This window comes from Vibrio eleionomae (assembly GCF_009874545.1).
GTDB classification, from domain to species: domain Bacteria; phylum Pseudomonadota; class Gammaproteobacteria; order Enterobacterales; family Vibrionaceae; genus Vibrio; species Vibrio nitrifigilis.
On the sequence record NZ_WEKT01000029.1, the window covers coordinates 1 to 56641 of the forward strand.

At 44.3% G+C, this 56641-nt stretch carries 46 protein-coding genes; 33 read left to right on the top strand and 13 right to left on the bottom strand.

The genetic code is table 11. The annotated features are described in order from the left end of the window. The first annotated feature begins 240 nt into the window (after positions 1-240). Together F9817_RS14600 and F9817_RS14605 are read left to right on the top strand one after the other, a co-directional pair. Positions 241-2118: a methyl-accepting chemotaxis protein gene (locus F9817_RS14600; RefSeq protein ID WP_161156822.1), complete on the top strand. Its 1878-nt coding sequence runs from the start codon at positions 241-243 to the stop codon at positions 2116-2118. 395 nt (positions 2119-2513) lie between these two features. Beyond that, complete coding sequence (locus F9817_RS14605) at positions 2514-4136, top strand: PAS domain-containing sensor histidine kinase (protein WP_161156824.1); 1623 nt, start codon at positions 2514-2516, stop codon at positions 4134-4136. 71 nt (positions 4137-4207) lie between these two features. On the opposite strand, the gene F9817_RS14610 is transcribed toward F9817_RS14605, so the two are convergent. Together F9817_RS14610 and F9817_RS14615 are read right to left on the bottom strand one after the other, a co-directional pair. After that, positions 4208-5761: an HD domain-containing phosphohydrolase gene (locus F9817_RS14610; RefSeq protein WP_161156826.1), complete on the bottom strand. Its 1554-nt coding sequence runs from the start codon at positions 5759-5761 to the stop codon at positions 4208-4210. Positions 5762-5988: 227 nt separating this feature from the next. Then, positions 5989-6744 carry an SDR family NAD(P)-dependent oxidoreductase gene (locus tag F9817_RS14615; protein ID WP_161156828.1) on the bottom strand — a complete coding sequence of 252 codons (756 nt, stop codon included), beginning with the start codon at positions 6742-6744 and terminating at the stop codon, positions 5989-5991. Between the two features lie 129 nt (positions 6745-6873). Between F9817_RS14615 and F9817_RS14620 the strand changes: the two genes are divergently transcribed. The 11 genes from F9817_RS14620 to F9817_RS14670 all read left to right on the top strand — a co-directional run bounded on the left by F9817_RS14620 (position 6874) and on the right by F9817_RS14670 (position 17741). Further along, positions 6874-7773: a LysR family transcriptional regulator gene (locus F9817_RS14620; protein WP_161156829.1), complete on the top strand. Its 900-nt coding sequence runs from the start codon at positions 6874-6876 to the stop codon at positions 7771-7773. 329 nt (positions 7774-8102) lie between these two features. After that, complete coding sequence (locus F9817_RS14625) at positions 8103-8522, top strand: DoxX family protein (RefSeq protein ID WP_161156831.1); 420 nt, start codon at positions 8103-8105, stop codon at positions 8520-8522. A gap of 334 nt (positions 8523-8856) precedes the next feature. Beyond that, entirely contained in the window at positions 8857-10800 is a 1944-nt protein-coding gene (locus F9817_RS14630; RefSeq protein WP_161156833.1) for an FTR1 family iron permease, read from the top strand. Positions 10801-10844: 44 nt separating this feature from the next. After that, entirely contained in the window at positions 10845-11363 is a 519-nt protein-coding gene (locus tag F9817_RS14635) for an iron transporter (RefSeq protein WP_161156835.1), read from the top strand. A gap of 98 nt (positions 11364-11461) precedes the next feature. Then, a complete protein-coding gene (locus F9817_RS14640; protein WP_161156837.1) occupies positions 11462-12865 on the top strand; it encodes a Fe-S-containing protein in 1404 nt (467 codons plus the stop codon). After that, a complete protein-coding gene (locus tag F9817_RS14645; protein WP_161156839.1) occupies positions 12865-14145 on the top strand; it encodes an ABC transporter permease in 1281 nt (426 codons plus the stop codon). The genes F9817_RS14640 and F9817_RS14645 overlap by 1 nt, the downstream gene beginning before the upstream one ends. Further along, positions 14132-15268: an ABC transporter permease gene (locus F9817_RS14650; RefSeq protein WP_161156841.1), complete on the top strand. Its 1137-nt coding sequence runs from the start codon at positions 14132-14134 to the stop codon at positions 15266-15268. The genes F9817_RS14645 and F9817_RS14650 overlap by 14 nt, the downstream gene beginning before the upstream one ends. A gap of 1 nt (position 15269) precedes the next feature. Next, positions 15270-15944, top strand: a complete 675-nt coding sequence (locus tag F9817_RS14655; RefSeq protein ID WP_161156843.1) for an ATP-binding cassette domain-containing protein — start codon at positions 15270-15272, stop codon at positions 15942-15944. After that, the gene (locus F9817_RS14660) at positions 15934-16422 is read left to right on the top strand and encodes a TlpA family protein disulfide reductase (protein WP_161156845.1); all 489 of its coding nucleotides are present in this window, start codon (positions 15934-15936) and stop codon (positions 16420-16422) included. The genes F9817_RS14655 and F9817_RS14660 overlap by 11 nt, the downstream gene beginning before the upstream one ends. Before the next feature lie 42 nt (positions 16423-16464). Then, the gene (locus tag F9817_RS14665; protein WP_161156847.1) at positions 16465-16917 is read left to right on the top strand and encodes a copper chaperone PCu(A)C; all 453 of its coding nucleotides are present in this window, start codon (positions 16465-16467) and stop codon (positions 16915-16917) included. Positions 16918-16928: 11 nt separating this feature from the next. Next, positions 16929-17741 (top strand): FMN-binding protein, encoded by an 813-nt coding sequence (locus tag F9817_RS14670; protein WP_161156849.1) that lies wholly within the window; start codon positions 16929-16931, stop codon positions 17739-17741. 83 nt (positions 17742-17824) lie between these two features. Here F9817_RS14670 and F9817_RS14675 read toward each other — a convergent pair whose 3' ends face one another. Genes F9817_RS14675 through F9817_RS14685 form a run of 3 tightly spaced genes read right to left on the bottom strand, consistent with a single transcriptional unit; the run spans position 17825 to position 20098 of the window. Continuing rightward, positions 17825-18061 (bottom strand): non-oxidative hydroxyarylic acid decarboxylases subunit D, encoded by a 237-nt coding sequence (locus tag F9817_RS14675; RefSeq protein WP_161156851.1) that lies wholly within the window; start codon positions 18059-18061, stop codon positions 17825-17827. Next, positions 18061-19500 (bottom strand): non-oxidative hydroxyarylic acid decarboxylases subunit C, encoded by a 1440-nt coding sequence (locus F9817_RS14680; protein WP_161156853.1) that lies wholly within the window; start codon positions 19498-19500, stop codon positions 18061-18063. Before F9817_RS14680 ends, F9817_RS14675 begins: the two co-directional genes overlap by 1 nt. A 34-nt stretch (positions 19501-19534) precedes the next feature. Then, the gene (locus tag F9817_RS14685; protein WP_161156855.1) at positions 19535-20098 is read right to left on the bottom strand and encodes a non-oxidative hydroxyarylic acid decarboxylases subunit B; all 564 of its coding nucleotides are present in this window, start codon (positions 20096-20098) and stop codon (positions 19535-19537) included. Positions 20099-20300: 202 nt separating this feature from the next. Between F9817_RS14685 and F9817_RS14690 the strand changes: the two genes are divergently transcribed. Next, positions 20301-20726, top strand: a complete 426-nt coding sequence (locus F9817_RS14690; RefSeq protein WP_161156857.1) for a MarR family winged helix-turn-helix transcriptional regulator — start codon at positions 20301-20303, stop codon at positions 20724-20726. A 143-nt stretch (positions 20727-20869) separates the two neighbouring features. Here F9817_RS14690 and F9817_RS14695 read toward each other — a convergent pair whose 3' ends face one another. Further along, a complete protein-coding gene (locus tag F9817_RS14695; protein ID WP_161156859.1) occupies positions 20870-21601 on the bottom strand; it encodes a helix-turn-helix transcriptional regulator in 732 nt (243 codons plus the stop codon). 567 nt (positions 21602-22168) lie between these two features. Continuing rightward, complete coding sequence (locus F9817_RS14700; protein ID WP_161156861.1) at positions 22169-24550, bottom strand: glycoside hydrolase family 3 C-terminal domain-containing protein; 2382 nt, start codon at positions 24548-24550, stop codon at positions 22169-22171. Between the two features lie 367 nt (positions 24551-24917). Between F9817_RS14700 and glyA the strand changes: the two genes are divergently transcribed. The 16 genes from glyA to F9817_RS14780 all read left to right on the top strand — a co-directional run bounded on the left by glyA (position 24918) and on the right by F9817_RS14780 (position 45304). Beyond that, on the top strand, positions 24918-26183 hold the full coding sequence (glyA, locus tag F9817_RS14705) for a serine hydroxymethyltransferase (protein ID WP_161156863.1): 1266 nt from the start codon (positions 24918-24920) through the stop codon (positions 26181-26183). Between the two features lie 28 nt (positions 26184-26211). Further along, positions 26212-27465, top strand: a complete 1254-nt coding sequence (locus F9817_RS14710; RefSeq protein WP_161156865.1) for a sarcosine oxidase subunit beta family protein — start codon at positions 26212-26214, stop codon at positions 27463-27465. A 15-nt stretch (positions 27466-27480) separates the two neighbouring features. Further along, positions 27481-27783 carry a sarcosine oxidase subunit delta gene (locus tag F9817_RS14715; RefSeq protein WP_161156866.1) on the top strand — a complete coding sequence of 101 codons (303 nt, stop codon included), beginning with the start codon at positions 27481-27483 and terminating at the stop codon, positions 27781-27783. Then, positions 27780-30800, top strand: coding sequence for a sarcosine oxidase subunit alpha (locus F9817_RS14720; RefSeq protein ID WP_237476261.1), 3021 nt, complete (start codon positions 27780-27782; stop codon positions 30798-30800). The genes F9817_RS14715 and F9817_RS14720 overlap by 4 nt, the downstream gene beginning before the upstream one ends. Next, positions 30793-31461, top strand: coding sequence for a sarcosine oxidase subunit gamma (locus F9817_RS14725; RefSeq protein ID WP_161156868.1), 669 nt, complete (start codon positions 30793-30795; stop codon positions 31459-31461). The genes F9817_RS14720 and F9817_RS14725 overlap by 8 nt, the downstream gene beginning before the upstream one ends. 57 nt (positions 31462-31518) lie before the next feature. Beyond that, positions 31519-32388 carry a formyltetrahydrofolate deformylase gene (gene purU, locus F9817_RS14730; protein ID WP_161156871.1) on the top strand — a complete coding sequence of 290 codons (870 nt, stop codon included), beginning with the start codon at positions 31519-31521 and terminating at the stop codon, positions 32386-32388. Between the two features lie 168 nt (positions 32389-32556). Beyond that, complete coding sequence (locus F9817_RS14735; RefSeq protein ID WP_161156873.1) at positions 32557-33936, top strand: L-serine ammonia-lyase; 1380 nt, start codon at positions 32557-32559, stop codon at positions 33934-33936. A 338-nt stretch (positions 33937-34274) separates the two neighbouring features. After that, positions 34275-35408 (top strand): choline metabolism transcriptional regulator GbdR, encoded by a 1134-nt coding sequence (gene gbdR / locus F9817_RS14740; RefSeq protein ID WP_161156875.1) that lies wholly within the window; start codon positions 34275-34277, stop codon positions 35406-35408. A gap of 160 nt (positions 35409-35568) precedes the next feature. Beyond that, positions 35569-36546, top strand: coding sequence for a dipeptidase (locus tag F9817_RS14745; protein WP_161156876.1), 978 nt, complete (start codon positions 35569-35571; stop codon positions 36544-36546). Between the two features lie 46 nt (positions 36547-36592). Further along, entirely contained in the window at positions 36593-37123 is a 531-nt protein-coding gene (locus tag F9817_RS14750) for a DUF5943 domain-containing protein (protein WP_161156878.1), read from the top strand. Positions 37124-37219: 96 nt separating this feature from the next. Next, positions 37220-39283 carry an NADH:flavin oxidoreductase gene (locus F9817_RS14755; RefSeq protein WP_161156880.1) on the top strand — a complete coding sequence of 688 codons (2064 nt, stop codon included), beginning with the start codon at positions 37220-37222 and terminating at the stop codon, positions 39281-39283. Positions 39284-39292: 9 nt separating this feature from the next. Beyond that, positions 39293-41260: a (Fe-S)-binding protein gene (locus F9817_RS14760; RefSeq protein WP_161156882.1), complete on the top strand. Its 1968-nt coding sequence runs from the start codon at positions 39293-39295 to the stop codon at positions 41258-41260. A gap of 9 nt (positions 41261-41269) precedes the next feature. Continuing rightward, positions 41270-42508, top strand: coding sequence for an electron transfer flavoprotein subunit alpha (gene etfA / locus F9817_RS14765; RefSeq protein WP_161156884.1), 1239 nt, complete (start codon positions 41270-41272; stop codon positions 42506-42508). After that, complete coding sequence (etfB, locus tag F9817_RS14770) at positions 42498-43289, top strand: electron transfer flavoprotein subunit beta (RefSeq protein WP_161156886.1); 792 nt, start codon at positions 42498-42500, stop codon at positions 43287-43289. Before etfA ends, etfB begins: the two co-directional genes overlap by 11 nt. A 102-nt stretch (positions 43290-43391) precedes the next feature. Further along, positions 43392-44993 carry a BCCT family transporter gene (locus F9817_RS14775; RefSeq protein WP_161156888.1) on the top strand — a complete coding sequence of 534 codons (1602 nt, stop codon included), beginning with the start codon at positions 43392-43394 and terminating at the stop codon, positions 44991-44993. Positions 44994-45064: 71 nt separating this feature from the next. Next, complete coding sequence (locus F9817_RS14780) at positions 45065-45304, top strand: hypothetical protein (RefSeq protein WP_161156890.1); 240 nt, start codon at positions 45065-45067, stop codon at positions 45302-45304. A gap of 189 nt (positions 45305-45493) precedes the next feature. Here F9817_RS14780 and F9817_RS14785 read toward each other — a convergent pair whose 3' ends face one another. Next, positions 45494-46810 carry an aromatic ring-hydroxylating oxygenase subunit alpha gene (locus F9817_RS14785; RefSeq protein WP_272918868.1) on the bottom strand — a complete coding sequence of 439 codons (1317 nt, stop codon included), beginning with the start codon at positions 46808-46810 and terminating at the stop codon, positions 45494-45496. Between the two features lie 249 nt (positions 46811-47059). On the opposite strand from F9817_RS14785, the gene F9817_RS14790 reads away from it, so the two are divergent. After that, positions 47060-48187, top strand: a complete 1128-nt coding sequence (locus F9817_RS14790) for an FAD-binding oxidoreductase (RefSeq protein ID WP_161156892.1) — start codon at positions 47060-47062, stop codon at positions 48185-48187. A gap of 288 nt (positions 48188-48475) precedes the next feature. Here F9817_RS14790 and lpdD read toward each other — a convergent pair whose 3' ends face one another. Both lpdD and F9817_RS14800 read right to left on the bottom strand, forming a co-directional pair. After that, a complete protein-coding gene (gene lpdD / locus F9817_RS14795; protein WP_161156894.1) occupies positions 48476-48865 on the bottom strand; it encodes a prenylated flavin chaperone LpdD in 390 nt (129 codons plus the stop codon). A 151-nt stretch (positions 48866-49016) separates the two neighbouring features. Continuing rightward, positions 49017-51407 carry a glycoside hydrolase family 3 C-terminal domain-containing protein gene (locus F9817_RS14800; protein WP_202436474.1) on the bottom strand — a complete coding sequence of 797 codons (2391 nt, stop codon included), beginning with the start codon at positions 51405-51407 and terminating at the stop codon, positions 49017-49019. A gap of 417 nt (positions 51408-51824) precedes the next feature. On the opposite strand from F9817_RS14800, the gene F9817_RS14805 reads away from it, so the two are divergent. Further along, positions 51825-53099 carry an Nramp family divalent metal transporter gene (locus F9817_RS14805; protein ID WP_161156896.1) on the top strand — a complete coding sequence of 425 codons (1275 nt, stop codon included), beginning with the start codon at positions 51825-51827 and terminating at the stop codon, positions 53097-53099. Between the two features lie 6 nt (positions 53100-53105). Beyond that, the gene (gene mntR, locus F9817_RS14810) at positions 53106-53513 is read left to right on the top strand and encodes a manganese-binding transcriptional regulator MntR (protein WP_161156898.1); all 408 of its coding nucleotides are present in this window, start codon (positions 53106-53108) and stop codon (positions 53511-53513) included. 17 nt (positions 53514-53530) lie between these two features. On the opposite strand, the gene F9817_RS14815 is transcribed toward mntR, so the two are convergent. The 3 genes from F9817_RS14815 to cspE form a co-directional block, all read right to left on the bottom strand. Next, positions 53531-54991, bottom strand: a complete 1461-nt coding sequence (locus F9817_RS14815; RefSeq protein ID WP_161156900.1) for an ATP-binding protein — start codon at positions 54989-54991, stop codon at positions 53531-53533. A gap of 11 nt (positions 54992-55002) precedes the next feature. Beyond that, positions 55003-55674, bottom strand: a complete 672-nt coding sequence (locus F9817_RS14820; RefSeq protein WP_161156902.1) for a response regulator transcription factor — start codon at positions 55672-55674, stop codon at positions 55003-55005. Between the two features lie 579 nt (positions 55675-56253). Further along, positions 56254-56463, bottom strand: a complete 210-nt coding sequence (cspE, locus tag F9817_RS14825) for a transcription antiterminator/RNA stability regulator CspE (protein WP_161156904.1) — start codon at positions 56461-56463, stop codon at positions 56254-56256. Positions 56464-56641: the final 178 nt, after the last annotated feature.

Sequence of the window (56641 nt, forward strand, 5' to 3'; positions counted from 1 at the left end):
GTTGTAACCAAAGATGGTTTTACATTACCGGAAACTATGTCAAAAATTTTTAGTAAAATAATGTGATTTTTATAAATAATTTCTTGAATGTTATTTGTTGGTTGCATAAATTAAGAAGAATAACAATAGCATTTGCGTAAATTTTATTAAATTTGTGACGAAAATGTATATAGGTTGTTAACTTGGGGCGAAGAGCCATTGTAGCAACACTCTTAATTGTCAGCACGTTCAAGGAAAATCATGAGTGCCAAAAATAAAATCCTATTATCAATAGGTGGTCTATTTTTTCTCGTTATTTTATTCATAGTGGGGAATGGATATTTCGCTTTTAGTAGTTCTTCAGAGAAGAACTACCAAGATAAACTCTCAATAGAAGCCAAATTGATCGCATCCGCAGCGGAGCAGCGGTTGTTACGTAATTTTGATGTGCTGATTATGGCATCTGACTCTATTGATATTGATGATAGCGGTAATATTAATCTTAAGCAGTTAGCTGAAAAGCTCAAATTTATGGAAAATCATTACCAAATCACCGAGGCATTCTACGCCCAAGCTGATGGGGTAAGTTATCGTAAAGAAGGCAAAATAGCTGATTTTAATGCGAAAGAATTACGCCGTGATTGGTTTTTAAGAGCGATGCAAGGTGAAGAACACGTTACCACTAAACCGTATGAAGCAAGAGGAAGAATGATTATTTCTCAAGTTGAGCCGGTTAAACGTAATGGCCGTGTGGTGGGTGTCATTGGTTTGAATATCGATCTCGGGGATACATCATCGTTTATTCGCACCTTATCTGAGAAAGGTCAAATATACTTAAACCGTGCCGATGGCTACATTTTGTCAGCTCATGACTCCGATGATGTAGGTAAAAATATATTTGATTTAATGCCTTCATATGAAAAATATAAAGGTAAAGAAGGTGTTGGCCATAAATATAAAAGTAATGGCAAGCAGTACTTTGTCGAAAGTTCGATTTCCGATGAGTTGGGCTGGACAGTATGGAGTTGGGAAAGCCAAGATAATATCGTTGCTGCATCCCGCTCTAACTTGAACCTGAGTATTCTGTGGGGTGCTGTTGCGTTAATCATTGCACTCATCCTCACTTATATTTCAATTACACGCCTAATGTATCGACCAATTGGCGGTGAGCCGACTGAAATCGAAGGAATGGTTAAACATGTTGCTGAAGGCGATCTGACTCAGGCTGGCACTGGCACGGGTAACGAAACCGGTATTTTGGGCGCGATGTTACGCATGATGTCCAACATGAAAGAGACCATCATGCAGATCACGAGCTCTTCAAAAGCGCTGAAAGTCGCCTCTGGCGAAATGACTGAGATTTCATCGAAAGTGAAATCAAGCTCAGAATCGCAAATGGTACAGCTTGAACAAGCTGCAACAGCATTGAACGAAATGTCGGCGTCCATTGATGAAGTCGCGCGAAATGCACTGAAAGCATCAGATGCAGCGAAAGGTGCCAACGAGCATTCAGACCAAGGTATCATAGTGGTTCAAGAGATGAACCGTAGCATCATGACGTTAGTGGATCGTATTGAAGCTGTGGTTAATGTGAATATCCAGCTTGAGAAAGAGACCCAGAGCATCGGACAAATTCTCGATGTGATTGATGGACTTTCTGAACAAACCAACTTACTCGCATTAAATGCTGCTATTGAAGCTGCGCGCGCAGGCGAGCATGGACGTGGCTTTGCTGTGGTTGCTGATGAAGTTCGCCACTTAGCCAACAAAACGAAAGAGAGTACCACCATCATTAATGAGACAATCGTTCGTTTGCAAAGTGAAGCAACTCAATCGGTTGAAATGATGCGCGACAATATGAGCGATGCGAAATTAACGTCGGATAAGTCAGAATTAGCCAATCAAGCGCTGCACGAAATTCAACAATCCGTCGGATTGATCCAAGAGATGAATACGCAAATTGCAGCCGCTGTAGAAGAGCAAAGTCATGTCTCCTCAGAAATCAGTGCAAGCGTAGAAGAGATCAATGAATTGGCACGTTCTACGGTAGACATTACGGAAAATAACCATGAAAAAGCGCAAGGTTTAACTAAGATTGCAGAAACCTTGAATAAATCTATCCAGATATTCCGCTGGTAGTTACCATCAATTAAAGTAACAGCCTCCAATTGGGGGCTGTTCATTGGCTATATCAAGCTGTTTTACGGCGCTTGTGTCTAAATAGACATAAAAATAATACCCCTAATAAACGAATACTAAGGCTGCCGCCGCCACCACCACTATAACTGCTTGTCTCAGTTAATCTCATTCCTACCGTGCTAAAACCATTAACTCCTGTATCTTATGATGATTCAATCGTAGATGTCGCTAACTTGGTGTAATCACCGTCAAAAACATTCATTTCTGATTCCGTTTCAATATCACTCAGTGGTTAAGTTTACGAATATATTTATTCGAAGTGGCATTATCCCTGTTCTTTGCTAGTTTCAGTGATAGAAAAGTAGTGATTGCTTACTGAGGGGATTCTATTGGAAATGAAAGAAATGAATCTGCAAATTAATGGTTTTGAAACAGTTTTTCGTGATTCCAAAGATGGTCTGGCGATTTTTAAAGATGGTGTTTTCGTGGACTGTAATCAGTCCATGTTAGATTTGGTCGGCGTGGAAAGAAGAGATCAGTTTATTGGCCGCACACCATTTGATTTCTCGCCTAAATATCAATTTGATGGGCGCTCTTCTCAAGAAAAAGGAATGGAATACATCAATAAATGTTTCGAAGAAGGCAGTGTACGTTTTGAATGGAACCACAAAAAATTCAATGGTGATCCATTTTGGTGTGAAGTTATCATTACCAAAATGATACTTAATGATGAAGTGGTGGTTCATGCCAACTGGCGAGATATAACAGAGAAGAAAGATCTTGAAATAAAGTTAGCAGAACAGAGAGAAGTATTTAAAACTCTGTTTGATGAATCCATGGATGGTTTGAGTATTTTTGATGGCAAGCAATATGTTGATTGTAATAAAGCATTTCTCCGCATGTTTGGTTTTGAAAGTAAAGATCAGGTGATAGGTATTCACCCCAAAGATATTTCGCCAGAGTTTCAAGCCGATGGACGGTCTTCGCAACAGGCAGCACGAGAGATTATCTACGATGCATTGGAAAAAGGGCGCAGTGTTCGCTTTGAGTGGGTGCACAGTAAAGTAGATGGTACTGACTTTTGGACTGAGGTGATCATTACTCAGGTTAAATTACATGATGTCGACGCTATTTATGCAGTAATTCGAGATATTTCTGAGAAAAAAGAGCTGGAATTTCAACTTTACGAACGTAACTCTGAACTGGACGAAACTAACCGCAACCTTGAATTAATTGTTGAAAACTTAAAAGAGACGCAAGCTAAGCTGGTTGAATCGGAAAAAATGGCCAGTTTGGGCTCTTTAGTTGCCGGAGTTGCCCATGAAATCAATACGCCAGTGGGGGTCGGTTTAATGGGCATCTCCCAATTTCTTGAAGAAACCGCGGCGGTGAGAAAACGCTATCAAAATGGTGAACTAGACGAAGCCTTATTTGAAGAATACCTCAAGAGCGCCAATGAACTGGCGACTATTGTTAATAAAAACTTAGATCGGACAGCCCATCTTGTACGTAACTTTAAACAAATAGCGGTCGATCAGACGAGTGAAGAAGATCGTGCCATTAATTTGAAAGAGTATGTCGAGGAAGTCGCATTTAGTTTGGGATCCGTGGTACGTAAAGCTAATACCGAGATTACTATTGAGTGTCGTGATGATTATGATGTTGTCACTAACCCCGGTCTCATTTCACAGGTGCTAACCAACTTAATTGTTAATTCGATTAATCATGGCTTTAGCATTAGAAAATCAGGCAATATTCATATCACCGTCAGTGAACATAGTCATACTTCATTTATGTTGAATTACCAAGACGATGGCAAAGGAATTAGTGCGGAGAATCTACCAAAAATCTTCGATCCTTTCTTTACCACTAGTCGAGGAGAAGGTGGTACTGGGCTCGGCCTAAATGTGACTTATAACATTATCACTAATGCATTGAATGGCTCGATTGAGTGCCGTAGTGAAGAGGGGAAAGGAGTCAAATTTATTATCGTTTTTGACGTTAAAGAAAGGCTTTAACCGCTGATTGAAACTAATGAGGCTATTCCTGATTCGAATAGCCTCGTTGACGGCATTCCAACACTCGGGTGTTAATCGGGATAAATATCCCGTAGCGCCATGATCTTATCGAAGTTCTCTATCGCTAAATCACAAATATCTGGATCGAAATGGAGGCCGCGTTCTTCTTTTAACAACGCAAGAATTTTGTCTGCTGGCCATGGCTCTTTGTAGGAACGTTTGGCCGCTAGGGCATCAATCACATCCGCAATGGCCATTAAGCGGCCTTCTATTGGAATATTTTCTCCTTTTAAGCCAGAAGGGTAGCCTGAACCGTCCCATTTTTCATGGTGATATAGCGCGATTCGAGCGCCAATTTGTGGCAGCGCACGTCTTGAGTTACACAATAAGTCGAAACCAACTTGAGCATGGGTTTTCATGATTTCCCATTCTTGTTCATCCAACTTACCGGGTTTATGCAAAATGCGCTCAGGAATCGCTATTTTCCCTATATCATGCATCGGTGTTGCGTGCTTAATAAGTTGAATAAATGACTCATCTAGACCTAAACGCTGAGCCAACAGTTCGCAGATTAATGAAACGCGTCGGACGTGAGCGCCAGTTTCTTTGCTGCGCATCTCAATCGCATCACCCAAAATGTACATCAATTCTTGTTGAGTGCGTTCAATATCTTCACGGCGAGTTAGGTTTTCAAAAATAATAGATATCTTAGTTAACATTACGTTTAACAGACGTTGAACGAGTTGTGATATTGGCGTATTAAACGTGACCAAAACGGCACTCTCACTATGGTCTGAAAGGCGAGTAAAACTACAGAATTGGGTGGCCTCACATACGTTCTCTTTGGTTAATAACGAATGATTAACTGGCTGTATGATCGCGTTAGAAAAAATATTGGTATCGATATCCGTATTGATTTGATATTCGTTATCCACCAAAGAAAGTTGGATTTTTTCTCGGTTACCTAACGCATTGATCGATTGGTATTGAAGATAAAAGCAAACACTGTTCTGTCCGATGAGATCTTGCACTTCTTGGCGAGCTTGAATGCAATAAGCTTCGCTATTGGATGCTTGCAAAACCCGAGTGGTGGCACTGACAACATCTTCAAGTCCTTTGCTTCCTTGTTCTACTTCTCGAATATCGCGATAGGAACGAATTGCAGAGTAAATCGTTGTTTTTAAACGAGTTGAATTGAGTTCGGTTTTATTTTTGTAGTCGTTAATATCGTAGTCGCGAATGACATCTTCTTCGGGGGCTTCGCCCGGCTGTCCGGTACGTAGAACTAAACGAGTCGTAGTATTTTTATTGCTTTCACGAATCCACTTAACTAAATCAAGGCCTGCATGGTCATCTTCCATGACCACATCAACTAAGGCAAGCGCGATATCTGAATGTTCCTCAAATAGCATTTTTGCCTCTTCAGCATTATGCGCTTTGAGAAAAACTAATGGGCGGCTATCAACGAGGACGCGTTTTAGCACCATCTCGGAAACAGAAATAACATCATCTTCATCATCAATGAGCGCTACTTTCCATGGCGGAAGTGTTTCTTCTACCTTCTCATCTTTCACTGGATCTTTCGGTTGAGATGACGCTTTTTTAGCAAATAATGGGTTTTGCATACTGTCGGCTTAATCGTATATTTGGTCAATTATCTTCATAAAAATATAGATTGCCGCTTCATGAAGCGCCACTCAGCTAACATGAATCTAATCACATTGTTGCCGTAAGTCGTTACCTGCTCATTGAGGTAATGGTAAGCACGAAGTCAGTTAGCATCGATAGTTTTGTTTAAAGTGAGAATGTATCTCACCTTAAACGCAATGAGGTCATCCCCATGATTTTGATGCTATAGCATCATGCCACCAGACACTTCTATTCGTTGACCCGTAACCCAGTCCAATCCATCACTGAGTAAAGCCGATATCGCTTTACCTATATCGTCCGCTTCGCCAACACGGCCTAAAGCGGTGACTGAGGCAACCATCGCTTGGGCTTGTTGACTGTCTCTTATTGCTCCCCCGCGAAAATCTGTCGCAATCGCTCCGGGAGCGAGCGTATTGACTCTTATGCCTTGGTTAGCAAACTCTTTTGCCATGTAGCGAGTCATGACTTCAACCGCGCCTTTTGCCATTGCGTAGGCCCCGGAACCTGGGAAGGTAAAGCGGGCAAGACCAGATGAGATGTTAACGATATGGCCACCGTTGTTAATCAATGGCAATAACGTTTGGGTAAAGAAAAAGGGGCCTTTGACATGAATATTGAGCATATCATCTAGGTCAGAAACCGTGGTTGTTTTCATCATTTGATGTAGGCCAGTTCCGGCATTATTAACAAGATAATCAAATGATTGACGTTCGAAGTGTTCACCTAAAATGAGTTTCAACTGGCGAGAGAACTCGGCAAATTTAGCCACGTCTCGAATATCACACTGCAGGGCGAAGGCTTTGCCTCCTAACTGCTCAATTTCTGTGATTACTTCTTGGGCTGCTTGCTTGTCACTATGATAAGTCACAATGATCCCTATATGATGCTTTGCTAAATGAAGCGCCGTGCTTTTGCCTAATCCGCGGCTACCGCCAGTAATAAGTGCAATCTTATTCATCGTACTTTCCTTTTAATTAGAGACTCTTTAGCTCGGGTACACGAGTGACTTTAACCAAAGTACTTAACTTGAAAAATAAGACTAATCAGATAAGACTGTTCGTATTAAATGAACAATATGAGTGACATCATGGATAAGATCGAAACGATGAAACGGTTTATTGCCGTGGCAAATACCGGAAGTTTCACTCGTGCAGCAGAACAGATGAATGTGCCAAAGTCTGCTATTTCATCATCGATCAGTCGCTTAGAGGAACATCTTCATACGCGACTCCTGTATCGTAGTACTCGTCAAGTCTCTTTAACTGAATCAGGAGAACGCTATCTCATTCAGAGTCAGCGATTACTTGATGAATTGGAAGGATTAGAAGACCAATTTCAGAGTGAAAGTTTTACTCTTTCTGGCACCATACGAGTCGACATGCCAAGCCGGTTTTTTTCTACTTTAATTGCGCCCAATTTACCAGATTGGTTTGCGCGTTATCCCAATACTCATATTGAGATTCTTGGGGCAGATTATCGAATTGATCCCATTAAGGAGCGAGTTGATTGCGTGATTCGTGGGGGAAAATTGCAGGACAGTAATTTAGTTGCAAGAGCGTTAGGTAAGATGGAAATGATCAACTGTATTAGTCCGACTTACGCGCAACAATTTGGTGTTCCCCGCACACTTGATGATCTTGCCAGTCACTATGTGGTTGATTATGCGGCAGACAGTTATCAACAACCCAATGGGTTTGAATATTATGCCCATCAAGAAAGTCATTACGTTGATGTACCCAGCTTAATCTCGGTTCGCACTACGGATGCTTATCTTGCTGCTTGCCTTAATGGGTTAGGGATTATTCAGTTACCTAAATGTGGTGTTGAACAACAGTTACGTAATGGCGATCTGATTGAGGTGCTTCCTGAGTATCGTTGTGAATCGATGTCGATGTCGGTCTTGTATGAATCAAGACATCAGCAGCCAAGGCGATTGAGTGAATTCATCGATTGGCTAACCCAAGTGTTTAAGGCCGTGAATGACTGAAGTTGGGTCGTCCACTTTATTCATTGTGTTATTTCGGTTCAAATATAAAACGAAATTCATATAAAAGGGGATTGTTCAATTGAATGGGACATGGTTGCAAGAGGCAATAATCCGTCTAATTCTACCGTGATTTTTAAGTGATAAATAATCCAAATTTCAACAACATAACTTATTGTTATGGCAAGAATGATTGGTTTTATAAATCTATTGCATTTATTACGGGTACTATTTCTTCCATTTCAGAAGTAATGTTACCCGATTTATCCGGATAATCATTAAACGGGAAGTAAGGTAAAGTATTTTCCATCAACTTACGGGAGATACGAATCATGACTGACAACAAAACAACACCTTATGCCGCACTACTTTTACGCATCACTCTTGGCATTTTATTTTTGGCACACCTTGGCTTGAAATATTTTGTCTTCACACCTGCTGGTACTGCACAATTTTTCCAATCTTTGTCACTTCCAGGCTGGTTAGCCTACGTGACTATGCTTTGGGAACTACTGGGTGCTATCGCATTGATCACTGGTTTCTACACTCGCATTAGTGCAGTGGTAATGATTCCGGTTCTATTAGGCGCGATTGTAACGGTTCACGGCCCAGCTGGTTTCTTCTTTACTGATGCAAATGGCGGTTGGGAATATCCTGCATTCTGGATCGTTGGTTTGATCGCTCTTGCATTAATTGGTGATGGCCCATATGCAGTAAAACCAACTAACTTAAAATTTGGTGAACAAAAGTAGTGATGCGATAACATCGCTGATTACACGAATTGTTAAGCGCACGCCCCATACACATTGTGAGATGTGATGGGGCGTTCTTTTTAGGCAAAATATCCGTTTACCCATCACAAATTTATACAAATAACGTTCGGTAAAATCATCCGATAAATTGTGACGTTAATCTTAAAAAAACCATTAAATAACAATAAATTTATATATTTATCAATTAACAAAGTTACGGGGTGAATTGAAATGAATTGCTCATTTTTTTGATTTGTAACAAATCTTTTCGATTGTGAATGATAATAATTTGCGATAGCATTTGCATGTTTATGGTATCTAAGGACTTCGCATCATGTTAAAGCTGGCTCGGCTTTTTACTCTTTTGACGACATTAATAATCACGTTTTCTGCGTCCGCAGCTGTGATTGATTATCAAGCGGCTGCCGATGAAATTAATACTCGTCTTGATAAAACCCTACAGCTTTACCAAGCTGGTGATGCCGATAAAGCCAAAACCACCGTGCAGATGGCTTATTTCGAAATTTTTGAAGGCATGGAAGGCCCAATCCGGATTAACTATTCACAGAAATACGCTTATCAACTCGAAGCTAAATTTGGTGAAATCCGCAAATTAATTGCTGCGCATGCACCTAAACAACAAGTGACTCGAGAAATTGACTGGTTAAAAACGCAAGTCGCTTCCGTTCCCGATATTTTAGAATCCGGCACTCAATTAGTGGCTGAAACTCAAGATGTTCATCAAGCAAGCATTTTGCCTTATTGGCGTGAACAAGTTCTTACTATTGAACGCATGGTCAACCAGGGGTTAGCGAGTTATCGCACCTCAACCCAAGGCACAGAACAAGAGCAACAAGCAAAACGTGATAAAGCTGCTGAGCTGGTTCGCCAAGCGCAATTTGATGCTTACAAGAATTCCGATTTAGAAACGGCGATTCGTTTGAACCGCTCAGGCAGTAAAGCGGCAGACTATAACGAACGATTCAAGCATATGATTGAGCTGACTAAACAGCCATTTAACATGCAAAATTTAGTGGCGTTTGGTTACGACGTGGCTAACTTAACTCAAGATTTAAAAGACGATCTACCAGGATTGCCATCAACACGTGATTCGCAAAAACAAGCAGAGCAAGCCAGTGACAGTGTGCCAAAACAAGATTGGCAAGCAGTGATTACGGGTATTGATGCGGCGATTACACAGGCGATTAACACTTACCAAGATGGCAAGGTGACTGACGCGATGATGGCGGTGCAGGATGCTTACTTCGATCGCTTTGAAGCCACGGGAATGGAAAATGCCATTGGTGCGCGAGATACCGCATTTAAATCTGAGCTAGAAGGTTACTTCACCCGTATCGTCAGTATGATGAAAGCGGGATCATCACTGGGTGATATCCAAGGTCAACAACAAGCTCTAAGCAAAGCACTGGATAAAGGTGCTGATATGCTAGGCGAAGGTAGCCAAGGTTTCTGGGCGATCTTCATTGCAAGTTTAACCATCATTTTGCGTGAAGGGCTTGAAGCACTCCTTATCGTCGCTGCGATTACTGCGTATCTGGTTAAAAATGACCATAGCGATAAGCTGCACATCATTAAAAACTCCGTCATTGTGGGCTTAATTTGCAGTGTGATTACTGCTGCCTTATTCCAATGGTTGTTCACCAATGCGGGAGCAAGTCGCGAAATGCTTGAAGGTATCACCATGCTGGTGGCTGTGGTGGTGCTCTTTATGATGAGCTATTGGCTGCTTTCCAAAGTTGAAGCCACGCAGTGGAAAAAATATCTTGAGAGCAAACTGTCTCGTTCATTGACTGCTGGTTCTATTGCAGGGCTATGGTTTGCGAGTTTCTTGGCGGTATACCGTGAGGGGGCTGAGACGGTTTTATTCTACTACGCATTGGGTGCCGATGGTTCTGCGAGTTCGTTAAGTGGCATCTTTGGCGGCCTAGCTGTAGGGATAGTTATTCTGACCATCATCTTCTTTGTGATGCGTTACAGCGTGGTGAAATTACCACTCAAACCTTTCTTTATGTTTACCGGTGGATTCATGTATCTGATGGCCTTTGTCTTTGCTGGCAAAGGGGTATTAGAACTGATTGAAGCCAAACTCTTTAACCCAACACTGATGGATTCTGTACCGCAAATCGGATTGTTGGGGATTTACCCTTACGTCGAAACATTAATTCCGCAAGTGGTGCTGATCATCGCAGCATTATTCGCCTTAATGGTGATTCGACGTCAGGGAAAACATGCAACGTCGGTACAGCAATCAGCGTAATACATTAATTTTCATTTGGCTTACTATTCAAGGAAATAACGATAATGACTAACAAACTACTCATCCCTGCAGCGATCGCAGCCATGATGTTTGGTACGACAGCAGTGGCTGGTGAACATCCAGCAGGTGACACCGTTGAAATGAACGGTATGGAATTGGCAGCGGTTTACCTAGAGCCGGTAACAATGGAACCTCAAGGTATGATGATGGCTGCGTCTAAAGCAGACGTTCACCTAGAAGCCGACATCCACGCGCTAAAAGGCAACAAAAACGGTTTTGCTGCTGGTGAATGGATCCCTTACCTAACCATTAGCTACAAAATGAAAAACCTAGACACAGGCAAAACTCAACAAGGCACTTTCATGCCGATGATCGCGTCTGATGGTCCTCACTACGGTTCAAACGTTAAAATGCTAGGTGTGGGTAACTACGAACTTTCTTTCCACATCGATCCACCTTCTAAAGGCGGCCTGCTACGTCATACTGACAAAGCAACAGGTGTTGGCCGTTGGTACAAACCTTTTGATGTGACTTACAAGTTCAAATACGTTGGTCTGAAATAAGCCAGCGCTATGGATGAAATTAGGGTGCGTTGAATACGTAACCCAATAGAGGCGGCTTGGCCAAGCCGCCTCATCATAACAATTAGAATGTGGGCAATATGAGCTTTTATCTTTCCCAAGTCCTGTCTTACTTCTTGTTGCCAGCGGTCCTTTTCGGTGTGCTTTGGTCCGGCGCAACACAGCCTTTCTATAAACAACGTTTTTGGTGGTTTTTACTCCCCACCATCATTGGCAGCCTCACATACGCCTTTCTTCCTTATAGCCAAGTGTATATTTTAACCATTGGTATTATCTATATTGCGGTGTGTGTCCTGCTCTTGATTTACGGTCTGTTCGTGACGACGCCACGTCAATGGTTATTATTATGGCAAGGCGCGTTGGTGGTTTTGGCTGCATTTATGTGGGCAAAAGTGGCGAAGTTAGACATGATAAGCGCAACCAGTGTGATTAATACGGAACTGATTTTAAATATCTCTGCTTTGATCGGTGGATTTATCTTGGTTGGGGCTGTCCATCTGTTCTGCTCAAAAGTGTTTGAGTTACGCAGCCGTACCACCAAGCGTTTGTTCTTTTTCGTCTTAATCCTACTGGCTATTTTACCGTTATCCGGTGAGGTGCTCCTCGCCGCAATGAAACTACAAATTCTCGATTTATATCAAGGATTGCTCAGTTACGTATCGAAAGTCACTAACTTTTATTGGTTATATGCTTATGGCGTGTTGCTAATGTGTTTGATTCCGTTAGTGATGATGTTCATTAAAGAGATTAAACCGCTAAAAGCGTCAGTGAAGGCACAGTCTCAGCCGATTGAACGGCGTAAAACGCAAGCGTTATTAAATATTAAGCAACGCAGATTACGTAGCTTTATGGTCAGTTTGGTCTTAGTGTTTGCCAGCTTGTTGTATTGGGATGCGGTTGCCTCTCAGCCACCGACTCGTTCGCCCGCTAAGAGCATTCAATTAGCGGATGATGGTGCGGTACATGTGCCTATCACTGATGAAATCAAAGATGGAAAACTGCATCGTTATCAATGGATTGCAAGTGATGGCAAGGTAGTGCGCTTCTTTATTATTGACCGCTATCCCGGTGAAATGAAATTTGGTGTGGTCTTTGATGCTTGCATGTTGTGTGGCGATGCCGGTTACATTCAAGATGGCGACCAAGTGATTTGTTTGGCCTGTGGCGTGCATATCTTCATTCCATCTATTGGTAATCCTGGCGGTTGTAACCCGATTCCAATTAAGCAATGGGCACTGAAAAATAACGAAATTGTGATCAGTAAGAAACAGCTTGAATCCGGGTTGCAGTATTTCAGCGACGTGGTGAAAATCACCGTGAAAGATCCCGTTAATGGGAAATCGTTAACCAATTTAGATGCGCCATACAGCTATGCCTTTGGCGGTAAAACTTACTTCTTTACTGAAGAGGCGTCTTACGAAGCGTTCCGCGATAACCCTTGGCAATACGTAGAAAATAGTTCTGCGTTAGGAGGGAATGAATAATGTTATGGACAATGCTCCGCCAGTCTTGGCGGCATGATAGTGGTCGTAAAGTATTGGCAACCACGACCATTTTTTTAGCCGCCGGTCTGATTTCAGCGCTGCTCGCTATCTCCATTACTATTGGCGATAAGATGTCGGTGGAGATGAAAAGCTATGGGGCCAATATTGAAATCACACCGGAAGGGCAAGTTCAGTTGCCGTATGCGTTAAAAAACGCCTTAAGCACCATGGACAAAGATGATCTGTTATTAGAATCGGAATTGCCCAATATAAAAAACATCTTTTGGCGTAACAATATTATTGGTTTTGCGCCGTTTGTGCGTGGTAAAGCAATAGCCAATGGTCAGCAGAAAGTTGCCATAGTCGGTACCTTTTTTGATCAACATCTCGCTGTACCTGATGAGCCCGATTACCATACCGGTAACAAAATCATTTCCCGTTATTGGAAGGTGACAGGGCAATGGCCAAATGATGATCAGAAGCAGGCGCTAGCCGGTCAATCTCTGGCTAAAAGCCAAGGTTGGCAAGTGGGTGATACGGTTACTTTAACCAATCAAGGTCAGCCACAAACCGTGACGATTACTGGTATTTTAAGTGATGGTAGCGCGGAAGAAGAGGCGTTGGTATTGCCACTGCATATCAGCCAGCAGTTACTTGGTTTGCAAGGCCGAGTAGAAAGCATCAAGGTGTCGGCACTGACTGTGCCGGAAAATGCGTTATCGAAAAAAGCGCGTGATAACTTAGAGTCGCTTGATTCTGATGAATACGACTTGTGGTTCTGTACCGCGTTTGTCTCTTCGATTTCATTTCAGTTAGAAAAAGCGCTGAATAACGCGTCAGTAAGACCGGTTTGGCAAGTGGCCGCGTCTGAGGGCATTGTGATTCACAAAATTCAAAGCCTATTGTTTATGGTGACGTTGGCTGCCTTTATCGCCGCTTCAATGGGGATCGCGTCATTGATGACCAATGCGATTTTGCAACGTTCGAAAGAGATTGGTTTGATGAAATCGCTTGGCGCCCATAACTGGCAGGTGTATCTGCTGTTTTATGCTGAATCAATCATTTGTGGTCTGCTCGGTGGTTCACTCGGTTGTATTGCCGGGTGGGGGCTATCGAAAGTAATGGGATACGCCTTATTTGGCTCTACGGTCTCGTTCAACTGGATTATCGTACCGCTTGTTTTAGTGATTTCGGTCGTGATGACTGTATTTGGTACGTACTTCCCATCTCGTCGTATTGCTGCACTTTACCCAATAGAGGTGTTGTATGGCCGCAAATAATCGTTCAATGAAAACCTTATTGGTGATGCGTTCACTTAAATTGCGTATGCGGCGTGTGTTAGTCGTATTAGCGGCGCTCACGATGGGGGCTGCCATTGTAACTGCAATGGCGGGTGTCTATTTCGACATCAACCAAAAGATGAGTCACGAACTGCGTAACTACGGGGCGAACTTTTATGTGGGCCCGGGGACCAGCGGTTCAACCATCTCGACCCACGACTATCGCACTATGGTAAGTCAAGTGCCGAAAGGGCAACTTGTTGCGTCAAGCCCTTATCTGTATAGCATGGTGCAATCGGATCTCGAAAAAGTCGTGGCGATGGGTGTTGATTTTTCACAACTGAAAAAGCTCGTTCCGTACTGGCAAGTAAAAGGTGAGTGGATTGGCGTGTCGTTTGATAAGCGTAATGCCATGATAGGCGCGACACTGGCGAAAAAATTAGAAGTGAAAGTCGGTTCACAAGTGAGCATTATCAAAGGTCAGCACCGCCATACGTTTAACATCAAGGGGATTATCGATTCTGGTGCAGAAGAAGATAACTATCTGATTGTGAACTTGTCGATCTTACAATCTTGGCTAGATCAGCCAGATCAAGCGAACTATGCGATGTTCAGTATCGATAATGCTAAAGGCCAAGTGAATGCGTTTGCTAAAACGCTGAAATCTGCGTATCCCGATTTGACCATTCGTCCGATCCTGAAAGTCTCCGCCTCGGAAGGCAAGGTGCTGGATAAGATCAAGCTCTTGATGGGCGTGGTGGCCTTTGTCATTTTGGTACTGTCTACTTTATGCGTGAATACCACGCTAACTGCGATGATTGCAGAGCGCCGTCATGAGTTTGCACTGCAAAAAGCGTTAGGGGCCTCGCATCGTGAAATCACCCGACAAATTTTAACCGAAACCCTATTGATGACGGTTGCTGCCATCATTATTGGTTTGGGGCTTGGGTATATTTTGGCGCAGATACTAGGTCAAACGGTGTTTAGTTCCAGCATTGATCTTCGTGCGCCTGTGTTTGTTATTACCTCTGTGTTATCTATTTGTGCGGCATTAGTGGCTGCCACCATTCCCACTTTACGGGCGATGCGAGTCGATCCGGCGAAAGTGTTAAAAGGAGAATAATGTGTCTGAATTTGCGATTGAAACCAAAGGTCTAAGTAAGCGTTTTGACCAAGTAAACGCGCTCGACAACATTAATATCTCCATTCATAAGGGGGAGTTTGTGGCGATCATGGGCGCTTCCGGTTCAGGGAAAACCACTCTAATGAACATTTTGAGTTGTTTGGATACCGCAACGGAAGGCCAAGTGATTCTCGATGGACAAGATGCGGCGGGTCTCGATGAAGATGGTCGCCGCGCATTTCGCGCTGAAAAAATTGGCCTGTTGTTCCAGCAGTTCCACTTAATTCCCTACCTAACCGCGCTGGAAAACGTGATGCTCGCGCAGCATTACCATAGTGTCACCGATATTGAAGCTGCGAAAAAAGTGCTAGAAGATGTCGGGTTAGGGCATCGTATCGATCACTTACCGAGTCAACTTTCAGGTGGTGAGCAGCAGCGGGTCTGTATTGCGCGTGCTCTCGTTAATGAATGTCCGATTCTGTTTGCCGATGAACCGACAGGTAACCTTGATGAAGCGAACGAACAGATCGTACTGGATATTTTCCAACGTTTGCACAAGCAAAACCGTACCATCATCATGGTGACCCATAACCCAGATTTAGGGCGTTATACCGACCGTATTATTCGTTTGCAGCACGGTAAATATATGGGTGAGGAAGTAATGCATGCGAATTAAGCATCTTACAATGGCTGTGCTGTGTGCAGCCGTTGTTGCTTTAACCGGATGTAAAGAGCAAAAGCTCGCGATTGGTTCGCCTGCACCGGATTTGGCGGTCATGGATAACGCCCAACAGAAAATGACCTTAGAATCACTGCGTGGCCAGCCAGTGGTGGTCGAGTTTTGGTCTTCAACTTGTGGTGCTTGTTTGGTCATGATGAAAGCATGGCAAGACTACGCCGACACTCATCCCAATAAGATGCGCTTTATTGGGGTGGGTATTAAACCCTATCCTGATGATTTGCAAGCGTTTGCCGATAAGCTGAATGTCTCGTTACCACTAGGCTTAGACCAACTGGGTATTACCCAAGAAAAATACCAAGTGGTCGCTACCCCAACCACCTTCTTTATTGATAGACAAGGTGTGTTAAAAGAGATTCATATCGGATATTCACCGGGTATGGACCTTGATCACTACGTTAATCTTATTCAATAACCTGCTGATTCAATTAAGTAGAATTTATAAAAAGGATCATTCATGACTCGTTGTTCTTGGTTAAAGCAGATTAGTGTGCTGCTTTTCTCTCTTGTTTCCATGGCGTCTTTTGCTGCGCCAACGGCTCATCAGATCGAAGTCGGTCAGGCAGAAATCTTTCTACCGCAAGCGGGGGCACATGCGACTGGCTCAAAAATGACGATTTACAATCGGTCAGATAAGCCTCTGATTATTAATAAAGTAGTCGGTGAAGAGTTCAAACAGATCATGTTGCATAAAACCAAATTTGAAGGCGGTAAACGCGTCATGTTTATGGTCAAGCATCTGATTATTGGCCCACATCAACAATTGGCCATGACACCCAATACCGCGCATGTGATGTTAATGGGATTTAAGCACCCACTCAAAAAGGGCGAACTGGTTTCGCTGACGTTAATGACCAACCAAGGTAAAGTGCCCGTGATTGCTCGCGTTGCACCAATGCATTTACGTTAAGGAGGCGGCTGATGAAACCTTATAAAACCGTAATAAGTTCGCTTTTTTTGCCGTCTGTATTGTTGTTGTCAGGCTGTTTTGATGACAGTCATTCTTCTGCACCCAAAGAGGTAAAACAGGTTATTAGCAGTGATGGGGCACAACATATCAAAGACAGTGGCAAAATCGTGCATAAAGATCCACGCCGAACCTTGCTTGATGTCGCGGGGTTAGGACAAATCCACGCTAGTGCCAAGCAGATTATGCATACTTATCTGCAGCCTGTGCTGGTGGATTTTAAACAAGCGTCGGTAACAGAAAATCAAGCAGCGATTGAGGCGTTTCATCAGAGGCAGAAATCACATCAATTAACGCTCACATCAATGGCTGATGGTCAGCTGTTTGCAGGAATGAACAAACGACCAGACCAAGCCCTCATTTACCTAGTAAAACAGCCGCAAGGTGCCATCGATAAAGTAGTATTTCCTATTGAAGGAGAAGGGTATTTATCCCAGTTAAAAGGTTTTATCGCCCTCGACATCCATGATTGGCACATTGATAACATCGCTTTTTATCAGCAAGGCGAAACGCCTTCACTAGGCGGTCATATCATGACGGATCAAACGTGGTTAGCACAGTTTCACGGTAAACAGATTTACCAACAAGGTAAGCCTGTGTTTAAGGTCATATCTAAACATCCTGCGTCTTTGGATGACCATGCGATAGATGGTATTTCTGGCGCAACCAACACCAGTAATAGTGTGCAGAATTTGATTAATGATTGGATGGGGCAAAACGGCTTTGCTCCATTATTAGAGAAGATTCAAAAGCAAGCCCATCTATAAGAAGAAAGGCAGCGTGAGCTGCCTTTTTCATCATGAATTTAGTGAACTATTCCAAGCTCAAGGGCAAACTTGGCGGGCAAAGATTAACGTTCGTGCTCTGGCAACAGCGGTGGAACCGATGGCACAGTGGGGGCGTTATCAATGTCTGCTTGGGTCATTTTGAATTCTGCAGGGAATAAGTCAGGGTCAGTACGACGCGCAGGTTCAGTAGAACGCCAAGTGTATAAACAGTGTTGGCATTGGTAGACTTCCCACACATCAGGTACGGGAGATTTTGCCAGTATTTCAATATGGTCTTCACCGCAACGTGGACAAATCATTATTTATTCTCCTGTTTTTGTTTAGCAATCATCGCTTGTAATTTACCAATCCACTCTTTGGTTTCAGGCAAATCTTTTACTGGTTGGCTGTAGTTACCGCGATTGTCTGGAGCAACAGGAGTGGTGGCATCAATAATTAATTTATCGGTGATACCCGCAGGTGAAGAGCCTGGGTCTAGCTCTAGTACTGACATATTTTGTAGTTGTACTAAATCGCCAGCAGGGTTCACTTTTGAAGACATCGCCCACATCACTTGTTTGAGATCGAACGGGTCAACATCCTCATCCACCATGATCACCATTTTCACATAACCTAAGCCGTGGGGCGTAGTCATGGCTCGTAGACCAACGGAGCGAGCGAAACCACCAAAACGTTTCTTAGTAGAAATGATGGCAAGAAGGCCATGCGTGTACATAGCGTTAACCGCTTGTACTTCAGGGAATTCTGCTTTCAGCTGTTGGTAGAGAGGCACACAGGTTGCAGGCCCGATTAGGTAATCAATTTCGGTCCAAGGCATGCCGAGGTAGAGTGATTCATAAATAGGGTTAGTACGATAAGAGACTTTATCGATACGCACGACTGTCATATTTCGACCGCCTGAATAGTGCCCAGTGAACTCACCAAATGGGCCTTCAATTTCACGCACGCGACTTTCGATCACCCCTTCCAAAATCACTTCGGATCCCCATGGGACATCAAACCCTGTTAATGGGGCAGTCGCGATTGGGTAAGGTTTTTCACGCAGTGCACCAGCCATTTCATATTCAGATTGATCGTATTTCAATGGTGTGGCTCCCATTAAAGTGATCATCGGTTCGTTACCAAGCGTAATTGCAATTGGGAGATCTTCGCCACGCTCTTCAGCCTTGTTTAGATGAATCGCAATGTCATGCATTGGAATCGGTTGTAAACCCAGTTTGCGTTTACCTTTGACTTCAAGGCGATAAATGCCAACGTTTTGCTTGTCGAAGTTATCAGGCTCTAGTGGATCGCGAGAAATGGTACACGCTTTATCGAGATAGAAACCGCCATCACCATCGTTTAAACGAAACAGTGGCAGAATATCGAATAGGTTGATGTCGTCACCATCAACGGTATTTTCAGCCCATGGTGGATTATCGCGACGCTCTGGAGCAACAGGGAAATTATCCCAGCGGCGAATAAACTCAGCGATTTGATCTTTAACCGCCGTGTTCGGTGCCAAGTTCATTGAAATGGCATGGTTTTCCCAAGATCCAATGGTGTTCATGGCGACGCGTGCGTTGGTAAAGCCTTCTATATTGTCAAACCAAATCGCGGGGGCGCCTTCACCGATTCGCCCAGTCGCATTGGCTGCGGCAGCAATATCAGGTTCTGCTTTGACTTGTTCTGAGATTCGTAGCAGTTGTCCCTGCTCATCTAATGATTGCAGAAAACTGCGTAAATCATCGTACGCCATTATGTACTCCTTAAATAAGTGATAAATCGATTCGTTATGAGAGCCCTTGCCAGCGTTTCGCTTTAGGAAAGTCGAGATCAAATTGGTCTAATACGCGGGCAACAATATGATTTTTAATATCATCGATGGTTTCTGGATGGTTATACCAAGCAGGCATCGGAGGAATCATGGTGACGCCTTTTTCGGCGAGGGCGAGCATGTTTTCTAAATGGATGGTACTCAAAGGGGGTTCACGTGGTACAAGAACGAGTTTACGATTCTCTTTTAGCACCACGTCTGCGGCTCGTCCCACTAATCCATCGGCATAGCCAGCGCGAATTCCTGCGAGAGTTTTCATGCTGCAAGGGATGATAATCATACCGTCAGTTTTAAATGAACCGGAAGAGATGGCCGCGGCTTGATCTGATGAACTGTAGGTGACATCGGCAAGCGCTGCAACTTCTCGAGCTGTGTAGTGTGTTTCTAATTCAATCGTTGTTTTTGCCCAGCGCGACATAACCAAATGTGTTTCTACATCTGGAATCTCATTGAGCGCTTGCAACAGTGATACTCCTAACGGTGCACCAGTAGCACCGGTTATTCCTACTATAAGTTTCATAGAACACCCTTAATGTTCGTGTACGAACTTTAAGGGTAAGTTATGCTATCTATCAATTAAATGCAATAGGTCGAATACAAAAATAGATCGTGCACGAACTTTTTTCTGTCCACGCTCACATTTCTAGTTAGGCTACCACTCTTTTGTGAAACTTATGATAGAGTGTTGATAGTTATCAATAATCGATGAGTTGTAAAAGAATATGTATTCCAAATTAGACCATGTTGCTTTTCACCTTATGCGTAAGTTGTTTCAAGAACATACCGCAAGTTGGCAGCGTGGCATGCCTAGTCTAACGAAACCACAGTATTCTGTAATGCGAGCTGTCTCAGACCAACCAGGTATTGAGCAGGTAGAATTGATGGATGCCTCTGTCACAACAAAAGCGACGTTGGCCGAAATGTTAGGACGAATGGAAAAGCGTGGTTTAATTCGTCGCGAGCAAAGTGAGACAGATAAACGTCGCCGGTTTGTTTTTTTAACTCCCGAAGGTGAAGAGTTGCTCAATGAAGCAACGCCGATAGCCAATAATGTCGATGATGTTTACCTTGAGCGTTTAACGAAAGAAGAGCACGATGAATTTATTCGTTTGCTGAAAAAGTTAGTTACGCCTAAACATCGCGCATAATGAGACTCTTTAGATAATGGGGAGCTTCTCTACAATGATCCCCCATTTCTATGCTTTTGGTTTTCCAATTCCCTCAATACGTAGATTTCAGGGCGCTATCATTGAGCAGGTCAAGTTTAATCACGAAATGAATGCCAATATCATTAAGTATCTTGATGGCAGCGACGGTATACGAGAGGAGAACAATTGAGTGACGATTTGAATAACCGAGAAAATACCGCTTGAGAAGATAGACCTAAACGCTGACTTATTTCCAACATCGGTAGATTCGTGTTAATCAATAAATCACAGGCCTTTTTAATTCTGACCTGATGCACCACTTTGGTAAAGTGAGTGTGATTGTGTTGTAAACGTTGGTTGAGTGTCCATCGACTAATATTTAATTGGCGGCATACTTTTACTAATAACTGACTATTAGTGGTTGGTACTGGTTGCTCTATTAGCTTTTCCACCAGTTCGGCAACAATACTATCCCATGGCTCCGAGGCTTTATTGGTAAAGCATTTCTTTTTAATTTCTATTTTTTGTAGTTGGTATAAAGAATGATTAAACTGCGAGTTTTTTATGGTTAATGAATCTTTATAAACTAACATTGATTGGGTGTGATGATTATATTCACATTGATCGTTAAAAAATTGATTAAAATGATGCTGATAACTTGAAGGAACGTGACTAATGTTTATTTTTACATGTGGGATTTGGCAATAAAATCCTAATAAATTATAGATGAGAATAAAGTTGCTTATTGCACCTAAACTTAGAATATTATCAGGTTGTTCATTATCTAATTCTATTTGCCAATAATTCTGACAATATTGTAGTGTTAGGCGATTAGTATCTTCAATCAATACACGATTTTCAACAAAGTTTTGCAAGGCTGTGGCGACATCAGGGCTATTTAAACACAGGCCAATTAACTCAGGATAACGTTGCTACACAAAGTGAATTGTTTCAGGAGAATGCCTTTGTTCAATTAAGTATTCATAAAATAAGGATTTATAATTTAGTAAAGAGGTTAAAAATGCCCAATACTGTTGCTGGTTAAGTCTGCCATTATTACATTCTAATTCGTCGGTCGTTATTCCAGAATGTAACAGTATAATTTCAGGTCGAACTCCTCGTTGTTTTAGATAATCTAAAATATCGATTGCGATCCAATTAGCACAGCTTCCCACCACTGTTCTCCTGTTATTGGTAAACGTTATTTATTATTGTTTATCCTGTTGTTAAATAAATTTATAACGAATTGAAGAGAACAACAAATAGGGCGTTTGGATTTATGACTAAGCCCGCAATTCCTTCAAGATAAAATCAAAATAGTTATTAAAAAATGAAAACGAGAGCTTAGTCATAGTTATATCCAAATAACCTCAAGATGAGTTCCCGAACCGTGAGGACATTTTCGCTGAGTCAGCGCCTTGAGGTTATTGGATGATATATTATTACGGTGTGACGACACCTCCCGTTGCGGTCACGCTTATTCCTGATGGCAGAGCCATGGCATTTGCAGTGGTTGGTATCACGATCGGACGATTAACTCTAAATGTGACCGGGGTGATTTGAGAAATATCAGATGATGGGCTGATGTAAGCCTTGTAACTACCGGATGCGACGATCCATTGGTTGTTTGCTGCGTCAAAGCTGGCTAACCAGCGGGTAGGAATTACAAAGTCCAAGGTTTGACGACGACCCGGCTGCAATGTATGCGTTTTATTGAAAGCTTTTAGCTCATAGTTAGGTTTGGTTAGGCCATTTTGGGGCGCTGCTACATAAACTTCGGCAATTTCTTTGCCTGCTACATTACCGGTGTTGGTTATTGTGACACTTAATTCGACCGATCCATTTTCTTTGCTCTGCGACACGTTGTTATTCACTACTCGTGGATGAGAATAGCTAAAGTTGGTGTACGACAAGCCATAAGCAAATGGGTAAGAAACGTCGACATCATTGCTGCTGTAATACCGGTAACCAACCATAATGCCATCATCATAATAGTTAGTATCTATGGTGCCATCGTCATCTGTATCAACACCATCAAAGGAGTCAGCTGATGGTACATCAGAATATGATTTAGGGAAGGTTTGTGCCAATTTCCCACTCGGGTTTGTCACACCTGCGAGAATTTCGGCAATAGCGGTGCCGGCTTCTTGGCCTGGCATGTAAGCAAGGAGAATACTATCGACATCGGATTTCCAGGATTCAGTATCTATCACGCCCGGTACATTTAGAATCACGACCACTTTTTTCCCTTGAGCATGGAATGCTTCAGAAACTCGGCTAATAAGATCGGTTTCATTGGTAGAAAGCAAGTAGTCACCTTCAGTATCGGTGCGGTCGGAACCTTCGCCAGACAAGCGCGATAGGCTAATAACAGCAACACTGTCGGTTTTAGCTGCACGAGTAATTTGGTCGTCACTGAGCTCTGGTTCATCGCAGTAATAAATCGTACTGATGCCCAGAGAGTCTGTATCCTCGGTTCTATTTTCGCTATACCAAGTGCTATAGAGATCTTCTAAAGTACTATCCACTGTAAATTCTGCCGCTAACCCATCTGCAATGTTGATGGTGTGTTCACTGTGCACATCCCCACTACCTGTTCCGCCTTTACGGGTCGTGTATTGAGCGATACCAAATGATGCGACGGTTTGACCACTGTAAAGAGGCAATGTAGAAGCATCGTTTTTCAACAACACCATACTTTCTTCTGCTGCCTGTTTGGAAAGCGTTGCGTGTGCATCTAAATCCGGTGAATTACTTGGTGTTTCTTGGATAAATGAAGGGGTTTTGATCATTTGCGTCACGATATGAATCGCATTTTCAGTAATGGTTTTTTCAGTGAGCGTACCTGCTGAGTAGGCTTTTTCTAAGACGCTCAACTGCTCTTCACCGCTGACTGAATTAGTGCCGCCTGGTTGCAACAGATCGTTGCCCGCATTTTCTTGGTCTAACGCGCTGTCACCGGCATACCAATCACTCATCACTAATCCTTTAAATCCCCATTCATTGCGCAGGATATCGGTAATTAAATCATGATGTTGCGATGTATATGTTCCATTTACTTTATTATAGGACGTCATTAACGCCCAAGGTTGTACTGTTTCAACGGTATCTTTAAACCCACGTAAATAAATTTCACGCAGCGCACGAGGTGAAATAATATTATCCACGTTCATTCGATTGGTTTCAGAGTTATTGGCCACAAAGTGCTTGATGGTGACGCCAACCCCTTGCGATTGAACCCCTAGCGTTTCTGCCGCGGCTATTTTCCCAGCGACCAGAGGGTCTTCAGAAAAATATTCAAAATTTCGACCGTTAAGTGGATTTCGCTGAATGTTCATTCCTGGGGCTAGCCAAAAATCAACGCCATACGCACGCGCTTCTTCTCCGACCGCTTCACCTACTTTTTCAACGAGTGCGGTATCCCAACTAGACGCGAGTAAAGTGCCAACCGGGAAAGCGGTTGCGTAATAGGTTCCGGAATCATCATCGCGAGTAGGATCAATACGAATCCCAGCTGGGCCATCAGACAGCACGGCGGCAGGAAGGTTGATGCCATTATCTTCATCAGCAAGACCATTAATGTATCCAGCAGTGCCTTCAACCGTTTTTAATGCATTGTTGCCATCGTAGCCGTAACCGGGGCCAACTAGGATCGTGAGCCGTTGAGTTATACTCATTTTTTTGACGATTTGGGTGGCTAACATTTCGGGAGTCACTTTCTGTCCATGATCAGAATGGTGAGCCGCTATAACCGCTGGAGAACATGCCAAGGCAAGTGCTGCAGCGACCGCACTAAGCGGAAATAGTGAGGTGACAGATTTCATTGTTCTATCCTTATTTATTTGATTTTTAATAATTTATGTCAGAGGGGTAGAGAGGTGATGGTTCATGAATAGCAGCGCCCTCTAACTGCTATCTCAAGCTGACTGTAGACCAGTTAATACGCGATTTTTGTGCTGTGGGGTGGCAGTTTTTTGCTTTTCGGTGAAATCGTATGTTCTGGAAGTAAAATCAAACAAATGCTCGTTCGAGTAAACGCTTGAGGCTCTGGAGAATCGTGACTTCATTATGTCGCAAATCGACCTTCCCTAGACGCTAATAAACAGTTCTCCGAATGGCTCTGTCTATAACATCTTAATTACACCAAGGGAGAAAACGACGGCAATAACAACGTCGGCATGGAGAGATAAGATGTTTACAAAAGACGATTCGATTGAGGGATTCGATGACGCAATATGGCAGGCAATGCAACTTGAGGCGACGCGTCAAGAGGAACATATCGAGCTGATTGCGTCAGAAAACTACGCAAGTCCTCGGGTTATGGAAGCTCAAGGTTCCGTGCTAACTAATAAATATGCCGAAGGATATCCAGAGAAGCGTTACTACGGTGGGTGCGAATATGTCGACCAAATTGAAACATTAGCCATGGAGCGGGCATGCCGTCTTTTTTGTGCCGACTATGCAAATGTGCAACCGCATTCCGGCTCACAAGCGAACTCTGCTGTCTATGCCGCATTATGCCAACCTGGTGACACTATTTTAGGGATGAGTTTAGATCACGGTGGTCACCTCACTCACGGAGCAAAAGTGAGTTTTTCCGGCAAAATCTACAACTCGGTTCAATATGGAATCACACCTGATACAGGCGAGATCGATTACGCTCAAGTTGAACAGCTCGCGTTAGAACATCGGCCTAAAGTGATTGTGGCTGGGTTCTCTGCTTATTCACGTAAAGTCGATTGGGCTAAATTTCGAGAAATTGCGGATAAAGTCGATGCTTATCTGTTTGTCGATATGGCGCATGTGGCTGGGCTTGTCGCCGCGAAACTTTATCCCAATCCCGTGCCATGGGCTGATGTCGTCACAACCACAACTCATAAAACCCTGCGAGGACCTCGGGGTGGGCTAATTTTGGCTCTAGAAAACCCTGAATTAGAGAAAAAATTAAATTCGGCCGTGTTCCCAGGTGGGCAAGGTGGGCCTTTAATGCATGTGATAGCGGCAAAAGCGGTCGCCTTTGCAGAAGCTCTGCAACCAGAATTCGTTGCTTATCAGCAGCAGGTCATTATCAATGCGCAAACTATGGCTGAAATACTGGCTGCGCGTGGCTATGACATTGTTTCCAATGGTACAGATAACCACTTGTTCTTATTAAGTTTAGTTAAGCAAGGATTAACCGGTAAAGCCGCCGATGCCGCATTAGGTCGCGCTAACATTACCGTGAATAAAAATGCCGTACCTAACGATCCTCAATCACCGTTTGTCACCTCTGGATTACGTATCGGTTCCCCAGTGATAACGACCCGTGGATTTAAAGAAGAGCAGTGCACTCTGCTGGCCGGTTGGATCGCTGACATTCTTGATGTCCTCGATAACCATGAATTATTGGAAGAAAAAATCCAACAAGTGAAGTCTCAGGTCATCTCGTTATGCGCAGATTTTCCTGTGTACCGCTAAGCCCGGAAAGGAAACTAGGAGAACAATTATGGAACGTTATTCGGGATTTGGGCTGTTAAAACATAGCTTTGGTTATCACGAAAACTGGCAGCGTCTATGGAGAAATCCACAGCCGAAGAAAAAGTACGACGTCATCATTGTTGGCGGCGGTGGTCACGGCTTAGCAACGGCTTATTATCTTGCGAAAGAACACGGTATCACCAATGTTGCAGTGATTGAAAAAGGGTATTTAGGGGGCGGTAACACCGCGCGTAATACCACGATTGTACGCTCAAACTACTTATGGGATGAGGCCGCCAATCTTTTTGAACACTCTTTAAAGCTTTGGGAAGGGTTATCGCAAGATTTGAACTACAACGTGATGTTCTCTCAGCGAGGCTGTTTGAACGTAGGTCATACCTTACAAGATATGCGTGATATTGAACGACGTGTGAACGCCAACCGTATGCAGGGCATTGATGGCGAAGTGTTGGATGCCAAGCAAGTAAAAGAAATTGTCCCTGCGATGGACATTTCACAAAATCGCCGTTATCCGGTGATGGGAGCATCATGGCAGCCGCGTGCTGGTATCGCTCGTCATGATGCGGTCGCATGGGGTTTTGCTCGGGGTGCGGACAGCATGGGGGTTGATCTAATTCAACAGACGGAAGTGTTAGGTTTTGAAATTGAAGATGGCACGGTAGTTGGGGTGAAAACCGATCGCCATGGCGTGATCAAAGCCGATCGTGTTGGTTGTGTTACCGCTGGACATTCAGGCGTCATGGCAAAACGCGCGGGCTTCGAAATGCCGTTAGAGTCTCACCCCCTACAAGCCCTCGTTTCTGAACCGATCAAACCCGTCTTCGATACTGTCGTTATGTCTAATCATGTACACGGCTATGTCAGTCAATCGGATAAAGGCGATTTGGTCATTGGTGCGGGTATTGATGGCTACAACGGCTACGGTCAACGTGGATCTTATCCTACGATTGAACACACTATCCAAGCCATTGTGGAAATGTTCCCCATATTTAGTCGGGTACGTATGAACCGTCAATGGGGTGGGATTGTTGATACCACCAATGATGCTTGCCCAATTATCACCGACACCCCCGTTGATAATCTGTTCTTCAATTGTGGTTGGGGAACGGGTGGATTCAAGGCAACGCCAGGGTCTGGCAATGTATTTGCCGCAACGCTAGCAAAAGGGGAACTGCATGAGTTGGCGAAACCGTTCTCAATGTTTCGCTTTCATGATGGTTCACTGGTTGATGAGCACGGCGCGTCTGCGGTCGCACACTAAGCTAAGGAGAGCAAAATGTTTCATATTTATTGTCCCTATTGCCAAGAAATGCGTAGTGAAGAGGAATTTCATCCCCACGGCCAAGCACATCTTGAGCGTCCGTTAGACCCTGATAATTGCAGTGATAAAGAATGGGGTGAGTTTCTCCATTTTCGTACTAACCCAAAGGGGCTTCATCACGAAATGTGGCACCACTCGGCAGGATGCCGTAAGTATTTCAATATCGCTCGTGATACCGCGACGTATGAAATTAAGCAGGTGTACAAAATGGGTGAAAAGCCCCAACCCGCTGAAGAATCGACCCAAGGAGTGGAATGATGAGTCAACCCAATCGATTAATGTCTGGTGGACGTATTGAACGCGCCAAACCACTCAGTTTTACCTTTAATGGCAAACAATATCAGGGTTTTGAGGGCGATACTGTTGCATCTGCTTTATTGGCGAATGGTATCGATATCGTCGGGCGTAGCTTCAAATACAGTCGTCCACGCGGAATTATCGCCGCCGGTCCTGAAGAGCCAAACGCGATTTTACAAGTGGGCGCAACAGAGGCCACCCAAATTCCTAATGTGCGTGCAACTCAACAAGAGTTGTACGAAGGTTTGGTTTGCACTTCAACCAACGGTTGGCCTAATGTTGAATCTGATGTCATGGGACTAGTTGGTAAGGTAGGCGCGGGACTAATGCCTCCAGGTTTTTACTACAAAACCTTTATGTCACCTGCCAAAATGTGGCCAACGTATGAGAAGTATATTCGTAAAGCAGCAGGCTTGGGACGTTCACCAACCGAAGCCGATCCGGACATCTATGATCATATGAACCAACATTGTGATCTGTTGATCGTGGGGGCGGGGCCAGCAGGGTTAATGACCGCTTTGTGTGCTGCCCGGGCTGGCGCGCGAGTGATTATCGCTGATGAGCAGAATGAATTCGGCGGTAGTTTATTATGTGGCGACCAAGTGATTGATGGTAAGCCAGCGCTGGATTGGGTGGCTGACACTATCGAAGAGCTGGCGGGTTATCCAGATGTGACGATGCTCAATCGTGCGACGGTTAATGGCTACCACGATCATAACTTTTTAACCATTCATGAACGTTTAGCCGATCATCTCACCGATTTTGTCGGGCGTGACAAAGCTCGCCAGCGCATTCATCGTGTCCGAGCTAATTGGGTTGTGCTCGCCACTGGCGCGCATGAACGTCCATTGGTTTACGGTAACAATGATGTTCCGGGTTGTATGCTTGCTTCTGCTGTGGCTACTTATATCAATCGTTATGCTGTTATACCCGGTTCTAGTCTTGTACTAATGACGACTAACGATAGTGCCTATCAAACCGCTCTTGATTGGTTCTCAGCGGGTAAGCCCGTTAGTGCTATTGTCGATACACGCCAAAGTGTGTCGGGGGATTTGATTGATAAGGCGCGAGCCTTTGGGATCAAAATCATTACAGGCAGTGCCGTTATCGATGTGACAGGAACGAAGCGCGTTCAAGGCGCTGTGGTTGCTAAGCTCAACGATGCGGGTGACCAAGTTATTGGAAAATCGGAAATTATCGCTTGTGATACCGTCGCAAGTTCGGGGGGTTGGAGCCCTGTTGTCCACTTGTCTTGTCACTCTGGTAGTCGCCCAGTCTGGGATGAACAAGCGATTGGGTTTGTGCCTGGAGAAACCATTCAACGACAGCTTACTGCAGGTTCAATCAATGGATTGCAGACTCTCGCAGAGGTTATCGAACAAGGGTTTGAAGTTGGCCAGAGTGTTGTGAAACGCCTCAATTTTGCTAGCAGTGTGATGAGCTGTCCTAAAGTGTCATCTCCTAAGGTGGGGCAACCTATGGCTCTATTCCATATTCCGCACACAAAGCCCACCTCGCGTGCTCCAAAGCAATTTGTAGATTATCAGAACGACGTAACTGCTGCGGCCATTGAGTTGGCAACCTTAGAAGGGTTTGAATCGATTGAACACGTTAAACGTTATACCGCGTTAGGCTTTGGTACCGATCAAGGGAAAATGGGTAATATCAATGGTATGGCCATTGCCGCCAAAAAGTTAGGGCAGACCATTCCACAGACAGGAACCACCATTTTCAGGCCCAACTATACTCCCGTAACCTTTGGTGCGATTGCTGGGCGTAACTGTGATGAACTATTTGATCCGCTGCGTTATACCGCGATGCATGAATGGCATGTAGCACATGGGGCAAAATTTGAAGATGTGAGCCTTTGGAAACGTCCTTGGTATTACCCTAAAGCAGGTGAAACCATGCAAGAAGCGCTCAATCGCGAATGTAAAGCCGTGCGCTCAAGCGTCGGTATTATTGATGCCTCTACGCTGGGCAAGGTCGATATTCAGGGGAAGGACGCGCGAGAATTTATCGGTCGCATCTATTCCAATGCTTGGGCTAAGTTGGGGGTAGGTAAATGCCGTTACGGCGTAATGTGTGGTGAAGATGGAATGGTTTTTGATGATGGGGTGACTTCTTGTCTAGGCGAGAACCATTTTCTCATGACCACAACCACCGGTGGTGCTGCTCATGTGCTTGAATGGCTTGAACTTTATCATCAAACCGAATGGCCCGAGTTAGAAGTTTATTTCAATAGTGTAACCGATCACTGGGCAACCATGACATTGGGCGGTCCTAACAGCCGCAAGCTGTTGGCAGAACTGACCGACATCGATCTCAGTGGTGATACCTTTAAGTTTATGGATTGGAAAGAGGGTAAAGTGGCCGGAGTGCCTGCTCGGGTATTTCGTATCTCCTTTACGGGTGAACTGTCGTTTGAAATTAACGTGCAAGCTAATTACGCCCAATATGTGTGGGATAAACTCTTTGAGCATGGCGAGAAGTATCAACTTACGCCATACGGCACCGAAACTATGCACATTCTGCGTGCTGAAAAAGGCTTTATTATCACAGGTCAGGATACCGATGGTTCCGTCACTCCATATGATTTAGGAATGGCGTGGTGTGTTGGCAAAAACAAGCCCTTTAGTTTTATTGGCAAACGGGGTATGGCGCTTGAGGCTAATGCACGCTCCGCTCGAAAACAACTTGTTGGTTTGAAAACCCTAGATCCCAAGGTGATTTTGCCAGAAGGCGCTCAAGCGGTAGCTAATCCCAATCAACCCATTCCAATGACCATGCTTGGTCATGTGAGTTCAAGTTATTGGAGCGCGAATTTAGACCGAAGTATTGCCATGGGATTCATTATTGATGGTCAAAATCGCATGGGGGAAAAGGTGTATTACCCATTAGTTGATGGCCGAGTTATCGAAGCCGAAATCTGTAGCCAAGTCTTTTTTGACCCAGAAGGAGAGCGTCAACATGTCTGATGTACTTTCACCTGAAAAGAAATTAACACCAGTAACAACCCTCGTTGCCGTGATGGATCAATATTCAGAAACGCCAGCTCAATCGCCTATTTCTGATAGTCAAAAAAAGGGAATCGTGCAGCCTGCTACTCGCCAATCTGGTGTTGTGATCAAAGAGCTTGCTCTGATGGGACATTTGATTATTCGCGGCAATGCCGATAATGAGGTATTTGTTGAAGGTGTCACTAATGTTCTTGGGTTGGCACTGCCGACTAAACCGTTGACGACCGCTGCCAATGATGTGACCAGTATCTTGTGGTTGAGTCCCGATGAATGGCTAGTGCTGTCATCAGCAGATATGTTGTATGACATTGAAGTCGCGCTTCGCGAGAAGCTAACCGGTCATTTTTCTATTGTGAATCAAAGTGGTGGACAAACCGTGATTGAGTTAACGGGATTAAACGTTGTTGAGGTGCTAAAAAAGAGTACCTCGTTGGATGTTCATCCTAATTCTTTTCCGGTCGGCAAAGTCGCGGGTTCGTTGTTAGCGAAAAGCTCCGCAACGTTCTACCACTGCGGTGAAAATCAGTGGCGTTTAATTGTCAGACGCAGTTTTGCGGATTACATCTGGCGTTGGTTGATAGATGCCAGCAAAGAGTTCGGCCTCACGATTGAAAAATAATAAAGAAGCCGAGCGGCTACTTCACACTGCTCGGCTTATTTTTATGGAGCAGGTTATATGCAGACCACCCATTCTGGAACTTGGATTTTTACTGGCAGTTGTTCAAGCCAGCTCGGAACGGTCGATGTAGTGACTCGATACATGGCGGAATCAGGGAATTATATTAACGAAATACATTCTTTTGATGACCGAGTGCAAGGGATGTTCTTTCTGCGTATCGAATTTACGCCGCCGAGTGCTGATTTCTCCGTTGCTCACTTTAACGATGAGTTTGTCGAGCGGGCCGCTGAATTTGATATGACTTGGGCTCTTTCCCCAGCAGCCAAGAAAGAGCGTGTTGCCATACTGGTATCGAAATACGATCACTGTCTTAATGATCTTCTGTTCCGTGTTCGAACTGGGCAGCTCAATATTGATATTCCCGTGATCATCTCTAACCATCCTGATCTCGAGCCTCTGGCTAAATGGCATAATATTCCCTACTACCATTTACCGATTACACCTGATACGAAATTGGAACAGGAGCAGCAGATTCTCGGGCTACTTGCTGAATATCGTATTGATTTAACAGTACTTGCTCGCTATATGCAGGTGCTTTCTCCATCCATGTGCCAACAACTGGATGGTAAAGCGATCAATATTCATCATTCACTGTTACCTGGATTTAAAGGGGCTCGCCCATATCATCAGGCGTGGGAAAAAGGTGTTAAGATGGTCGGTGCTACCGCGCACTATGTGAATAATGACTTAGATGAAGGACCGATTATTACCCAAGGAATTCAGACGGTTAATCACGCACTGTATCCTGAACAGTTGATCTCTAAAGGGCAAGATATAGAAAGAATTACCCTCTTTAATGCGGTTCGTTATCACGTTGAAAAGAGAGTCTTTTTAAGTGGAAAACGCACCGTTGTGTTTGATAATTAACCTCGATAAAGGATCGATCACTTAGCAATGGGAGGGTAAACCTCCCATTTCTTTTACTGGTCGCGAAAAGGGTCGACATTAGTGGTGCAAATGTCGTTTCAGAGCTCTAAAGGTAACGCCGCTTATTCAATAATCGCTAGGTGTGAGCATTAACTCTTTGGAGCTGTTATGAACATCAGCGTATTTGATTTGTTTAAAGTGGGAATTGGTCCGTCAAGCTCCCATACCGTTGGACCGATGAAAGCGGCCTATCTTTTTGTCCAAGAGCTGCAAAAAGCCGATCTGCTTGGACAAGTTGAAGCGGTGAATATCACGCTATTTGGATCGTTAAGTGCAACGGGTGTCGGTCACAGCACCGATAAGGCGGTGATCATGGGGTTAATGGGCTATCAACCCGACATGATTGAACCGGCCCTGATTGATCCTGCCATTCAAGCTGTCCTAGAAACCCATTCATTAATGCTAGCCAATAAGAGAACCATCCACTTTGATTGGCAAATGGATCTTATCTTTGATCCGCAAGTACTGGATTATCATCCTAATGCCATGACGTTAACTGCCTATGATTCAACGCGCAGAGAGCTTAAACAGAAAACCTATTATTCTGTTGGCGGTGGGTTTGTGCTTGATGAGCTGGATATTGCCCATACGAATCAAGAGCCCATAATGGTCGATATACCTTATCCTTATCGTAGTGGTGAGATGTTGCTAGACATTTGCACGAAACATCAGCTGCGAATTAGTGATGTGGTATTACACAATGAACAAGCACTATGTCGCGAGTCAGATGTTAAAGCATCCATTTATCAATTGTGGAAAGTAATGCAAGAATGCATTGCTAACGGTATTGAAAATACGGGAATTTTGCCTGGTGGTTTACAGGTAAAACGCCGCGCGGCCTCTTTGCATCAAGCGCTATTACAAGCCTCTGAACATGATGTGATTTATTCCACTTTAAGTGGCATGGATTGGGTCAATTTATTTGCTCTCGCGGTGAATGAAGAAAATGCCGCGGGAGGACGTATGGTCACCGCTCCCACCAATGGTGCCGCGGGTATTATTCCGGCGGTGCTGATGTATCACATGCGTTTTCATGCGAATGCAAAGCCAAAAGATGTGGTGACATTTTTCCTTGCGGCAGCCGCGGTGGGCTCGCTGTGTAAAATGAATGCCTCAATCTCAGGGGCCGAAGTGGGGTGTCAGGGCGAGGTCGGTTCGGCTAGTGCAATGGCTGCTGCAGGGTTAGCGGAAGTGTTAGGGGGCACGCCAGAGCAAGTTGAAAATGCGGCGGAAATCGCCTTAGAGCATAACCTTGGCCTAACTTGCGATCCTGTTGGTGGATTGGTTCAAGTTCCATGCATTGAACGTAACGCGATTGCTGCTGTTAAATCAATTAACGCAGCGAATATGGCATTAAGAGGTGATGGACAACATTTCATTTCGTTAGATAAAGTGATTAGAACTATGCGAGATACTGGTCGAGATATGCAAGATAAGTACAAAGAAACCTCCCGTGGTGGTTTAGCCGTTAATGCCATTGAGTGTTAATGAATGTGAGTGATGGTTACAGCTGTGTTGGGAAATATAATGCATTGTTGCATAACGGTGCAATTGAGCAAATTTGGTGCTACCTACAGGGATTATTTTGGTGAAAATTGGCTCAAATTAGGATAGAAGAATGGAAACGACTGAACATAATTTTCAGACTGTCCATAACAAGTTGCTGAATATTGTGTAGTTGATTGCATAGGTAACAAAAATTTAATAAAGAGTAAATATTGGGCGCATTAATTGCAAAACAGATTGAGCTCAACGGCTAAAAATTAAGCATCGAGAGTCTACCTAAAATAAATCTCCAACAATCTTCAAATGCAATGGAGTGCGTCATGTCAAAATCAATCAATGCCCCTGATGAAAAACCCAAAAGGGAAGTGAACCGGATCGGTTTTTTATTGCTGAATAATTTTACTATGTTAGCGCTTGCCTCTGCCGTGGATCCACTGCGGATGGCAAACCAATTAACCGGTAAAACGTTGTACGATTGGTACGTTATTAGTGAAGATGGTAACAAGGTGAAAGCGAGTGATGGGATTACGGTCAATCCTGATACGGCGATGAGTGATGCACCGCCTTTGGACACGCTAATTGTAGTCGGTGGCGTGAACATTGTGCATAGTTATACGCGTCGCCAAATTGGTTGGTTGCAATCGCTATCACGTAAGCATGTTCGCCTGGGTGGTGTTTGCACTGGGCCTTATCTTTTGGCCGAAGCGGGCCTACTGGATGGTTACCAGTGTAGCGTACATTGGGAATGTTTAGCCACTTTGCAAGAGCGACATCCACGGGTGAATTGCTTAAATCATCTGTTTGTGATTGATCGTGATCGCATGACTTGTAGTGGTGGTTCAGTACCATTGGAGATGATGATCACTATGATCCAAAAGGATTTTGGACGTGAGTTAGCGGCCAGCATCTCAGAAATGTTCATCTGTGATAGGGTTCGTGGTGAAAATGATTACCAACGAGTCCCACTGAAACATATGTTAGGTACCGCTCAGCCGAAATTAGTGGAAGCCATTACGTTAATGGAAGCCAATATTGAAGAAGTGATCGAGCTCGATGAGCTAGCCTCTTACGTTGGATTATCTCGCCGTCAACTAGAGCGGTTATTTCAAAAATACCTGCAGTGTTCCCCTTCAAAATATTACCTCAAGTTACGCTTGTATCGAGCTCGTCAACTTTTACGGCAAACCACGATGTCGATTATCGATATCGCTACTGCTTGTGGATTTGTCTCTTCGCCTCACTTTAGTAAGTGTTATCGCTTGCACATTGGTATTTCGCCTAAAACTGAACGTATTGGTTCACAAGGTGGCGTTTTAAGTACTCATGGACCGATGCCAGTGTTAACCAATACTAATGTGATTCCAATGATTGATGAAACGATGCCGCAATGGCGTTCATCACAGGCACTTTTCGAAGCTCAAAATGAGCCTACGTACGGCTCAGTCTCCATATAACGCATAGTTAAGCTGTTAAAAAGCGTCGTCCTTAGTGGCGGCGCTTTTTTCGTATTTTGGCTGCGCAATGGGAATTTTAGATGCCGTTTTCAGAACAGTGTTGCTATTCCGTAATACCTATTCTGGTTAGTAACAGGAAACAACACGAATAGGTGATGAGATGAACGCAACGGATTTGCATGAAGATGCTATCGTCATTGACGGCTTAGTCATTGCGAAATGGGAGAGGGCACTATTTCAAGATATGCGTGAAGGCGGTTTAACTGCGGCTAACTGTACGGTATCGGTGTGGGAAGGCTTTCAAAACACCGTCGACAACATTGTCGATATGAACAACTTACTGGAAGAGAACAGCGATTTAGTCTTGAAAGTAAAAACCACAGCCGATATACGCCGAGCTAAGCAAGAAGGTAAAACAGGCATCATGATGGGCTTTCAAAACGCCCATGCTTTTGAAGATCAATTAGGTTATGTACAAGTCTTTAAAGACTTAGGCGTCGGCGTGGTTCAAATGTGTTACAACACGCAAAACCTAGTCGGAACGGGCTGTTATGAACGTGATGGTGGCTTATCAGGGTTTGGTCATGAAATCGTGGCAGAAATGAATGACGTTGGCATGATGTGCGACCTTTCTCATGTAGGAGGGAAAACGTCCCAAGAAGTGATCCTTGCCTCGAAAAAGCCTGTTTGCTACTCACACTGTTTACCCAGTGGCTTAAAAGATCATCCCCGCAATAAATCCGACGAAGACATCAAATTTATCGCTGATCATGGCGGTTTTGTTGGCGTCACCATGTTCGCTCCTTTCCTCAAAAATGGCATTCACTCGACTATCGATGATTACGTAGAGGCGATCGCTTACATCTTTAATTTAGTGGGCGAAGACCATATCGGTATAGGCACAGATTTTACCCAAGGACAAGACCAACCCTTCTTCGAATGGCTTACGCACGATAAAGGTTATGCCCGCCGTTTAACGAATTTTGGCGAAATCATTAATCCAGAAGGCATTCGCACCTTAGGTGAGTTTCCTAATTTGACGGCAGCCTTGCTTAAACATGGTTTTAGTGAGTCGCAAGTGCGCAAGATTATGGGTGAGAACTGGTTACGTGTTTTAGGTGAAGTTTGGGGCGAATAGCCAACTGGAATAACGACAGGACAGATTAAGAAAGGGAGAATTCGATATGACCACACATGCACCTGAATTGCCTATTGTCGTCGATGATGACACCGGCGTTTGGACCACCGACGCACTGCCGATGCTCTATGTACCACGACATTTCTTTGTCAACAACCACATGGGGATTGAAGCAGAGATTGGCGCCGAACGTTATGCCGATATTCTGTACAAAGCGGGATACAAATCCGCTTACTATTGGTGTGAAAAAGAGGCAGAAGAACACGGTTTAGTAGGACGTGAAATCTTTGATCATTACATGAAACGCTTATCGCAACGTGGCTGGGGATTTTTCATCACGGAAGAGTTAGATATTGAAAAAGGCCAAGCGCGAGTAAGGCTTGAGAACTCGTGCTTTGTTTATCAATACGGCAAAGTGAATCGGAAAGTGGATTACATGTTCACTGGATGGTTTGCCGGAGCACTTGATCAAGTTGCTCAAAGCATGGGCTTAAGCGTTAAAACGCGCGCGATTCAAACCCAAAGCGGCGCTGAAGAAGGCTGTGATTTTGGCCTATTTGAAGTGACCCCTATTTAATAAAAACAGCGCTTATAACGATTAAAAAAAGTCAGCATTGTCAAGGAAGACAGCCCTGCGCTTTGATAAAAGCGAGGGCTAGTGCAGAGGTGAAGCATGTCCCAGTTCGATATTCTGTTCCAACCATTAAAGATTAATAACACCACCATTCGTAACCGTATTGTCAGTACTGCACACGCCGAGGTGTACGCGACTGATGGGGGGATGACGACCGAACGTTATGTCAAATACTACGAAGAAAAAGCCAAGGGTGGATGTGGCTTATGTATTTGTGGCGGTTCGAGTGTGGTTTCTATTGATAGCCCGCAAAGCTGGTGGAGCTCGGTGAATCTTTCCACCGATAGAATCATTCCCCATTTCCAAAACTTAGCCGATGCTGTCCATAAACATGGTGGCAAGATCATGATTCAGATTTCGCATATGGGGCGACGCTCACGCTGGGATGGAGAAAACTGGCCGAACTTGATGTCACCATCGGGGATTCGTGAACCCGTGCATCGTGCGACATGTAAAACCATCGAAGTCGAAGAAATCTGGCGCGTGATCGGCGATTTTGCTAAGGCGGCCGTGCGCGCAAAAGAAGGCGGGTTAGACGGCGTTGAACTCTCTGCGGTACACCAACATATGATTGACCAATTTTGGTCGCCACGTGTCAATAAACGCACCGACGAATGGGGTGGTTCATTTGAAAACCGTATGCGCTTTGGGATGGAAGTGTTAAAGGCAGTACGTGAAGCCGTTGGTCCGGATTTTGTTGTCGGGATGCGCATCACTGGTGATGAATTTCATCCTGATGGCTTAACCCATGATGATATGAAGCAAATAGCGGCCTATTACGATGCAACTGGTCAGGTCGATTACTTTGGTGTTGTGGGATCTGGCTGTGACACTCACAACACGCTAGCGAATGTGATTCCAAATATGAGCTATCCACCAGAGCCGTTCTTACATTTGGCCGCAGGTATTAAAGAAGTGGTCTCTGTTCCGGTGATTCACGCCCAAAATATCAAAGACCCAAATCAGGCAAAACGGATTCTCGAAGCAGGTTATGTCGATTTTGTTGGAATGACTCGTGCCCATATTGCCGACCCTCATCTTATCGCCAAGATCAAACTAGGCCAGACCGATCAGATTCGCCAATGTGTGGGGGCCAACTACTGTATTGACCGCCAATACATGGGGTTAGATGTACTGTGTATTCAAAACGCAGCAACCTCGCGTGAATACATGGGGTTGCCCCATCTCATAGAAAAGACCAAAGGACCCATTCGCAACGTAGTGATTGTTGGGGGAGGCCCCGGTGGGTTGGAAGCTGCGCGAGTAGCAGCTGAACGCGGTCACAAAGTAACGCTATTTGAAAAATCGAGCGAATTAGGGGGGCAAATTACCATTGCGGCCAAAGCCCCTCAGCGAGATCAAATGGCGGGTATTACGCGTTGGTTAGCTATGGAAGTCAATCGCCTTGGCGTTGAAGTATTGCTCGATACTGCGGCCAGTGCCGATATGATTCGCGAGCTGCAACCAGACGTGTGCATTTTAGCAACCGGTGGCACGCCATTTCTGGAACAAAATCCAGAATGGGGCGCCGCAGAAGGGTTGGTGGTCTCTTCTTGGGACATCTTAAAAGGCACGGTTGAGCCGGGAAAAAACGTGCTGATTTTCGACACTATTTGTGAGTTTTCCGGTATGTCTGCGGCTGACTATCTCTTGTCGAAAGGTGCCAAAGTGGAACTGGTAACTGACGATATAAAACCAGGTGTTGGCATTGGAGGAACGACCTTCCCAACTTATTATCGCAGCCTCTATGAAAAAGAGGTCATCATGACGTCTGATCTCGCGTTAATCAAAGTCTATCGCGAGGGCGAAAACCTCATTGCGGTATTAGAAAATGAATACACCGGACGCAAGGAAGAGCGCGTGGTGGACCAAATCGTGGTAGAGAATGGCACTCGTCCAAATGAAGCCTTGTATTACGAACTCAAAGCAGAGTCGGTAAACCGTGGTCAGGTTGATAATGAAACCTTGTTTGCTGCCAAAGCCCAACCGGTATTAAACGAAGCTCAAGACGGCATGATTTTATGGCGCCTTGGTGACTGTGTTTCTCAGCGCAATACACATGCGGCGATATACGATGCATTGCGTTTGTGCAAAGACTTGTAAGGTGATCGTATGTTCCTAGAGTCGGTACTTCCCTATTTGTTACTGGCCGTAGGGTGTCTTACGGTCATAGGTATGCTGCGCCGCATTAATTTGTGGCGTCAAGGGCAAACAGAAAAGGTTGCGATACTCGCTGGCTTAGCGGCGATGCCACGCCGTTATTTGGTGGATCTTCATCACGTGGTTGATCGCGATAAGGTGATGTCCCACACGCACGTGGCCACTGCTGGGGGATTTGTATTATCCATGGTGCTGATCATTGCGGTACATGGCTTTGGCTTAGCGCCACATGTACTGTCATGGGTGTTATTGGCGTCATTGGCGATGATGTTTACTGGCGCCGTGTTTGTTGCTCGCCGTCGTATCAATCCGCCGAGTCGATTATCCAAAGGCCCCTGGATGCGCTTACCCAAAAGCTTGCTGACGTTTTCGTTAAGCTTTTTCATGGTCACCCTGCCAGCCTCTGGGGTGATTTCGGGTGATGCATTTAATGTGTTGGCTGCTGTTGTGTTACTGGCTGCGATAGTGTGGGGTGTCGGCGAAATGCTATTGGGCATGGGATGGGGGGGACCGATGAAACACGCTTTTGCCGGGGCACTTCATTTGGCGTTTCACCGCCGCCCAGAACGCTTCGGCGGGGGGCGTTCGACGGGGTTAAAACCACTTAATCTTGAAGATAATAAGTTAGGTGTTGAAAACCCAGCCGATTTCAAATGGAACCAACTGTTGGGTTTTGATGCATGCGTACAATGTGGTCGCTGTGAAGCCGTATGTCCAGCCTTTGCTGCTGGCCAGCCACTTAACCCGAAGAAGCTTGTGCAAGACATGGTGGTGGGGTTAGCAGGAACGACAGACAAACATTACGCAGGTAGTCCGTATCCCGGCAAAGACGTGGGCCACGCACAAGGGAATGCTCATCGTCCTATCGTCGATGGTGTGCTCAATGCTGAAACCTTATGGTCATGCACAACATGCCGAGCTTGTGTTGAAGAGTGTCCGATGATGATTGAACACGTGGATGCGGTAGTCGATATGCGCCGTTTCCTCACTCTAGAGAAAGGGGCAACACCGAGTAAAGCAGTTGATGTTATTGAAAATATTATTTTTACCGACAACCCGAATGGTCATACTCCCAATAAACGAGTTAACTGGGCCGCGGATCAAAACTTGGATCTGATGTCAGACGTCAAGCGTGCTGATGTGCTGTTTTGGGTTTCCGATGGGGCATTTGATATGCGCAGTCAGCGTATTTTGAAAGCCTTCGTCAAAATTTTAAAAGCCGCCAAAATCAACGTCGCTATTCTCGGTAATGAAGAATTGGATAGCGGCGATGTGGCGCGCCGTTTAGGTGATGATGCAACGTTCCAACGTATTGCTAAACGCAATATACAAACCCTCATGAAGTATGATTTTGATTGCATTGTCACCACAGATCCGCACGCCTTCCACTGCTTAAAAAATGAATACCCTGATTTTTATCCTGATGATGAGAAGCCAAATTACCAAGTCTGGCATCACACCACTTTTATTAATCGTCTTGCAGAACAAGGCTTAATTGAGCTAGGCAAACTCGATATCGCTGGCACTATCACCTATCACGATCCTTGTTATTTGGGGCGTTATAACGGGGAATATGATTCACCGCGTACCCTTATCAAACAATTGGGTATGACCTACAAAGAGATGGAACGCTCAGGATTTCGCTCGCGCTGTTGCGGTGGCGGTGGTGGTGCTCCGATCACTGATATCCCTGGCGAGCGCCGCATTGCCGATATGCGTATGGATGATATTCGTGACACCGGCGCTGAACTTGTTGCGGTCGGGTGTCAGCAATGTACCGCCATGTTGGAAGGCGTGGTAGAGCCGCGCCCAGAGGTGAAAGACATTGCTGAACTGGTTGCTGATGTTTTGCTTGAGAAAGACCCGTTAATCCCAGCAGTAGAAGTATGGACACCTGCTGTTGAGTCTCAATTGTCGTAGGAGATAACAATGAAAGAATTTATTTTACGACGCGACCCTCGTGCAGAATGGATTATGCGTAATCGGCTCCACCCAGAGCACAGTACGTTCAGTTCACCCGTCATTGAAGAGCACGGACCTTCTGGCTTGGTGCGACGTTATCCTCATCGAGTCGGATACATAGGGCCAAATGGCATCAAACGTATTGATCGCCTTAATCACAGTGCGGCTCATTCAGTACATCGTTTACGTCCATCAGAACAGAGTGAGACGGTTTTACCGTTACATAAAGTTGAGGCGCCCGATTTTTACGTGGTGGTGGTGCCGGATATGGTAGGCGGGCGACTCACTAGTCACGATAAAGATGTGTTAGGCCAAGCGCATCAATTGGTACAGCAAAGCGAAGGGCAGGGGGCTGTCATGGCCGTGATCTTCGGTTTACACAAAGAAGAACACTTTGATTTGGCGGGGGTAGATCGACTCATTGCTGTTCAAGGTGAGCTATTTGAACAGTACTGTCCAGAAGTAAAGGCTCAGGTATTAGCCAGTGTTGAACAGGCCTATAGGCCTAAACACTGGCTGTTTCCTGACAGTATTCAAGGTGGCTTTGAGCTCGGCGCTCGGTTATCGGCGTTGATCGGTGAACGTCCTGCCACTCAAGCTTGGACCGTGGGTGTTAACCAGACGGTATGCCGCGCTGCTGGCGGCCGGAATGACATCAAACGCGAGACGCCAAGAATCTTGCTTCTTGCTCAAGAGTGCGCGTTACCGATTGATGAAACTCGCCATCAAGCGTTGCCCGTTGAATTCTCTATTGAATTCCATGTTGAATCCGTGATTCAAGATCTAGGCAATGTTGCTGTTGATCCTCAGGCGGTGCCATTAACTGAAGCGGAATTTATCCTATCCGCAGGTAATGGTATTCACAATTGGGATAGGTTCCATAGCGCGGCAGAGGTGCTTGGTGCCACTGAAGGCGCGAGCCGCGTTGCCGTCGATGATGGCTTTATGCCAAGGCAACGGCAGGTCGGAGCAACGGGTAGTTGGGTGACCGCTCGCGTTTATATTGCTGTGGGTATTTCTGGTGCGATTCAGCATCTGCAAGGGATTGGTGCTTGTGACAAAGTGATTGCGATAAATACCGATGCGGGTTGTGACATGGTTAAACGAGCCGATTTAAGTGTTATTGCTGACAGCGACGAGTTTTTGCAAGCGTTAGTGGATCTAATGCAAAAGTATCAGGCAGAGGAGCTAAAGAATGCTGCGTAATCAAACAGAAACGCTCAAGGTGAGTACGCTAGTTTCAATCGGGGCTCACCCAGAAACAGGGCGAGCGCGTCGTTCAATGACAGACGCAAGAGCGGTCGAATTGGCGCTTAACCTAAAAAATACTGCGGTTGAAGTGGTTCATGCGGGTAACCCTCAAAATCCGGCACTGGATTATTACAGCGGCATGGGGTTATCGACACTGAAAGTGCTTGAACAAGATGAACAGCAAGACGCCATAACCACTCTTGCGAGCTATTTTCGCGACAACATGCCCGATATTGTGCTCACGGGAATGCGCGCTGAACTTGGTGAGTCGTCTGGCATGCTGCCTTTCTTTCTCGCCTATCAGCTGCAATGTCCCATCGTGATGGGGATTGCAGAAATACTTTCCGTAGAAAATGGCAAAGCACGTGTATTGCAGGCATTGCCTCGTGGTCAAAGACGAGCCTTAAGTGTGTCGTTACCTTTTGTCGCGAGTGTTGATCTCGCCGCACAAGAACCAAGGCAAAGCGCCTATGGACGGGCACGTCAATGCCAAATTGTTCGCCAGACGATGGAAGAGCAGAGCGTTGATTCGGAAAAAATGAATTGGGAGGAGAGTCCTGCCAAGGCCAAAGCAAAACGGCTCAAAGTCGTGAAGGCAAAAAGTGCCGCTGACCGTTTTAAAGCGGCAACAGCGAAAAGCGAATCTTCCGGTGGGAAAGTCTTACAAGAACAGCCTGTTGCTGAAATGGCGCAGGCAGTCTTTGATTTATTACTGGAAGAAGGCGTTGTGCATTAAAAATACCACCAAACCATATCGTATAAACGAGTCAGAGAAGGATGTTCTGTTACCGTCGATATGTCACGCAAAACCATTATGCGTTTATAAATGAGGGAACGTATGAAAAGCATAGTAAGCAGTCCACAGAAATTTAGACCTGCATCTGCAGTTAATTATGATACGGATTATTGTACGGGGCAGGATAACGTCAAGTTTATGGGGATGGATATCCATAATCCGGTATTTGGCATTAGCGCAGGGTTAATTTTGCTCTTTGTTATTTTGACCTTAAATTTTCCCGAGCAAGCAAAAGATACATTAATGCTAGCCAGAACTTGGTCGATTGATAATTTCGATTGGTTTTTCATGGTTGGCTGCAATATTTTTATCGTCTTTTGTGTGTTCCTGCTGGTCTCCCCGGTAGGTAAAATTCGTTTAGGTGGTGTATCAGCTGTACCTGATTTTTCTTACTTATCTTGGTTTTGTATGCTGTTTGCTGCCGGGATGGGGATCGGTTTGATGTTTTGGAGTGTCGCAGAACCTGTTGCCTATTATACCGATTGGTATGGCACTCCGCTTAATGTACCAGCGCGTAGCGTAGAAGCGCAGCAAGTGGCGTTGAGTGCAACTATGTACCATTGGGGGCTTCACCCATGGGCAATTTACGCGGTTGTCGGGTTAGCTCTGGCTTTCTTTTCGTACAACAAAAAACTGCCGCTCACCATTCGATCTGCTTTTTTTCCCATTTTTGGCGAACGCTGCTGGGGGTTTATTGGTAATTTCATCGACATTTTATCGGTATTGGCGACTATCTTTGGTTTAGCGACCTCATTAGGCTTTGGTGCTCAGCAGGCGGCTGGTGGGTTAAGCCATCTATTTGGCATTTCTAGTGGTCTCACAACACAGATTGGTTTCATCATTGTGGTGACCAGCATTGCGGTTGTGTCAGTAGTCCGTGGATTGGATGGCGGGGTAAAACTGCTCAGTAATACCAATATGTTTATTGCAGCAGCACTGTTGGCCATTTTAGTTGTGGTCGGTCCTACGTTGAGTATTGTGCATACGTTTGCCAATATCGCCGTCGGTTATGCGGAAAACTTTGTCCCGCTTTCTGATTGGATGGGGCGCGATGACGCGACGTTTTATCATGGCTGGACGGTCTTTTATTGGGCTTGGTGGGTCTCTTGGTCTCCTTTCGTTGGCATGTTTATCGCTCGTGTGTCAAAAGGTCGCACGGTAAGAGAGTTTATTACCGCAGTGCTATTGGTTCCTACCTTGGTGACCATGATTTGGTTAAGCATTATGGGCGGAACCGCATTGGACCAGGCCACCTCAGGAATTGGTGAGTTGGCCAACGGTATTAGTGATGTATCGCTCTCTATGTTCCAAATGTTCGACCAGTTACCCATGACGTCACTGCTCTCTGTTATCGGCATCGTCTTAGTACTGCTGTTTTTCGTGACATCATCAGATTCAGGATCCTTAGTGATTGATAGCATTACCGCTGGGGGTAAGGAAGACGTTCCCGTTGTTCAACGGGTATTTTGGGCGGTAATGGAAGGGGTTATTGCTGCAGCTTTACTATTTGGTGGTGGCTCTGAAGCTTTAACGGCACTTCAAGCTGGAGCTATTGCTACTGGTTTACCCTTTACTCTGGTTCTGATCTTAATGTGTTGGAGCTTATATAAAGGGTTGATTTCAGAAAAACATTTATATAGATAAATACACCAGCGAAGAAACGATTTCGAAAATGGCAAGAGGGATAAGTTGCCCCCTTCAAAGGAGAAAGAGTCATGATGCATGCTGATTTAGTGGATATGGTTGATTTTGTGAACACTATTTCCGACCTAGGTATTCAATGTTCTTCCAACGAGCCGGAGAAAGTGAAAAGCAGTATTGAACTCTGGCTAAAAGATAATGCTGATAACGCGCCGCTATGGGATGCTGTGTATGCATTTGAATCTGATGGTATTTTACTTCCAGAGGTGGAAGAAGTTATCGCTTGGACGTTGAGTAAAAAACTCGCAGCGTAACGATTATATGCTCTGAAACACGCTATTTAAGATTGCGATCTCCTCACCGAGATCGCTTTTTTATGGAGCCTTTTAAGTAACGCGAGTAATGGATTCAACTTATTAACCGTTATCCTTGATACGATTGCCGAGCAACAAAAAAGCCTCATGCTTGATGAGGCTAGAAAGGGTGAGCGCTCAGTGAGGTCACTAGATTTTTTCTTCCACGCGATCGCAATACCAATTAATGAAATCAATGACCCCAAACTCATAAGTTTGCGAGTAAGGCCCCGGTTGATAACTGAGAGAGTTGATCCCGCGTTGATTATCTTCACCAAGTTTACGGTCTTGATCGTTGGTTGCATCCCACACACGGCGCAAGTTTTCAGGGTCGTAATCAACGCCTTCAATGGCATCTTTATGTACAAACCATTTGGTGGTAACTAACGTTTCTTGCGCTGAAATTGGCAGCACTCGAAATACGATAAAGTGGTCGCTTTGCATATGGTTCCAAGAGTTTGGTAAATGCAAGATACGTAGTGAACCTAAATTGGAATTTTGAATGCGTCCCAGCATTTTTTGACAGCCAAGTGAACCATCAATCGTCATGACCGAAGTGCCTTCTTTCAGTGGCATACGCACGAGGCGGTTTCGTTGACCAAAACTTTGGTGTTGGTGCAAAATACCTTCGGCATCCCATTCAGATGAGAGGCGTTCACAATAGTTTAGAAACTCTGGTGTCGCTCGCGGATCGGTAGTGTCATCCCATTCAAGCAATGTATTTAAAAGCTCTGGGTGACTGCCGCTACAGTGATAACACTCACGGTTGTTTTCAATGACCAGTTTCCAGTTCGCTTGTTCATACATGTTAGATTCGACGGCGAGTTTGGTGTTCTCGACATCATAAGGTTCCATATATTCTTCTAAGGTAGCGAGAAACTCGTCGAAATCAGAGGTTGGAGGTTCGTCACCTAGGCAGATAAAGATAAATCCGCCCGCTGTTTTGCAGTGAACTTGGTTGAGTTTATGTTTTTGCATATCAAACTCGTCCCCCATTTCAGTTCCAGCAAACAGCAGATTGCCTTTGGTGTCGTAAGTCCATTGGTGATAAGGGCAGACTAAGTTCGCTACTTTACCTCTGTGTTCTAGACAGATACGTGAACCGCGGTGACGACAAGTATTGTGAAACGCATTGACCGAACCGTCGGCAGCACGTACGACAAGCACAGGATTTTGCGCGATTTCAACCGTAAAATAATCGCCCTTACTTGGGATTTCACTGGTCATTCCGACAAATAACCACTCCTTTTGAAATATCTCTTCTATATCAACTTTAAATAGTAGGGGGTCATTGTACATCGGACGAGGTAATGAATAGTTTGGTTGACGTTCATTGAGCATCTTTTTCATTTCTGCTCGTGCAATATCCAAACTGGGGTATGTCATGTTGAGTATATCGTTTTGTGTCATTGCTCTATCTTCTTCTCGAAAATGTTGACGATATGCCCTACGAGGGCTTCCTTGCATTTAACCAACCACCTACTTTTTGTGTGTAATTGGGCTTTGGCTATCGTGCCATTATTGGCATAGAGAGAAGAGGTCTAAACGCGACATTTTCCTAGTCTATTTAAGACATGAAATCAGAAACTTTTTGGTCATTGGTTGTTTTGGATAAGTTCATGTCGTGAATAGATAATTTGGTGAATCAATATAAACCAACAATACACAAACCCATGGAGGGACGTTTAAAATTATATCGTTGCGGAGATGCTAAAGATGAATACCCCAACTAATCCCGTTGCTGCTAGCAGTTCGTTTATTCCTGTTGAGACTCAGATTTGGGATAACGGTCGTCATGCTGTTCGTTGTGTGAAAACCATTCAAGAAACCCGGGACACGAAAACGTTTTGTTTTATGGCGCATCAACCTTTGATGTTCTTTTTTAAACCCGGTCAGTTTGTGACACTGGAGTTAGAGATTGATGGTGAACAAGTGTTCCGCTCTTATACGATATCCAGCTCTCCTTCCGTTCCTTATAGCTTTTCGATAACCGTAAAACGGGTGCCGGGCGGAGTGGTATCTAACTGGATACACGATAATCTCGAAGAAGGTTATGAATTGGCCGTTCATGGCCCGGTAGGTGCTTTCAACAGTATAGATTTTCCTGCGGAAAAAGTATTACTGCTCTCTGGTGGCGTTGGTATTACACCGATGATGTCTATGGCACGTTGGATTTATGATACCAATACTGATGTAGATATTTCGTTTGTTCATAGTTCGCGTACGCCTAGTGATGTGATTTTTCATTCTGAGCTGGAATTTATGTCATCGCGGATAGCCAATTTTCATTTACATATCATATGTGCACGCCTTGAATCAGGACAAAAATGGGCAGGTTACCGTGGTTACCTAGATGAAACGAAATTGCTGATGACGACGCCCGATATTAAAGAGCGAGAAATCTTTTGCTGTGGCCCTACGCCATACATGCTCTCAGTAAAATCTATGTTAGCTCGGTTGGGCTTTAACATGGAGCATTATCATGAAGAAGTCTTTGGCGCTACGCCTGATCATGTGGAAGAAAAAGCCGTTCAATCTGCGGAAATTGCGGCAGAGGAAGCGGATGCACTAACGGCTAGCGATCTTATCGATGTGATGTTTTTGAATAGTGATAAGCAGGCGCAAATTGCACCAGGAGAAACTGTCCATGCGGCCGCAGCTAAAGCTGGGCTCACCATTCCTAAAGCATGTGGTATGGGTATTTGTGGTACATGTAAAGTGAAGAAAGTGAGTGGCAATGTTGTGATGAATCATAATGGCGGGATAACCGATGAAGATGTCGATGATGGCTATATTTTGTCTTGTTGTAGTGTGCCAGAAGACAATGTCGCAATTGAATATTGATGTGCATTGGCGATGCGTCTAAGCGACGTAACATTAGTGGCCGATAGTTCGGCCCCCTAATAAGATTCATCGTTAACGTATTTAGAAACCAACGTCGATAAACTGGGTCGGTGTCAGTTCTGATCAAATTCGGTTTCCGTAGCCGTCTTCTGTTATTTTGACAGCAGAATGTTGAGCTTGCATCAGAATAACCGATCTGCAATTCATTCGGCATACCATCACTATTAAACAGCATGTTGTTAGTCGAATGACCACATGCCCATCACCATTCTTAGGGGGGCGGTCTGATTATTGGTTATCGCACTTGGCAATAAAGGTTTGCAGCAATGTAGAGACCAGCTGTTGAATAATCTTAATTTGTTCTTTACTGGCGTTATCCATATGGATGCCACAGTTGGCACTGACGACGCAATTAAGAGCGGAAGCTGTTTTTTGGGCGACATGGTGAGCGAGTAAGTCTTCTTTATGCCCCATTACGCAGATGACAGACGTGGAGGCGCTTATTTTTTCTGGATCTTCTAAGCTAGGGCGAGGCTGAGCAACGGCTGTCGCGCCAATATGCGCTTTGTCACCACCCGATAAAACTAAAACCAGATCGTCACCAACGGGAAGGGCGGTTAACTCCACGCGAATTCCATCTTGCTCTTCTACTAGCGATTGGCCTAACACTTGCGACATTTCCGATTACCCTTATGAAATAAAAGGAATACTTTATCATGAGTTATGGGGTGAACCTAATAGGGTTGCGAAACGAGGCATGCCCCCACCAATAATAAATGTCGGTGGGGGCTGATAGACACAATTATCTATCAAATGATGATATGTAAGATTAGTGAGTGATTACTCCGCCAGTTTTATTTATGGTATAGCCTTGAGGTAAAGCCAAAGCATTTGGGGTGGTTTTCGCTACCACCACCTCTTGGTTAATCGTAAATGGTACGGGTTGGATGTCATTTATATTTGAAGATGGCGCAACATAGACCTGGTATTGGCCGGGTTCGATAATCCATTGGTTGTCTTTGCTATCAAAGCTAGCTAACCATTTCGCTGGAATAGTGAAATTCAGTGTTTGCGCTTCTCCTGGGGCCAGTTGAGCTGTTTTAGCGAATGATTTTAACTCAATTTTTGGTTTGACCAATTTACCATTTGGCGCGGCAATATAGACTTCTGCAACTTCCTTACCGGCGACTTGGCCTGAGTTTGTGATGGTAGCAGAGAGCGACACTTCACCTTTTGCACCGCTTGCGTTTAAGCTGTTTTCAACCACAGTCGGTGTGCCATAACGAAATGAGGTATACGACAATCCATAACCAAATGGGAAGGAAACCGGTACGTTGTTAGTCGAGTAGTAACGATAGCCAACTAAAATGCCATCATTGTAATAGTTAGTGTCGATTTTTCCGTCGCCATTGGTGTCTTTACCAAAGAATGTCTTAGCAGAGGGAACATCGCTGTATTTGGCAGGGAAGGTTTGGGTGAGTTTACCGCTTGGATTGGTTTTACCTGAAAGGATATCAGCGACAGCAAAACCACTTTCTTCACCCGGCAAGTAGGCGAGCACAATGCCATCTACTTTATCTTTCCAAGAGGTTGTTTCAATCACGCCTGAGATATTCAATACCACGACGACTTGTTTACCTTGCGCGTGGAAAGCCATAGACACCTTACTGATTAACGCTGACTCGTTATTAGTGAGTTGGTAATCCCCTTTTTTCGTGGTTCGATCTGTGCCTTCACCCGCTGTGCGCGAAATAGTAATCACGGCGACATCATCGTCTTTAGCCGCGGTATTAATCTGTTTTGCGGAGAGGGTGGGTTCTGGACAGTGATAAATGGTACTGATATTAAATTTATCTGACGTTTTGGTGCGGTTAGTGTGATACCAGTGTTGGTAATAGCGTTGTAGTGTTGGATCGACGGTTAATTCGGCTTGCAAGCCTTCCATCAAATTGACCACATGGGCTGAGTGAACGTCGCCGCTGCCAGTTCCTCCTTTTTGAGTGAGTTGCTGAGCAATACCGAAAGTCGCCACTTTTTCATGGGTACTGATTGGCAATGCTTGAGATTGGTTTTTCAGTAAAATAATGCCTTGGTCAGCCGTATAACGTGACAGTGCTGCATGAGTGGCTAAATCTGGATTGTTGGCGGGTAATACATGTTGCGCGCTTGGTGTTTTTAGCATTTGCGTGACGATGTGAACCGCATTTCGGTTGATGGTTTCGTCGGTGATTTTGCCTTCTTGATACGCTTTTTGTAGGTGTTGTAATTGTTTCTCTTTGGTCACCATGTTGATGCCGCCAGGCTGAATTTCATCATTGCCAGCATTAATCATCTCAACCGCGTTATCTCCGGCATACCAGTCACTCATCACTAGGCCTTTAAAACCCCATTCATCACGAAGTACATCGGTGACTAAATCATGGCGTTGTGAGGTATAGGTGCCATTTACCTTATTGTAAGAGGTCATGATGGCCCAAGGCTGCGCTGTTTCTACAGTATTTTCGAACCCACGTAGATAAATTTCTCGCAGCGCACGGGGAGAAATAATGTTGTTGACCGTCATGCGGTTAGTTTCTGAGTTATTGGCGACAAAGTGTTTAATGGTGACGCCAATACCGTTGGATTGAGCCCCTTCTGTTACCGCCTCGGCAATTTTTGCAGTGACGAATGGATCTTCTGAATAGTATTCAAAGTTACGGCCATTCAGAGGATTACGCTGAATGTTCATTCCGGGAGCTAACCAAAAATCCACACCATAGGCTTTGGCTTCTTGGCCGATGGCATTGCCAACGGTTCTGACAACTTGAGGATCCCAGCTAGAAGCGAGTAACACGCCAATAGGAAAAGCCGTAGCGTAATAGGTGTGCTCGTCACCTTCGCGTTTAGGATCAATACGAATACCGGCAGGGCCATCGGCAAGTACCGATGCGGTTAAATCAATTCCGGAAACAGGATTGTTAACCCCGTTAATATAGCCAGCAGTGCCTTTAACTTCTGGTCCTGCATTAATCCCTTTATCACCATAACCGGGGCCGACCAGTAAATTGAGCTTTTCATCAGTACTCATTTTACTGACCATATTTTGCGCTTTGAGCTGTAAAGCTGCTTGGTCGTTATTGTCTTGATTGGTGTTTGCGCAACCCGTCAGTGCGCTGGCAATGGCAAGAGAAACAATGACCGTTGTTTTGTTTATCTTTGGATACATGACTTTTTTATTCATTATCGTTACCTATTTATTTCACAAATGGGCTGCTGATGCGAACTGTAAGGTAGGCGGATTATATTATTCCGAAGGAAAAGGGCATCAGAGCGCATATAAATGTAACTCCCTAGTGGAACCGGTTTCTCTGCTGAGATTAACGTTTTGCTAATGAAAGATGAGCAGTGATAAAAATTGGGATAGGTATCATTTTTCTTGCAAAAAAGTTGGAACGAAACAATGTGCGTTTTACTTTATTATGGAATAAAAGTCATATAAAAGAAGGAAAATCAACCAATATCAGAGCGTTAAACCAGCAGTATTAAGTTTAATTGAGAAAAGTTATCATCTTGATTGGTAAAAACGATTGGATTTTAAACACTAAATTAACTCAATATAATGATGTTAACCAAGGTTAACTTATGTGAGGTAAGTTTAATGTTGCAATCAATATCAAACAATTCGATTCAATTTCAAGCAACCGATGTGTTGCGGGGTAAAGCAAAACGCTTTAACTGGTTAGTGATGTTTGGCCCTGCTCTGATTGCAGCTGTGGCTTATGTGGATCCGGGAAACTTTGCGACTAACATCGAAGCGGGAGCCAAATATGGCTACTCATTACTTTGGGTGGTGCTCGCCGCAAACCTGATGGCAATGTTGATTCAAGGGATGTCGGCTCGTCTTGGCTTAGCCACGGGTAAAAACCTCGCGGAAGTGATCCGTGAAAAATATCCTAAGCCTGTCGTTTGGTTTTACTGGATTCAAGCGGAGTTAGTTGCGATCGCGACCGATCTTGCAGAGTTTCTAGGGGCTGCACTGGCTTTTTATTTGCTATTTGATATTCCCATGATTTACGGCGCTCTCCTCACAGGCGTGGTGACTTATGCGGCTTTGCTATTACAACGCTTTGGTTTCCGGTTAATGGAGATCATTATCGGTGCCATGATCATGGCGATTGCGGGGGGATTTGCAGTCGAGCTATTCCTCAGTCGCCCAGACATGGCGGCGCTGACCCAGGGCTTGTTTGTTCCCAATTTCCCTGATAGCTATGCGTTATATTTAGCGGCTGGTATTTTAGGGGCGACGATTATGCCCCACGTCATTTATCTGCACTCGGCGCTGGCACAAGACAGAATAAAGGTAAAAAACAGTTCTGAGCGTAAAGCAATTGCCCGTTTCTACCGCTTGGACGTGGTGTTAGGCATGGCTTTAGCTGGGGTTGTTAATATGGCCTTGCTAGCTTTAGCAGCGGCGACATTTCATACCACAGGTCATAAAGATGTAGCGACAATTTCTGAAAGCTATAAGCTGCTATCTCCATTGATGGGAGGCAGTGCGGCGAGCACCATTTTTGGTATCGGTTTGTTATTAGCTGGACTGTCATCTTCCATTGTCGGCACTATGTCCGGCCAAGTGTTAATGCAAGGTTTTGTGCGCTTTACCATTCCAATTGGTGTGCGCAGACTAATTACGATGGTTCCTGCATTAATTGTCATTATGCTTGGTGTCTCCGAACAAAAAGCGCTGGTCGCCAGCCAAGTGGTATTGAGTTTCGGTATCCCATTTGCACTCATTCCACTGTTAACTTTCACCTCATCGCGAAAAATTATGGGTGATATGGTCAATAAAAAGTGGATTAGCTATCTTGGACGCTTGATTTGTGGCTTAATCATAGGATTAAATATTTACGTTATTTATTACACTGTTGCATAAAAATTAATGCCAAAATCAAAACAGAGCCTTTATTTTAATAAAGCAAAAGAAGACCACCAAAGTGAGCTGGTGGAAGATTATGTCGAAGAAATTGCTGATTTATTCCAAACACATGGCGAGGTTCGCAGTGCCGATCTCGCCCAGCGTTTTGGCGTGAGTGCGGCTGCCGTTTCTAAATTCATTTCCCGGCTAAAGAAAGAAGGGTTAGTTGAATCCATGCCATATCGCGGCATTTTCCTGACCGAAAAAGGCAGGGAACTCGCAGAAAAAGTGGCTCATCGCCACAATGTGGTATTTGAAACCTTAATCAAATTAGGCGTGTCTGAAGCTACTGCACATGCTGATGCAGAAGGTATTGAGCACCACTGCAGCGAAGAAACGGTGCAGGCGATGCTACGCTTTTTGAAATCCTAAGGCGCGCCTCTGCTTGTTTATTGTAATTCAACAATGACGACAAACCTTAAAGGCTCAGGTGACTCAAAACGCAGATGATAATGACACTGACGGCATAGATTATCGACAATCGATAATCCTAAGCCAAAGTGTTGTGTGCTCGAACGGGCGCTATCGATCTGATAAAGCGGTTGCTTGAGGTTTTCGAGCTGTTCATTACTGATCGTCTTAGCAATAGGATTCGAGATACGTAGTGCCCGTTTCTTATTGATGGTCACCCATTCTAAACATACGTTACTGCCTTGCGGACTATAGAATAGCGCATTATCGAGTAGGTTAGTGACGATGGTTTCAATAATAAATCGATCAGCTTCTAATGTATTAAAAGCGGTAAAGCTTAGTTGTACTCGCAAGTCAATATCGTGATATTTGAAGCGCAGTGAACTGATGATCGAATCGCATAGTTCATTTAAGCACAGCTCTTCTTGGCTAACTTCAAGACTGGGTGATGACGAACGCTGCAATAACATCAAATTTTCCACAATGCTTTTCATACGATGGGAGATATTCAGTATGTCGGATGAAAATGTGGCGCTGATTCGTTCATCATCTGGATAAAGACGATGGATCTCGCTCAGTGAGAGAATCTCCGCAATCGGCGTTTTCAGTTCATGAGCAATATCAGTCGTAATGCGCTTTTCGTTTTCAACCAATTGATTGTTAGTGGCAATAAAAGCATTAAGTTCTCGTCGAATCGGCTCAATTTCTTTGACCGGTTTTTTCGCGTTTGGAAAGCCGGTGATCGGTTCACCGCTTTCTCTTAAATCGCGAAAATGTTTCAATTCTTCATTTAAGGCGCGCAGTGGAGCTAAGCCTCGTTTTATCACGACATTGGTAATGTAAAACACTAAGCCCATCGCAATAATGAAGCTACTGATCAACAGCAAGTCGACAATCCACAATAAGTTTAAAGAGTGCACTGATTCATACACCGTGAGATAAAGCGGTGTAGCATCTTGCGTGGCATTCTTCGGGACAAATGTTGACAGGACCATTCGACCCGGTTCACCATTTGGCATCGTAATTGGGAACACCTGATCGCGCCCCAGTGGCAGATGAGATTTTACTAAATCGGTGTTCGGGAAGCGTTGTAGAGAATCCGAGCGTTTTATGACTTTATCGCCCCGCCACAGTTGGAAAAATTGGGGATGCTTCGCGCGTGAATATTGTGGCATGACTTGTTGATCAAAGGTCATTTCTAATTGGTTTAAAGAGTAACTTACTTGAGACTTAAGATAGTTAGCGTTGGAAATCAGCTGGTTATCAAATTGTTTTTCGACCCAGCGATCCATTCCTTGATCCACACAAAGGAAAACGATAAGTACAATAACACCAAAAATCAGTGACACTGAGCGCACTAAGTTTTTTTGAATAGAAACAATATTATTGCTGCGTTTACGTTTATCAAACACGGCTAACAGGCGAGATATCAAAGTCACGAAACAACCATTTAATTTTGAATTAGGTAGCCAAAACCGCGTTTATTGCGAATGGGTAAGTTGCCGTGAACTTTACGAACTTTGCGGCGTATAGCGCTGATGTGCACTTCAATGGCATTTTTTGACAGATAATTATAACTGCCTACCACAGCATCACTAATACTTTCTAAGCTAATGACTCGATTTGGACTACGGAATAAGCAGTTGAGAATTTTAAACTCATTGGGTGTTAACTCAATAGGTGTGTGTTGATATTCGAATGTGCGCTTGGCCAAGTTAAGACAAAACTCTCCCACATTCAGGCAATCGTCTCGATTTTCAGTCGTGCTACGGCGCATTAACGTCAGTATTCGCGCATGCAGTTCATCAAAAGAAAACGGTTTGGTGAGGTAATCATCCGCGCCTTTGAGTAAGCCATCGACTCGATCTTGCGTTTGGTTTTTAGCTGATAGGATCAGTACGCGAGTATTAATTTTTTGCTGGCGAATTTTTTGTAATAGCGACATGCCATCGATACTCGGCAGCATTAAATCAAGGATGATAGCGTCGTACTCATATTGCAGTGCCATAGCAAGGCCTTCCGAGCCATCACCGGTTTCATCAGTGGCAAAACCAAGATGATTTAAACCCACGACTAAGCTGCGTCGTAATACTTCGGAGTCTTCAACGATGAGGATTTTCATGATTCGTAATGTTGTACAAAGGTTAAACTTTTATATCGTGTTTTGTCATTATCATCAAAAACATGACGAGTTTAAAACGTGACAGATAAACATTAGAGAGCAAACCGAATGAAAAGTTTCATGTAAATGAAGAAAAACGGGAAAGTCATGAAAGACGGGGGCTTTTGTGTTGCTGTTGGTAATGATTAATGAAGTCTAAAACTACCAATGCAGATTCCGGAGGTTAATAGAATTGAACCAGTTTGACTTTCTTCATTATAGTTGAAATAGATGTCATAATGATTCGAGGTTATTTTAGGGTGAATATGTCTTTCTAAAATGTCGCTATTTAATTGGTGAATTTCTGCTGACCATTTCTTGTTATTTTCTTTTAAATAAAAATCTATTTTATACATATTTTTCCTTCTTTATTTTGGAGGTTTCTTTCACGTAATAATTGATACCAATGACGTTGGCGAGTTGTTCTTCTAGACATAATGAGCCTTAAATTGAGAATATTGAGTTATAGCAAGAAAGATAAAAGTAAATTGAGTTTTCTTTCAGGAGGGAAGTGGTGTCTTGAAGACACCACTTGATATCTTATAAAGCAGTAACGTTGGCTGCTTGTGGGCCTTTTTTACCTTGCTCAACATCAAAACTTACTTTTTGACCTTCAGCGAGTGTTTTAAACCCTTCAGAAACGATTGAATTAAAGTGAACAAATAATTCTGAACCACCATTATCTGGAGTAATAAAGCCAAAGCCTTTTGTTTCATTAAACCATTTGACTAAACCAGTTGTTTTAGACATAAAAATACCTCGATATAAATTGATTAACTGTAAGTTTGCTTATAGAAATAGCTATTAATTGGATTTGTAAGGAGAAGAAAACTCAGCAGCTATACGAAGAAGAAATCGAAAGGTATCTGGGGGAACTTGTTCTTGTTTATCTTTAATAGCTCATTTTTAAGAGCTGGTTGTACTATAC

Bases quoted from the DNA above. Each gene is read 5' to 3' on its own strand.
- F9817_RS14600 (WP_161156822.1), top strand. From the start codon at position 241: ATGAGTGCCAAAAATAAAATCCTATTATCAATAGGTGGTCTATTTTTT.
- F9817_RS14605 (WP_161156824.1), top strand. From the start codon at position 2,514: ATGAAAGAAATGAATCTGCAAATTAATGGTTTTGAAACAGTTTTTCGT.
- F9817_RS14610 (WP_161156826.1), bottom strand. From the start codon at position 5,761: ATGCAAAACCCATTATTTGCTAAAAAAGCGTCATCTCAACCGAAAGAT.
- F9817_RS14615 (WP_161156828.1), bottom strand. From the start codon at position 6,744: ATGAATAAGATTGCACTTATTACTGGCGGTAGCCGCGGATTAGGCAAA.
- F9817_RS14620 (WP_161156829.1), top strand. From the start codon at position 6,874: ATGGATAAGATCGAAACGATGAAACGGTTTATTGCCGTGGCAAATACC.
- F9817_RS14625 (WP_161156831.1), top strand. From the start codon at position 8,103: ATGACTGACAACAAAACAACACCTTATGCCGCACTACTTTTACGCATC.
- F9817_RS14630 (WP_161156833.1), top strand. From the start codon at position 8,857: ATGTTAAAGCTGGCTCGGCTTTTTACTCTTTTGACGACATTAATAATC.
- F9817_RS14635 (WP_161156835.1), top strand. From the start codon at position 10,845: ATGACTAACAAACTACTCATCCCTGCAGCGATCGCAGCCATGATGTTT.
- F9817_RS14640 (WP_161156837.1), top strand. From the start codon at position 11,462: ATGAGCTTTTATCTTTCCCAAGTCCTGTCTTACTTCTTGTTGCCAGCG.
- F9817_RS14645 (WP_161156839.1), top strand. From the start codon at position 12,865: ATGTTATGGACAATGCTCCGCCAGTCTTGGCGGCATGATAGTGGTCGT.
- F9817_RS14650 (WP_161156841.1), top strand. From the start codon at position 14,132: ATGGCCGCAAATAATCGTTCAATGAAAACCTTATTGGTGATGCGTTCA.
- F9817_RS14660 (WP_161156845.1), top strand. From the start codon at position 15,934: ATGCGAATTAAGCATCTTACAATGGCTGTGCTGTGTGCAGCCGTTGTT.
- F9817_RS14665 (WP_161156847.1), top strand. From the start codon at position 16,465: ATGACTCGTTGTTCTTGGTTAAAGCAGATTAGTGTGCTGCTTTTCTCT.
- F9817_RS14670 (WP_161156849.1), top strand. From the start codon at position 16,929: ATGAAACCTTATAAAACCGTAATAAGTTCGCTTTTTTTGCCGTCTGTA.
- F9817_RS14675 (WP_161156851.1), bottom strand. From the start codon at position 18,061: ATGATTTGTCCACGTTGCGGTGAAGACCATATTGAAATACTGGCAAAA.
- F9817_RS14680 (WP_161156853.1), bottom strand. From the start codon at position 19,500: ATGGCGTACGATGATTTACGCAGTTTTCTGCAATCATTAGATGAGCAG.
- F9817_RS14685 (WP_161156855.1), bottom strand. From the start codon at position 20,098: ATGAAACTTATAGTAGGAATAACCGGTGCTACTGGTGCACCGTTAGGA.
- F9817_RS14690 (WP_161156857.1), top strand. From the start codon at position 20,301: ATGTATTCCAAATTAGACCATGTTGCTTTTCACCTTATGCGTAAGTTG.
- F9817_RS14700 (WP_161156861.1), bottom strand. From the start codon at position 24,550: ATGAAATCTGTCACCTCACTATTTCCGCTTAGTGCGGTCGCTGCAGCA.
- glyA (WP_161156863.1), top strand. From the start codon at position 24,918: ATGTTTACAAAAGACGATTCGATTGAGGGATTCGATGACGCAATATGG.
- F9817_RS14710 (WP_161156865.1), top strand. From the start codon at position 26,212: ATGGAACGTTATTCGGGATTTGGGCTGTTAAAACATAGCTTTGGTTAT.
- F9817_RS14715 (WP_161156866.1), top strand. From the start codon at position 27,481: ATGTTTCATATTTATTGTCCCTATTGCCAAGAAATGCGTAGTGAAGAG.
- F9817_RS14720 (WP_237476261.1), top strand. From the start codon at position 27,780: ATGATGAGTCAACCCAATCGATTAATGTCTGGTGGACGTATTGAACGC.
- F9817_RS14725 (WP_161156868.1), top strand. From the start codon at position 30,793: ATGTCTGATGTACTTTCACCTGAAAAGAAATTAACACCAGTAACAACC.
- purU (WP_161156871.1), top strand. From the start codon at position 31,519: ATGCAGACCACCCATTCTGGAACTTGGATTTTTACTGGCAGTTGTTCA.
- F9817_RS14735 (WP_161156873.1), top strand. From the start codon at position 32,557: ATGAACATCAGCGTATTTGATTTGTTTAAAGTGGGAATTGGTCCGTCA.
- gbdR (WP_161156875.1), top strand. From the start codon at position 34,275: ATGTCAAAATCAATCAATGCCCCTGATGAAAAACCCAAAAGGGAAGTG.
- F9817_RS14745 (WP_161156876.1), top strand. From the start codon at position 35,569: ATGAACGCAACGGATTTGCATGAAGATGCTATCGTCATTGACGGCTTA.
- F9817_RS14750 (WP_161156878.1), top strand. From the start codon at position 36,593: ATGACCACACATGCACCTGAATTGCCTATTGTCGTCGATGATGACACC.
- F9817_RS14755 (WP_161156880.1), top strand. From the start codon at position 37,220: ATGTCCCAGTTCGATATTCTGTTCCAACCATTAAAGATTAATAACACC.
- F9817_RS14760 (WP_161156882.1), top strand. From the start codon at position 39,293: ATGTTCCTAGAGTCGGTACTTCCCTATTTGTTACTGGCCGTAGGGTGT.
- etfA (WP_161156884.1), top strand. From the start codon at position 41,270: ATGAAAGAATTTATTTTACGACGCGACCCTCGTGCAGAATGGATTATG.
- etfB (WP_161156886.1), top strand. From the start codon at position 42,498: ATGCTGCGTAATCAAACAGAAACGCTCAAGGTGAGTACGCTAGTTTCA.
- F9817_RS14775 (WP_161156888.1), top strand. From the start codon at position 43,392: ATGAAAAGCATAGTAAGCAGTCCACAGAAATTTAGACCTGCATCTGCA.
- F9817_RS14780 (WP_161156890.1), top strand. From the start codon at position 45,065: ATGATGCATGCTGATTTAGTGGATATGGTTGATTTTGTGAACACTATT.
- F9817_RS14785 (WP_272918868.1), bottom strand. From the start codon at position 46,810: ATGCAAGGAAGCCCTCGTAGGGCATATCGTCAACATTTTCGAGAAGAA.
- F9817_RS14790 (WP_161156892.1), top strand. From the start codon at position 47,060: ATGAATACCCCAACTAATCCCGTTGCTGCTAGCAGTTCGTTTATTCCT.
- lpdD (WP_161156894.1), bottom strand. From the start codon at position 48,865: ATGTCGCAAGTGTTAGGCCAATCGCTAGTAGAAGAGCAAGATGGAATT.
- F9817_RS14800 (WP_202436474.1), bottom strand. From the start codon at position 51,407: ATGAATAAAAAAGTCATGTATCCAAAGATAAACAAAACAACGGTCATT.
- F9817_RS14805 (WP_161156896.1), top strand. From the start codon at position 51,825: ATGTTGCAATCAATATCAAACAATTCGATTCAATTTCAAGCAACCGAT.
- mntR (WP_161156898.1), top strand. From the start codon at position 53,106: ATGCCAAAATCAAAACAGAGCCTTTATTTTAATAAAGCAAAAGAAGAC.
- F9817_RS14820 (WP_161156902.1), bottom strand. From the start codon at position 55,674: ATGAAAATCCTCATCGTTGAAGACTCCGAAGTATTACGACGCAGCTTA.
- cspE (WP_161156904.1), bottom strand. From the start codon at position 56,463: ATGTCTAAAACAACTGGTTTAGTCAAATGGTTTAATGAAACAAAAGGC.